The sequence below is a fragment of the Pectobacterium sp. PL64 genome (genome assembly GCF_022477975.1).
GTDB classification, from domain to species: Bacteria; Pseudomonadota; Gammaproteobacteria; order Enterobacterales; family Enterobacteriaceae; genus Pectobacterium; species Pectobacterium jejuense.
This window is the reverse complement of sequence record NZ_CP092070.1, coordinates 2,651,611-2,706,426: the sequence shown is the minus strand read 5'-3', so window position 1 is coordinate 2,706,426 and position 54,816 is coordinate 2,651,611. Positions and strand designations below refer to the sequence as shown.

General features: G+C 49.3%; 64 protein-coding genes, 4 tRNA genes and 3 pseudogenes (2 of these 71 cut by a window edge). 28 read left to right on the top strand and 43 right to left on the bottom strand.

Going from position 1 to position 54,816, the window contains the following annotated elements; all coding sequences use genetic code 11:
- Window positions 1-724: the 5' portion of a D-serine/D-alanine/glycine transporter gene (gene cycA, locus HP572_RS12200; RefSeq protein ID WP_039285737.1), read on the bottom strand. 689 nt of this gene lie to the left of the window's left edge; 724 of the gene's 1,413 nt are visible here — the first part of the coding sequence; its start codon is at window positions 722-724; the stop codon falls past the left edge of the window.
- A gap of 336 nt (window positions 725-1,060) precedes the next feature.
- Between cycA and HP572_RS12195 the strand changes: the two genes are divergently transcribed.
- Window positions 1,061-1,136 (top strand) — tRNA-Lys (locus HP572_RS12195).
- Between the two features lie 465 nt (window positions 1,137-1,601).
- On the top strand, window positions 1,602-1,889 hold the full coding sequence (locus HP572_RS12190) for a hypothetical protein (protein WP_014915937.1): 288 nt from the start codon (window positions 1,602-1,604) through the stop codon (window positions 1,887-1,889).
- A 93-nt stretch (window positions 1,890-1,982) separates the two neighbouring features.
- On the opposite strand, the gene HP572_RS12185 is transcribed toward HP572_RS12190, so the two are convergent.
- On the bottom strand, window positions 1,983-2,207 hold the full coding sequence (locus tag HP572_RS12185) for a DUF2594 family protein (RefSeq protein WP_010279363.1): 225 nt from the start codon (window positions 2,205-2,207) through the stop codon (window positions 1,983-1,985).
- Window positions 2,208-2,850: 643 nt separating this feature from the next.
- Here HP572_RS12185 and uvrY point away from each other — a divergent pair.
- From uvrY to HP572_RS12155, 6 genes are all read left to right on the top strand, one after another.
- On the top strand, window positions 2,851-3,507 hold the full coding sequence (gene uvrY, locus HP572_RS12180) for a UvrY/SirA/GacA family response regulator transcription factor (protein WP_205549748.1): 657 nt from the start codon (window positions 2,851-2,853) through the stop codon (window positions 3,505-3,507).
- The gene (gene uvrC / locus HP572_RS12175) at window positions 3,500-5,332 is read left to right on the top strand and encodes an excinuclease ABC subunit UvrC (RefSeq protein WP_240583322.1); all 1,833 of its coding nucleotides are present in this window, start codon (window positions 3,500-3,502) and stop codon (window positions 5,330-5,332) included. The genes uvrY and uvrC overlap by 8 nt, the downstream gene beginning before the upstream one ends.
- 58 nt (window positions 5,333-5,390) lie before the next feature.
- Window positions 5,391-5,939 (top strand): CDP-diacylglycerol--glycerol-3-phosphate 3-phosphatidyltransferase, encoded by a 549-nt coding sequence (gene pgsA / locus HP572_RS12170; protein WP_095699951.1) that lies wholly within the window; start codon window positions 5,391-5,393, stop codon window positions 5,937-5,939.
- A 139-nt stretch (window positions 5,940-6,078) separates the two neighbouring features.
- A tRNA-Gly gene (locus tag HP572_RS12165) sits at window positions 6,079-6,154 on the top strand.
- A gap of 51 nt (window positions 6,155-6,205) precedes the next feature.
- Window positions 6,206-6,279, top strand: a tRNA-Cys gene (locus HP572_RS12160).
- An 8-nt stretch (window positions 6,280-6,287) separates the two neighbouring features.
- Window positions 6,288-6,374: transfer RNA gene (locus HP572_RS12155), tRNA-Leu, on the top strand.
- A gap of 211 nt (window positions 6,375-6,585) precedes the next feature.
- Here HP572_RS12155 and HP572_RS12150 read toward each other — a convergent pair.
- The 13 genes and pseudogenes from HP572_RS12150 to HP572_RS12090 all read right to left on the bottom strand — a co-directional run bounded on the left by HP572_RS12150 (window position 6,586) and on the right by HP572_RS12090 (window position 18,856).
- Window positions 6,586-6,804, bottom strand: a complete 219-nt coding sequence (locus HP572_RS12150) for a DNA-binding transcriptional regulator (RefSeq protein ID WP_240583321.1) — start codon at window positions 6,802-6,804, stop codon at window positions 6,586-6,588.
- An 80-nt stretch (window positions 6,805-6,884) separates the two neighbouring features.
- The gene (locus HP572_RS12145; protein WP_240583320.1) at window positions 6,885-8,048 is read right to left on the bottom strand and encodes a phage late control D family protein; all 1,164 of its coding nucleotides are present in this window, start codon (window positions 8,046-8,048) and stop codon (window positions 6,885-6,887) included.
- Window positions 8,045-8,530, bottom strand: a complete 486-nt coding sequence (locus HP572_RS12140) for a phage tail protein (RefSeq protein WP_240583319.1) — start codon at window positions 8,528-8,530, stop codon at window positions 8,045-8,047. Before HP572_RS12140 ends, HP572_RS12145 begins: the two co-directional genes overlap by 4 nt.
- Window positions 8,527-11,409: a phage tail tape measure protein gene (locus tag HP572_RS12135; RefSeq protein WP_240583318.1), complete on the bottom strand. Its 2,883-nt coding sequence runs from the start codon at window positions 11,407-11,409 to the stop codon at window positions 8,527-8,529. Before HP572_RS12135 ends, HP572_RS12140 begins: the two co-directional genes overlap by 4 nt.
- Entirely contained in the window at window positions 11,402-11,524 is a 123-nt protein-coding gene (locus HP572_RS12130) for a GpE family phage tail protein (RefSeq protein ID WP_010310409.1), read from the bottom strand. The genes HP572_RS12135 and HP572_RS12130 overlap by 8 nt, the downstream gene beginning before the upstream one ends.
- 14 nt (window positions 11,525-11,538) lie before the next feature.
- Window positions 11,539-11,835, bottom strand: a complete 297-nt coding sequence (locus HP572_RS12125) for a phage tail assembly protein (protein WP_240585749.1) — start codon at window positions 11,833-11,835, stop codon at window positions 11,539-11,541.
- Between the two features lie 67 nt (window positions 11,836-11,902).
- Window positions 11,903-12,424: a phage major tail tube protein gene (locus HP572_RS12120; RefSeq protein WP_240583317.1), complete on the bottom strand. Its 522-nt coding sequence runs from the start codon at window positions 12,422-12,424 to the stop codon at window positions 11,903-11,905.
- 16 nt (window positions 12,425-12,440) lie between these two features.
- Window positions 12,441-13,610 carry a phage tail sheath protein gene (locus tag HP572_RS12115; RefSeq protein ID WP_240583316.1) on the bottom strand — a complete coding sequence of 390 codons (1,170 nt, stop codon included), beginning with the start codon at window positions 13,608-13,610 and terminating at the stop codon, window positions 12,441-12,443.
- Between the two features lie 269 nt (window positions 13,611-13,879).
- The gene (locus HP572_RS12110; RefSeq protein ID WP_240583315.1) at window positions 13,880-16,366 is read right to left on the bottom strand and encodes a phage tail protein; all 2,487 of its coding nucleotides are present in this window, start codon (window positions 16,364-16,366) and stop codon (window positions 13,880-13,882) included.
- A pseudogene (locus HP572_RS12105) lies at window positions 16,363-16,974 on the bottom strand (phage tail protein I). Before HP572_RS12105 ends, HP572_RS12110 begins: the two are co-directional and overlap by 4 nt.
- Window positions 16,967-17,875 carry a baseplate assembly protein gene (locus HP572_RS12100; protein WP_240583314.1) on the bottom strand — a complete coding sequence of 303 codons (909 nt, stop codon included), beginning with the start codon at window positions 17,873-17,875 and terminating at the stop codon, window positions 16,967-16,969. Before HP572_RS12100 ends, HP572_RS12105 begins: the two are co-directional and overlap by 8 nt.
- A 3-nt stretch (window positions 17,876-17,878) precedes the next feature.
- On the bottom strand, window positions 17,879-18,223 hold the full coding sequence (locus HP572_RS12095) for a GPW/gp25 family protein (RefSeq protein ID WP_240583313.1): 345 nt from the start codon (window positions 18,221-18,223) through the stop codon (window positions 17,879-17,881).
- Window positions 18,220-18,856, bottom strand: a pseudogene (locus HP572_RS12090) (phage baseplate assembly protein V). The gene HP572_RS12095 and the pseudogene HP572_RS12090 overlap by 4 nt, the downstream one beginning before the upstream one ends.
- Window positions 18,857-19,000: 144 nt before the next feature.
- Between HP572_RS12090 and HP572_RS12085 the strand changes: the two are divergent.
- Window positions 19,001-19,375 carry a DUF6232 family protein gene (locus tag HP572_RS12085; protein WP_240583311.1) on the top strand — a complete coding sequence of 125 codons (375 nt, stop codon included), beginning with the start codon at window positions 19,001-19,003 and terminating at the stop codon, window positions 19,373-19,375.
- 60 nt (window positions 19,376-19,435) lie between these two features.
- Here the strand turns inward: HP572_RS12085 and HP572_RS12080 are convergent, their stop codons facing one another.
- Window positions 19,436-20,068 (bottom strand): ORF6N domain-containing protein, encoded by a 633-nt coding sequence (locus HP572_RS12080; RefSeq protein WP_240583310.1) that lies wholly within the window; start codon window positions 20,066-20,068, stop codon window positions 19,436-19,438.
- A 340-nt stretch (window positions 20,069-20,408) separates the two neighbouring features.
- Here HP572_RS12080 and HP572_RS12075 point away from each other — a divergent pair, with 340 nt between their 5' ends.
- A complete protein-coding gene (locus tag HP572_RS12075) occupies window positions 20,409-20,723 on the top strand; it encodes a type II toxin-antitoxin system RelE/ParE family toxin (protein WP_015841346.1) in 315 nt (104 codons plus the stop codon).
- A 174-nt stretch (window positions 20,724-20,897) separates the two neighbouring features.
- The gene (locus HP572_RS12070; protein ID WP_103161044.1) at window positions 20,898-21,239 is read left to right on the top strand and encodes a HigA family addiction module antitoxin; all 342 of its coding nucleotides are present in this window, start codon (window positions 20,898-20,900) and stop codon (window positions 21,237-21,239) included.
- A 28-nt stretch (window positions 21,240-21,267) separates the two neighbouring features.
- Here HP572_RS12070 and HP572_RS12065 read toward each other — a convergent pair whose 3' ends face one another.
- The 11 genes from HP572_RS12065 to HP572_RS12015 form a co-directional block, all read right to left on the bottom strand.
- On the bottom strand, window positions 21,268-21,717 hold the full coding sequence (locus HP572_RS12065; protein ID WP_240583309.1) for a phage virion morphogenesis protein: 450 nt from the start codon (window positions 21,715-21,717) through the stop codon (window positions 21,268-21,270).
- A complete protein-coding gene (locus tag HP572_RS12060; protein ID WP_240583308.1) occupies window positions 21,710-22,165 on the bottom strand; it encodes a phage tail protein in 456 nt (151 codons plus the stop codon). The genes HP572_RS12065 and HP572_RS12060 overlap by 8 nt, the downstream gene beginning before the upstream one ends.
- Window positions 22,128-22,370, bottom strand: coding sequence for an Rz1-like lysis system protein LysC (lysC, locus tag HP572_RS12055; protein WP_234932250.1), 243 nt, complete (start codon window positions 22,368-22,370; stop codon window positions 22,128-22,130). Before lysC ends, HP572_RS12060 begins: the two co-directional genes overlap by 38 nt.
- On the bottom strand, window positions 22,255-22,698 hold the full coding sequence (gene lysB, locus HP572_RS12050; RefSeq protein ID WP_240583307.1) for an Rz-like lysis system protein LysB: 444 nt from the start codon (window positions 22,696-22,698) through the stop codon (window positions 22,255-22,257). The genes lysC and lysB overlap by 116 nt, the downstream gene beginning before the upstream one ends.
- Entirely contained in the window at window positions 22,695-23,204 is a 510-nt protein-coding gene (locus HP572_RS12045; protein WP_240583306.1) for a lysozyme, read from the bottom strand. The genes lysB and HP572_RS12045 overlap by 4 nt, the downstream gene beginning before the upstream one ends.
- Window positions 23,188-23,409 (bottom strand): HP1 family phage holin, encoded by a 222-nt coding sequence (locus HP572_RS12040; protein WP_044208990.1) that lies wholly within the window; start codon window positions 23,407-23,409, stop codon window positions 23,188-23,190. Before HP572_RS12040 ends, HP572_RS12045 begins: the two co-directional genes overlap by 17 nt.
- Window positions 23,400-23,603, bottom strand: a complete 204-nt coding sequence (locus HP572_RS12035) for a tail protein X (protein ID WP_005967821.1) — start codon at window positions 23,601-23,603, stop codon at window positions 23,400-23,402. Before HP572_RS12035 ends, HP572_RS12040 begins: the two co-directional genes overlap by 10 nt.
- Window positions 23,603-24,106, bottom strand: coding sequence for a head completion/stabilization protein (locus HP572_RS12030; RefSeq protein ID WP_240583305.1), 504 nt, complete (start codon window positions 24,104-24,106; stop codon window positions 23,603-23,605). The genes HP572_RS12035 and HP572_RS12030 overlap by 1 nt, the downstream gene beginning before the upstream one ends.
- A 91-nt stretch (window positions 24,107-24,197) precedes the next feature.
- A complete protein-coding gene (locus HP572_RS12025; RefSeq protein WP_240583304.1) occupies window positions 24,198-24,857 on the bottom strand; it encodes a terminase endonuclease subunit in 660 nt (219 codons plus the stop codon).
- Window positions 24,858-24,860: 3 nt separating this feature from the next.
- Window positions 24,861-25,952, bottom strand: coding sequence for a phage major capsid protein, P2 family (locus HP572_RS12020; protein ID WP_240583303.1), 1,092 nt, complete (start codon window positions 25,950-25,952; stop codon window positions 24,861-24,863).
- 49 nt (window positions 25,953-26,001) lie between these two features.
- Window positions 26,002-26,856, bottom strand: coding sequence for a GPO family capsid scaffolding protein (locus tag HP572_RS12015; RefSeq protein WP_240585748.1), 855 nt, complete (start codon window positions 26,854-26,856; stop codon window positions 26,002-26,004).
- 139 nt (window positions 26,857-26,995) lie between these two features.
- Between HP572_RS12015 and HP572_RS12010 the strand changes: the two genes are divergently transcribed.
- Window positions 26,996-28,765: a terminase ATPase subunit family protein gene (locus HP572_RS12010; protein ID WP_240583302.1), complete on the top strand. Its 1,770-nt coding sequence runs from the start codon at window positions 26,996-26,998 to the stop codon at window positions 28,763-28,765.
- Entirely contained in the window at window positions 28,762-29,784 is a 1,023-nt protein-coding gene (locus tag HP572_RS12005; protein ID WP_240583301.1) for a phage portal protein, read from the top strand. Before HP572_RS12010 ends, HP572_RS12005 begins: the two co-directional genes overlap by 4 nt.
- A gap of 27 nt (window positions 29,785-29,811) precedes the next feature.
- Here the strand turns inward: HP572_RS12005 and HP572_RS12000 are convergent, their stop codons facing one another.
- The 3 genes from HP572_RS12000 to HP572_RS11990 all read right to left on the bottom strand — a co-directional run bounded on the left by HP572_RS12000 (window position 29,812) and on the right by HP572_RS11990 (window position 33,316).
- Window positions 29,812-30,522 carry a DUF4145 domain-containing protein gene (locus HP572_RS12000; RefSeq protein WP_240583300.1) on the bottom strand — a complete coding sequence of 237 codons (711 nt, stop codon included), beginning with the start codon at window positions 30,520-30,522 and terminating at the stop codon, window positions 29,812-29,814.
- Between the two features lie 216 nt (window positions 30,523-30,738).
- Window positions 30,739-30,927 carry a hypothetical protein gene (locus tag HP572_RS11995; RefSeq protein WP_039512501.1) on the bottom strand — a complete coding sequence of 63 codons (189 nt, stop codon included), beginning with the start codon at window positions 30,925-30,927 and terminating at the stop codon, window positions 30,739-30,741.
- 148 nt (window positions 30,928-31,075) lie between these two features.
- Window positions 31,076-33,316, bottom strand: coding sequence for a replication endonuclease (locus HP572_RS11990; protein ID WP_240583299.1), 2,241 nt, complete (start codon window positions 33,314-33,316; stop codon window positions 31,076-31,078).
- An 86-nt stretch (window positions 33,317-33,402) separates the two neighbouring features.
- Between HP572_RS11990 and HP572_RS11985 the strand changes: the two genes are divergently transcribed.
- On the top strand, window positions 33,403-33,684 hold the full coding sequence (locus tag HP572_RS11985; protein WP_240583298.1) for a hypothetical protein: 282 nt from the start codon (window positions 33,403-33,405) through the stop codon (window positions 33,682-33,684).
- Between the two features lie 189 nt (window positions 33,685-33,873).
- On the opposite strand, the gene HP572_RS11980 is transcribed toward HP572_RS11985, so the two are convergent.
- The 5 genes from HP572_RS11980 to HP572_RS11960 form a co-directional block, all read right to left on the bottom strand.
- A complete protein-coding gene (locus HP572_RS11980) occupies window positions 33,874-34,098 on the bottom strand; it encodes a TraR/DksA family transcriptional regulator (RefSeq protein ID WP_240583297.1) in 225 nt (74 codons plus the stop codon).
- Entirely contained in the window at window positions 34,098-34,238 is a 141-nt protein-coding gene (locus HP572_RS11975; protein ID WP_240583296.1) for a DUF5405 family protein, read from the bottom strand. The genes HP572_RS11980 and HP572_RS11975 overlap by 1 nt, the downstream gene beginning before the upstream one ends.
- Window positions 34,238-34,486 carry a DUF2732 family protein gene (locus HP572_RS11970; RefSeq protein ID WP_240583295.1) on the bottom strand — a complete coding sequence of 83 codons (249 nt, stop codon included), beginning with the start codon at window positions 34,484-34,486 and terminating at the stop codon, window positions 34,238-34,240. Before HP572_RS11970 ends, HP572_RS11975 begins: the two co-directional genes overlap by 1 nt.
- A 62-nt stretch (window positions 34,487-34,548) precedes the next feature.
- On the bottom strand, window positions 34,549-35,049 hold the full coding sequence (locus HP572_RS11965) for a replication protein B (protein WP_240583294.1): 501 nt from the start codon (window positions 35,047-35,049) through the stop codon (window positions 34,549-34,551).
- Window positions 35,046-35,222: a hypothetical protein gene (locus HP572_RS11960; RefSeq protein ID WP_240583293.1), complete on the bottom strand. Its 177-nt coding sequence runs from the start codon at window positions 35,220-35,222 to the stop codon at window positions 35,046-35,048. The genes HP572_RS11965 and HP572_RS11960 overlap by 4 nt, the downstream gene beginning before the upstream one ends.
- A gap of 209 nt (window positions 35,223-35,431) precedes the next feature.
- On the opposite strand from HP572_RS11960, the gene HP572_RS11955 reads away from it, so the two are divergent.
- Window positions 35,432-35,890, top strand: coding sequence for a hypothetical protein (locus HP572_RS11955; RefSeq protein WP_174865296.1), 459 nt, complete (start codon window positions 35,432-35,434; stop codon window positions 35,888-35,890).
- Window positions 35,891-36,227: 337 nt separating this feature from the next.
- Complete coding sequence (locus tag HP572_RS11950; RefSeq protein ID WP_174865297.1) at window positions 36,228-36,491, top strand: hypothetical protein; 264 nt, start codon at window positions 36,228-36,230, stop codon at window positions 36,489-36,491.
- A 48-nt stretch (window positions 36,492-36,539) separates the two neighbouring features.
- Here the strand turns inward: HP572_RS11950 and HP572_RS11945 are convergent, their stop codons facing one another.
- Together HP572_RS11945 and HP572_RS11940 are read right to left on the bottom strand one after the other, a co-directional pair.
- Window positions 36,540-37,049, bottom strand: coding sequence for a phage regulatory CII family protein (locus tag HP572_RS11945; protein ID WP_174865298.1), 510 nt, complete (start codon window positions 37,047-37,049; stop codon window positions 36,540-36,542).
- A gap of 45 nt (window positions 37,050-37,094) precedes the next feature.
- Window positions 37,095-37,307: a DNA-binding protein gene (locus tag HP572_RS11940; protein ID WP_174865299.1), complete on the bottom strand. Its 213-nt coding sequence runs from the start codon at window positions 37,305-37,307 to the stop codon at window positions 37,095-37,097.
- 117 nt (window positions 37,308-37,424) lie between these two features.
- Here HP572_RS11940 and HP572_RS11935 point away from each other — a divergent pair, with 117 nt between their 5' ends.
- From HP572_RS11935 to HP572_RS11920, 4 genes are all read left to right on the top strand, one after another.
- Window positions 37,425-38,006 carry a phage repressor protein CI gene (locus HP572_RS11935; RefSeq protein ID WP_240583292.1) on the top strand — a complete coding sequence of 194 codons (582 nt, stop codon included), beginning with the start codon at window positions 37,425-37,427 and terminating at the stop codon, window positions 38,004-38,006.
- 49 nt (window positions 38,007-38,055) lie between these two features.
- Window positions 38,056-39,621, top strand: a complete 1,566-nt coding sequence (locus HP572_RS11930) for an ATP-dependent endonuclease (protein WP_240583291.1) — start codon at window positions 38,056-38,058, stop codon at window positions 39,619-39,621.
- 148 nt (window positions 39,622-39,769) lie between these two features.
- Complete coding sequence (locus HP572_RS11925) at window positions 39,770-40,780, top strand: tyrosine-type recombinase/integrase (protein ID WP_240583290.1); 1,011 nt, start codon at window positions 39,770-39,772, stop codon at window positions 40,778-40,780.
- On the top strand, window positions 40,777-41,310 hold the full coding sequence (locus HP572_RS11920) for a hypothetical protein (RefSeq protein WP_240583289.1): 534 nt from the start codon (window positions 40,777-40,779) through the stop codon (window positions 41,308-41,310). Before HP572_RS11925 ends, HP572_RS11920 begins: the two co-directional genes overlap by 4 nt.
- 260 nt (window positions 41,311-41,570) lie before the next feature.
- On the opposite strand, the pseudogene HP572_RS11915 reads toward HP572_RS11920, so the two are convergent.
- A pseudogene (locus HP572_RS11915) lies at window positions 41,571-41,768 on the bottom strand (integrase); the annotation flags it as partial.
- A 438-nt stretch (window positions 41,769-42,206) separates the two neighbouring features.
- On the opposite strand from HP572_RS11915, the gene HP572_RS11910 reads away from it, so the two are divergent.
- Window positions 42,207-43,358, top strand: a complete 1,152-nt coding sequence (locus tag HP572_RS11910) for a type I restriction endonuclease (protein ID WP_240583288.1) — start codon at window positions 42,207-42,209, stop codon at window positions 43,356-43,358.
- 147 nt (window positions 43,359-43,505) lie between these two features.
- Here HP572_RS11910 and blaCAR read toward each other — a convergent pair whose 3' ends face one another.
- Window positions 43,506-44,531, bottom strand: a complete 1,026-nt coding sequence (gene blaCAR, locus HP572_RS11905; protein ID WP_240583287.1) for a CAR family subclass B3 metallo-beta-lactamase — start codon at window positions 44,529-44,531, stop codon at window positions 43,506-43,508.
- A 111-nt stretch (window positions 44,532-44,642) separates the two neighbouring features.
- Between blaCAR and HP572_RS11900 the strand changes: the two genes are divergently transcribed.
- On the top strand, window positions 44,643-45,542 hold the full coding sequence (locus tag HP572_RS11900) for a LysR family transcriptional regulator (protein ID WP_240583286.1): 900 nt from the start codon (window positions 44,643-44,645) through the stop codon (window positions 45,540-45,542).
- 54 nt (window positions 45,543-45,596) lie between these two features.
- Here HP572_RS11900 and HP572_RS11895 read toward each other — a convergent pair whose 3' ends face one another.
- The 3 genes from HP572_RS11895 to HP572_RS11885 all read right to left on the bottom strand — a co-directional run bounded on the left by HP572_RS11895 (window position 45,597) and on the right by HP572_RS11885 (window position 48,087).
- Window positions 45,597-45,866, bottom strand: coding sequence for a hypothetical protein (locus HP572_RS11895; protein WP_240583285.1), 270 nt, complete (start codon window positions 45,864-45,866; stop codon window positions 45,597-45,599).
- A 311-nt stretch (window positions 45,867-46,177) separates the two neighbouring features.
- Window positions 46,178-46,396, bottom strand: a complete 219-nt coding sequence (locus HP572_RS11890) for a KTSC domain-containing protein (protein WP_010279476.1) — start codon at window positions 46,394-46,396, stop codon at window positions 46,178-46,180.
- A gap of 275 nt (window positions 46,397-46,671) precedes the next feature.
- Window positions 46,672-48,087: a diguanylate cyclase gene (locus HP572_RS11885; protein WP_240583284.1), complete on the bottom strand. Its 1,416-nt coding sequence runs from the start codon at window positions 48,085-48,087 to the stop codon at window positions 46,672-46,674.
- A 209-nt stretch (window positions 48,088-48,296) separates the two neighbouring features.
- On the opposite strand from HP572_RS11885, the gene dsrB reads away from it, so the two are divergent.
- Window positions 48,297-48,500 (top strand): protein DsrB, encoded by a 204-nt coding sequence (dsrB, locus tag HP572_RS11880; protein WP_240583283.1) that lies wholly within the window; start codon window positions 48,297-48,299, stop codon window positions 48,498-48,500.
- A 68-nt stretch (window positions 48,501-48,568) separates the two neighbouring features.
- Here the strand turns inward: dsrB and HP572_RS11875 are convergent, their stop codons facing one another.
- Window positions 48,569-50,290 (bottom strand): methyl-accepting chemotaxis protein, encoded by a 1,722-nt coding sequence (locus HP572_RS11875; RefSeq protein WP_240583282.1) that lies wholly within the window; start codon window positions 50,288-50,290, stop codon window positions 48,569-48,571.
- Window positions 50,291-50,599: 309 nt separating this feature from the next.
- Here HP572_RS11875 and HP572_RS11870 point away from each other — a divergent pair, with 309 nt between their 5' ends.
- The 5 genes from HP572_RS11870 to motB all read left to right on the top strand — a co-directional run.
- On the top strand, window positions 50,600-51,532 hold the full coding sequence (locus HP572_RS11870; RefSeq protein WP_371745332.1) for a DMT family transporter: 933 nt from the start codon (window positions 50,600-50,602) through the stop codon (window positions 51,530-51,532).
- An 819-nt stretch (window positions 51,533-52,351) separates the two neighbouring features.
- A complete protein-coding gene (gene flhD, locus HP572_RS11865) occupies window positions 52,352-52,702 on the top strand; it encodes a flagellar transcriptional regulator FlhD (RefSeq protein ID WP_010279486.1) in 351 nt (116 codons plus the stop codon).
- A 3-nt stretch (window positions 52,703-52,705) separates the two neighbouring features.
- The gene (gene flhC, locus HP572_RS11860) at window positions 52,706-53,284 is read left to right on the top strand and encodes a flagellar transcriptional regulator FlhC (RefSeq protein WP_005970730.1); all 579 of its coding nucleotides are present in this window, start codon (window positions 52,706-52,708) and stop codon (window positions 53,282-53,284) included.
- Window positions 53,285-53,418: 134 nt separating this feature from the next.
- Window positions 53,419-54,306: a flagellar motor stator protein MotA gene (gene motA / locus HP572_RS11855; RefSeq protein ID WP_014915923.1), complete on the top strand. Its 888-nt coding sequence runs from the start codon at window positions 53,419-53,421 to the stop codon at window positions 54,304-54,306.
- Window positions 54,303-54,816, top strand: partial view of a flagellar motor protein MotB gene (gene motB, locus HP572_RS11850; RefSeq protein WP_010279505.1) — the start only. Its footprint extends 542 nt past the window's final position; the window shows 514 of its 1,056 coding nt (coding positions 1-514); its start codon is at window positions 54,303-54,305; its stop codon lies off the right edge, out of view. The genes motA and motB overlap by 4 nt, the downstream gene beginning before the upstream one ends.

Sequence of the window (54,816 nt, the reverse complement as noted above, 5' to 3'; positions counted from 1 at the left end):
TCGGATTTTTAGTTTCAGCGGCAGTGGTACCCACCAGCTCGATACCGACAAATGCGAATACGGCGATCTGGAATCCGGCAAAGAATCCGCTTATCCCTTTAGGGAACATACCACCGTCATTCCAGAGGTTGGTAAAGGAGGCGACGTTTCCTGATGGGGAAGAGAATTGCATCATCACCAGCGCGACACCGACCACGATTAACGCAACGATAGCGACAATTTTGATCATCGCGAACCAGAATTCCATCTCGCCAAACAGCTTCACGGTGGCCAGATTTAGCGTCAGTAATAGCAGAACGCAAAGCAGCGAAGAGACCCACTGCGATAAATCAGGGAACCAGAACTGCGAGTAGGCACTAATGGCTACGACATCAGCGATCCCGGTTACGACCCAGCAGAACCAATAAGTCCAGCCGGTAAAGAAACCCGCCCATGGCCCAAGGAGGTCAGCAGCGAAATCGCTGAATGACTTATAGTTGAGGTTAGAGAGTAATAGTTCTCCCATTGCGCGCATGACAAAAAACAGCATAAAGCCAATGATCATATAAACGAAGATGATCGAAGGACCCGCCATGCTGATTGTTTTGCCCGAGCCCATAAATAGCCCAGTACCGATCGCTCCGCCGATGGCGATGAGCTGAATATGACGATTAGTCAGATTCCGTTGCAGTCCCTCTCCCTGTTCAGAGGCAAGGTCTGCGGCTTCTTTTGATTGTTCGACCATGTAAGTACACTTTCCTGTTTCTGTCTGTGATGTTTTTTTGAGCTCTTTGGCGGCTCTCGTTTACGAAAATCGAAACGAATAAGATAGCGCAACCGCAGTACTTATTACAGCGGATGTCGGAGATAGCCAGGCATAAAGAGGGCAGCTAATGATGTAAGATGATGCTGTATGTTTTTCGCCCTAAAATGAAGAGGATATAAAGTAATGAGAGGCAGAGATAAATAGGCTGAGCAGGTTAACAAAATTACCAATCGCTAACAATCCTATTATCACGCATAAAAAATTAATATGAAGTGTTTGACAGGCACGCCGGGGAGGAGAATAATCCTCACCGTTGGGTCGTTAGCTCAGTTGGTAGAGCAGTTGACTCTTAATCAATTGGTCGCAGGTTCGAACCCTGCACGACCCACCAACAATTTCAATGAGTTATAATATTAGTTTCAATTTGTTATTATTTTTGTTTTCCTTGGTTAATTTATTTTTAATTATATCCATTCTTAATGTTAACCGTATTTTCTGCATTAGCTCTCCCCACTTTATTCTATTTTTTTACTTTCATAACACATTACCTTGCTTAATAGCCGTGATTTTTTCGATCATGTTTTATTGATATTCTGCTGTCATGCCCGGTGGATACATAAGGTGTCTGATGATATCGCTGAACGTTATCACTTTTGATGTCGAGAATGTGCTTCATACGTCCTGAAGAGTGGCGAGAAGGTGCTATGCTTAACAGATGGAATCGTTGACAAATCGTTTATGATGTGACGAGTTGTTTGCACAGGGTTGTGTTCATATCCACTGGGGCGGCGTTTAGAGGTAGCTGGAGTTTCCTGGTTAGCCATAAGCAAGTTTCTGCTTGATTTCGGAGGTTCATATGGGATTCGAAAAATTACTGGCTGTCATAGAAAAAAGTCACCAGGATCCAAAATCGGTTATCTCATTGTCTGAACTGAGCCAGGCAATCCATGAGATAATTTGTACGGAAAGTTCAAAAGAGTACAAAATAAATGAATGCTTCACTGAGCTGAGGGAACTGGTTGATGAAAGAAAAGCACTTTCCAGAAAACAGTTCCTGGATAAAGCGTTGGTGATGGAATTAACGCTTTATAAAAAGAAAGAAGAGGCACTGCTTTTGAAACTCATCAGCATCGGAAATAAATAGACGAGCGTCTCTATTTTTTAAATCAGGAAGGCAATGCTAAATATCACTACACCGCCAGATCAAATTATTAAGATGGCGGTGTAGCAAATAGTGCTATTTACGGTAGCTGGTTTTGATTTGTTTAATCGTGTTATCAAAGACAGCGGCTTGCTCGGCATCTTCCAATTGAGCAATATATCTTTCCATATTGATGATAACTTTACCGGCATCTGCCTGGCCGATTGCTTTTAATAACAGCGTAACCATAGCCTTCAGGCAGGTAACCTCATGGGCCAGTGTTTCAGCGGATGCAGCAGTAGAAAAATCTGCGTTGCTCATGTTTTGTCCTCAACAAGAAAAAGATGTTTTCCTTCGCCTGCTGCGGGCGTTACCGCTGACGCGACAGGCAGAACCAGATGGACGAGAGTATAACATAAAGCATATTGTGGATTGATATTATTCGCGGATAAAGCCATTTTAGTGACTGTTTTTTATGCATTTAACTTATTTAAATAGCGTCTATATTTTGGCTGTTTTTGGATGATAAAGGCTATAGATGTGTTTTGTTTAATACATATGATGTTCACTATGGACGTTTTTCACTGAATATATTATTTGTATAATATCGTGGCAGACGATGATAAAATTTCTAACCACATCCTGATTACAATAGTGACTTTTTATTGACATTCAAGATGTAAAGCCAATTGCATGCCATTTGATTTGCATTGTTTTTTATACATTTTGTGCCAGCGACGTGTTTATACTGTGTGGCGTATTTGAAATGTTAAGAATGTGATCAACATACACCATCAGGTTAACGATATATTGTTATGATCGGGAATGCGCTTTATTCCTTCTCGGCATATTTTAAAATACATATTCATATAAACCTGTGTTCATTATTTTTTGAAACCAACGTAGTATCACCTGCAAGCAACTTTTTATGTAAGTGTTACTCCCTTTTTTGGAGAATTATTCTTTGATTAGCGTTTTTCTTGTTGATGACCATGAACTGGTGCGGGCAGGGATACGACGCATTCTTGACGATATCAAAGGTCTGAAAGTGGTTGGTGAAGCATGCTGCGGTGAAGATGCTGTCAAGTGGTGCCGAAGCAATGATGTAGATGTTGTCCTGATGGACATGAGCATGCCGGGCATCGGTGGGCTTGAAGCAACGCGCAAGATCCTGCGTTTTACGCCAGATATAAAAGTCATCATGCTCACTATTTATACTGAGAATCCGCTGCCTGCTAAAGTGATGCAGGCCGGTGCCGCGGGATATGTGAGTAAAGCTGCTGCCCCTCAGGAAGTGATCTCCGCCATTCGCGCTGTACATGCTGGTAAACGGTATATTGCTTCCGATATTGCTCAACAGATGGCATTAAGCCAGTTGGAGCCGCAGACGGATGCGCCGCTTGAGTGTTTGTCTGAACGCGAATTACAGATTATGCTAATGATAACGAAGGGGCAGAAAGTGACTGAAATTTCAGATCAGCTTAATCTTAGCCCTAAAACCGTGAACAGCTATCGCTACCGTATGTTCAGCAAGCTGAATATCAGCGGCGATGTAGAGTTGACGCATCTGGCTATCAAGCATGGGCTTTTTACCGCGGAGACATTGTTAAGTAGTGAGTGAGAGTTTCGATGCTTCGGCATTTTTAAAAACGGTAACGAGCCAGCCTGGTGTCTACCGGATGTATGACGCCGGTAATACGGTCATCTACGTCGGTAAGGCAAAAGACTTAAAAAAACGACTTGCCAGCTATTTCCGCAGTCAAGTCGCCAGCCGTAAAACCGAGGCATTAGTCAAAAGCATCAAGCATATTGATGTCACGATCACGCATACAGAAACTGAAGCCTTACTGCTGGAACACAACTACATCAAGCTTTATCAGCCGCGTTATAACGTCTTGTTGCGCGACGATAAATCCTACCCCATGATTTTCCTGAGCGGTGATGCACATCCACGTTTGGCTGTTCACCGTGGCGCTAAGCATGCGAAGGGCGAATATTTCGGCCCATTTCCCAACGGCAATGCCGTGCGTGAAACGCTAATATTGCTGCAAAAGCTGTTTCCGGTGCGCCAGTGTGAAAATAGCGTCTATCGCAATCGCTCTCGTCCTTGCCTGCAATATCAAATTGGTCGCTGTCTCGGGCCTTGCGTTAGCGGTTTGGTGAGCGAAGAAGATTATCAACAGCAGGTTGACTATGTTCGCCTGTTTTTGTCTGGCAAAGACCAGCAAGTACTGACTCAACTTATTTCCCGGATGGAAGCGGCCAGTCGCGATCTGCATTTTGAAGAGGCAGCGCGGATACGCGATCAGATCCAGGCGGTTCGGCGGGTGACGGAAAAACAATTTGTTTCCGGCGACGGCGAAGATCTGGATGTTATCAGTGTTGCCTTTGATGCTGGCATGGCCTGCGTCTATGTCCTTTTCATCCGACAGGGAAAAGTGCTTGGCAGCCGGAGCTATTTCCCCAAAGTACCTGGCGGTACGGAATTGGGGGAGGTCGTGCAGACTTTTGTCGGGCAATTCTATTTGCAGGGAAGCTTAGGCCGAACGCTTCCTACAGAAATTCTGCTCGACTTCACTCTGCCCGATAAGGATTTGCTGACGGAGTCTCTAACGGCAGTTGCGGGAAGAAAAGTACAGATTCAAACGAAACCCCGCGGCGATCGTGCTCGTTATTTAAAACTGGCGCGGACAAATGCTGCCACGGCGCTGGTCACAAAATTGTCTCAGCAGTCCACCATTCACCAGCGACTGGCGGCGTTAGCTGACGTTTTGCAGTTGCCAGAAATCCATCGGATGGAGTGTTTTGATATCAGTCATACGATGGGTGAACAGACTGTGGCATCCTGCGTAGTATTTGATGCCAATGGTCCGCTACGTTCGGAATATCGCCGCTATAATATCAGTGGCATTACGCCAGGTGATGACTATGCCGCCATGGCGCAAGTTCTCCGACGTCGATATGGTAAAGCGCTGGATGACAGCAAAATACCGGATGTCATTGTGATCGATGGCGGAAAAGGACAGCTTGGCCAGGCTCAGGACGTGTTTGACTCGCTGCAAGTATCGTGGGATAAAAACAAGCCTCTGCTACTTGGTGTCGCGAAAGGTAGCGATCGTAAAGCTGGGCTGGAAACGCTGTTTTTTGAGTCGACGGGCGAGGGCATGGCACTACCGCCTGATTCTCCCGCATTGCACGTTATCCAGCATATTCGCGATGATTCGCATGACCATGCCATTGGCGGACATCGTAAGAAGAGAGCAAAAGTAAGAAATACCAGTACGCTGGAGCTTATCGAAGGTGTCGGGCCTAAACGGCGTCAAACCCTGTTGAAATACATGGGAGGGCTGCAACCTTTGATGAATGCCAGTATTGAGGAGATTGCAAATGTTCCAGGAATTTCGCATGCATTGGCAGAAAAAATCTTCCATGCATTGAAACACTAGGGACAATGTTGCAACATACTCTTAGTATCCACTCCAGCCAGATAGTTACCTAAGCGCTATGCAATTTAATATACCGACGTTGCTTACCCTGTTTCGTGTTGCTCTTATTCCGTTTTTCGTGCTGGCGTTTTATCTTCCATTCGTCTGGGCACCGCTGCTCTGCGCGTTGATTTTCGTGTTTGCTGCCGTGACGGATTGGTTTGATGGTTTCCTCGCCCGCCGCTGGAAACAGACCACGCGTTTTGGTGCCTTCCTCGATCCTGTTGCGGATAAAGTGATGGTAGCTGTCGCGTTGGTGCTAGTTGCGGAATATTATCACTCCTGGTGGATTACACTGCCTGCCGCGACAATGATCGCGCGGGAAATCATCATTTCAGCATTGCGCGAGTGGATGGCTGAAATTGGTAAGAGAAGTAGCGTTGCCGTGTCGTGGATAGGGAAGGTTAAAACCACGGCTCAGATGATGGCGCTTTTTGCTTTGCTATGGCGCCCGGAAAGTATTGTTGAAGGCATTGGTGTTGTGGCGTTGTACATCGCCGCCGTACTGACTTTCTGGTCCATGTTTCAATATTTGAACGCCGCGAGACACGATCTGCTTGAACCTTGATCGAAGCGCCGTAAAAACCAGCAAACGAACGCGGTTGCTTGATAATTTTATTGACTCATTGCGTCAGGTCAGTAGAATGCACCGCATCAACAGCAACGCTGGTTTGTAAGAAGTTAAGAGAATCAGTGAGTTCTGTGTTGCGGGAATAGCTCAGTTGGTAGAGCACGACCTTGCCAAGGTCGGGGTCGCGAGTTCGAGTCTCGTTTCCCGCTCCAATTTAAAACATCGGCAATTGCGGATGTTGGTCACTAAGACCTGAATATTTTGGCGCGTTAACAAAGCGGTTATGTAGCGGATTGCAAATCCGTCTAGTCCGGTTCGACTCCGGAACGCGCCTCCAATATTTAAGCCCGGGTGGTGAAATCGGTAGACACAAGGGATTTAAAATCCCTCGGCGTTCGCGCTGTGCGGGTTCAAGTCCCGCCCCGGGCACCATTGATTTAACACGAATTAAAACAAGCACTTATGTGCAATGTCGTAGACCGCCGAAAGGCGGTTTTTTTGTGCCTGAAAAATGGCAAGTGGCGGCAAAATGGCGGCAGAGTGGCGACGCTTATTTTGAGCTTATGATAAATGGTCATTCTTATGATTAAAGGATGAGTTATTTATTAAGGCCTGTCTTTTACTAATTATTCATTTTTACTGATTATACCCACATCTGGAATTGCTTATTAGAAGCAGGGTGGGGTGTAACTGGATCTATCTTCCCAGGTTGAACGATTGAGCGAGTGACGCTTTCAAGCGTAACAAACGTATGGCCGCAATTGATGTTTGTACATTGGTGATAACGTTCTTTAGTGGATTCGCTTAAGTAGCGGCTTGAACGAGCATGGGCAGCATGTCGGCAGAGTGGGCAATGCATCATAATCTTATCCTTAACTGGCTTTTTTCTATCTAATATTACCATTTAATTCAAATAATGGAATTTTGTTCAAAAAATTGATTTTAAGCCTGTTCACTTCCCTCATACTCAACATCAGACAGCAGCACCTCCAATTCCAGCGCGGTAACGAACCCTGAATTACTCAGTGAATGCGTCACTTTTGAGATTGTCCATTCCTGTTCGTCGATCACCTGTTTGAATCCGCTCACCTGAACAGGCGTTTCCGGGAACAGGTCGGCGCGTCCCATTGCCAGCGTAATAGAAAACTCCGCGACACCACGCTGTAGCTTGTCCCACTTTGCCTGTGCGGCACGCATGGCCTGTGCTTTGGTCGCAAAAACCGTGGTCAGCGCCAGCACGTTTTCATCGGTGCCAACCAGATAATCCCCCTCACGGGCTTCTAGCTCCTTCTTTGCCTTTTTCGCTTTAGGGTGAGGCTTCTGTGGTTGTGCTCCCTGATGCAATAACACTTTTTTCTGACGCTTTACCTTTACCGTTTTCGGCTTTTCAGGTTGCGGCTCTTTGGTATGCAGCCAGCTTGCTGTTACGCCTGTGTACGCGCCCCGGTCAGCCAGACTAAAACTGTGCTGATCGCCGTCGCTGCGTTCAATAATCTGCTGCGGGATGGGCTTGCCGCTGGCCGTCTTCCCCGTTCCGGGACGGATAAACAGCAAACGCCCGGCTTTGATCGCTACGATTGCCCCGTTGCGCTCAGCCAGCCGGGTAATAAATACCGCGTCGGTTTCCTGCGTCTGGTCGATGTGCGGAATTTTTATCCCGGCGAATCCGTCGGCCAGCATCGGCGCAAGGTTGTTACGCTTCGCCACCTGTTCAACAATCGCCCCCAGCGTCGTATCGTGATACGACAGCTCACGCCGGGAGTTCAGCGACCCGCGAAAATCGGCACTCCGCGCCCGGATGGTCAGCGTATCCGGCGTGCCACGGTGCTCTATTTCATCCACCGTAAAATCACCTTTACCGATCAGCGCTTCACCTTCCCAGCCCAAAAACACCGACAGCACCGCGCCCCGCCGGGGTAACTGCAACAGCCCGTCGCTGTCGTCCAGCTCGATGTCGAGCTGGTCGGCCTCAAAGCCTCGGTTATCCGTCAGGCTCAGTGATAGCAGGCGCGGACTGATAGCGGTTGTAATGTCCTGCTCATTGAGGTGCAGCAGGTACGCCGGGGCAGTTTTACTGCCTGCGCGAACGTTCAGCGGGTTAATCATGCGAATAACCCCCCGAGGGCGGATTGCGCCCGGTTAGCCATTTCCCCGGCGCTGCCGATCAATCCCTCCGCCTGCTGGCGTAAATCGCCCAGCATCGCAGACAGCGACGAGTCAACGCGGGTCAGCGTGATGGTGAACTCAATCCGCCGGGCGCGGCCATCAGGGAAAAAATCGGTTTTCGTCTGGCTGATACTGTTCACCACAAACACGCCGTAAATGGTGCCGCTGCCCTCAATCAGCGGCCATGCACGCCCCTGATCGGCCATCGTCTCCAGCATCAACAATGACAACGTGCCGCCTGTGATTTCCGGCATCAGCTCCCCCGACAATGTGATTTTTTCGTCTTCAATGCCCAGGAACTGCAACGCCGGACGCTGACCGACGCGGCTGTTTGACGGCCAGCGGTAATCAACGTTGCGCTGCATGTTCTGGTAGGGCAGGGTCTGGAGCTGGAACACAAACAGCCCTAATGTGAGCATCATAATTCGCCTCCCTGATAACTGTACTGACTGAATGCGCGTGACCGTGCCGCCCGTTCCCGCTGCTCAAGCTGGCGTGTGACTTCCTTCGCGATGTCCTGCGCACTCTGGCCGGGTTGGGCAACAATGCTAATTGGCGCGTGAATGCTGATCGGGGATGATGTCGCGCTGGCCTGAACCGTTGGCGCTATCGGGCGATAGGCGGACATGTTCATGGCAGCAGAGGCCATCGCCGCCGTTTTTTTACGGCTGGTGACATTGACCGGCCCCTCAACGATTTCCGGGCCATGTTCACCAACAACAGCAAATTCCCCTAGAGGGATGCGTCCGCCGTTGTCATATGCGCCGCTGTATCGGGCAGCAATGGCCTTTGCGTCGTTGCCTTGCGGTGTTGGTGCAGCGCTGACCCCCACCTTTAGCGCTGCGGCCTCCTTCGGCGGTATAATATTTTCGGCCGTCGGCAGTTTCTTCGATTTATCGTCAACCAGCCCCAGCTTTTCCAGCAACCACGACACGCCTTTTTTCAGCGACTCCAGCGGGTTCATGATGATGTTAAGCCCGTTAGCCAGTGCCTCACCAAACCGTTTACCCATGCTGGCCGCACCGTCCAGCTCGGCGGCAGTGGATTTGACCGGATTCAGCAGATCGCCGAACCAGCCAAACAGCGCCCGGATTTTGTCACCAATCCACGTAAAGACAGGCTGGAGCGGCTCAAACGCCGCAATAATAGGCGCACTGGCCGCAACAAATCCCTCAACCACGCCGCCGATAAATGCCTGAATCGGCTCCCAGTATTTCCAGATAAGCAGCGCACCGCCGACAATCGCCGCGACGGCCAGCCCGACGGGTGACAGCAGCAAGCCTAACGCACTACCAATCAGCGTAATCCCGGTGCGCAGCAGTGCCAGCGGTGACGTAAACAGCCACATCAGCACCCGACCAAACCCCGACATTGCACCCCGGATCACGGCCAGCGGGTTACTGACCGCCCCGAATACCGAGGTCAGCGCAGAGGCTCCGGCACGTAGCAGCATCAGCGGCGACTTTGCCAGCCAGCCGATCATCCCGCCGAGGCGGTTTAATCCTCCTGACAGCGGCGTAATGCCGCGTGTTCCGGCAAACCGTAATCCGGCACTCAGTAAACCCGCTCCGCCAATTAATGCGTTAATCCCGCTCATGACAGGCCACGCAACCAGCCCGATCCCGCCCAGCACCGTAATTAATGCCGTGGCAGCGCCACCCACCATCACTATCTGCCGCGTTAGCTCCGGGTTAGCCTTGACCCATTCATTGACACGATTTAACCATTCCGTCGCGGCCTGCGTCAGTTTGCGCAGCGCGCCGTCATCGTCATTGAACAGGTTAAAGCGCAGGCTGGCCATCGCGCCTTGTAGCCGCCCGATATCCCCCTCAAGGTTATCGCGCAGGGTATCGCCCATGCGGTCAGCCGCCCCGGACACATCACCGAGCTTGTTTTCGGCTCCGGCCAGCGCTGACAGAAATTTCGGTATCTGGTCAATCGACAGGTCTTCAATCGGCGTACCAAACAGCGCGATAGCGGCATTTGCCCGTTCTGCCGGATCTTTAATTTTCAGCAGCCCGTTGGCGGTTTTCTGCATCGCGACCCGCGCCTTATCGCCGCCGCTGGCAATCGCGGTAGACATTTTGGCGGCATTGAGTCCGGCGGCGTCATAGGCTTCAATGCTGGCTTTGGACATGTCCGACCCACGGATCGAGAACTCTTTAACCGCGTCGCCTGTCTTGTCCAGGGCGAACTTGCCTTGCTGCGCCATGTCCACTAACAGAGTCATGGCTTCCGATCCGCTGAATCCCATGTTGCGGAAGTGGGTCGAATATTCGTGCAGGATTTCCGGCAGTTCGCCGCGCATCTGCGCCGACACGCGCTGCATCCCGGATACCATCAAATCAAACGCCTCGTCGCTGTTTTTCGCGAGGCCGTTTTTCATCATGATCGCGGCGATCTGGATACTCTCGGTTGCGTCGCCGCCGAGCGCCGTTTGTATGTCCAGCGCCTTCCGCGATATCCGCGCCAGCTCGGTTTCCCCGACGTCGCCCATCGCCCCCAGCGTGCTGCGCACGGCGGCCACGGCATCCGCTATCTGGTTGAGGTCATTACTCACACCCGAGGCGTTAACCTCTTTGATAACGCGGGTGTACTGTTCGCCGTCTTTGGCATTCCCGCCCGTCTGTGCCGCGATGCGCGCCCCGTGTCCGTCGGCCTGTACCGACGGCGCAATCAGGCGGCTTTCTGCATACAGCGCCGCTGACCCGGCAGCAAATGCCGTCGCACTGGTATTCCGCACGCCTGCGGTGATTTCCTTGCCTTTCTCGTAGCGCTTTCTGACCGCATTCAGTTTTTCCTGTTGCTGACTGACGCGGGAAAGCGCGGCGCGTTGCTGGTCAAGCTGCGTCGTTGTTTGAGATATGTTGTTGCGTAATTTGCGCTCCTCGCCGGACAGGTTGCGCGTGCTGACGCCTGCCTGCGCTAACTCGGTACGCTGGCGCTGTACCGACTGGCGCAGCGCCACGTACTCGGTTTTTAACGTGGCGGCCTGATGTTTCGCCCGCTCCAGCGCCTGCGCCTGCCGTTTGGTGGGGTTTTCGCTATTGCGCAGCGCGGCCGACAGCTTGGCGGCTTTCGCCTGTGCCTGCTGGAGTGCTGCGCCTGTTTCGCCTAGCTGGTTTTTTGTCTTGCGAAAACCATCGATACGTCCGGCCTGTGCGTTCAGCTCTTTGAGCTGGGTCTGTGAATCACGGATATCGCCCGACAGTTTTTTACTGGCGGTTTGCACCGCTTTAAACGGGCGGGTTGCCCTGTCCACGGCTTTCAGCAAAACGCTTAACTGTAGAGTGTTACTCATTGTTATGGTGTCCGCTGCGTTTCAGCGCTTTGTCGCGCCACAGGATCAACTCGGTGAGGGTCATCGGGTACAGCTCCGATGGCGGCCAGTGAAAAATTACCGCGATATCCGCCATCAGCTCATCAACACTCAGGCTTCGGGGGAGGTCTCCTGTTGCGATTTCGGCGTCAAAAAACCGATCACCTTGCCTGCGATGGCAATCATATCCGGCAACTCTATGCGGGTGATTTCGCTTTCGGTGAGTGTCGGCATTGTCATGCGTGGCAGCACTTTAATCATCGCGTCCACGTCCGACCCCGCCAGCGCCGCCAGACTGACGCCGCGCAGCGTTCCGGTAGTCGGCTTAATCAGGGTGATGGTGTCGATCAGGGTGTCGCCGCGCTTGATGGGGGTTTCCAGTGTTACCACGTTGTCGTCTTTGTTCATGATGTTGCCTCTGTGTTCAGATAGAAAATAGAAAGAAGACGGCCAGCGCCGGGCTGGCCGGACAGGGTTACGCCAGACCAATCGCCCGGCGATGTTGTTCCAGACGGTCAACGCCGACCACACGCTCAATCATGTTGATGGTGTCAATCTCGATCATCTCTTTGCCGTCGATGGTCAGCTTGTAGTACGTGCATTGGGTGGAAATCTTGGTTTCGGTATCTTCACCTTCTTTGCTTTCGCCGCCGTCGATCTCCTTATGACGGCCGCGCATCACCACTTCGACAGCCGAAATTTCCCCGGTGTCGTCGCGCTGGTACGACCCACTGAAACGCAGCAGTACCGCATCAATGCCCGGCGCGGCGTACTGGCTCCACAACGTTTCGTCAGCAAAGCCGCCGAGTGTCCATTCCATCGTCAGCGCGTCATCATCCAGCCCAAAATCAATGGGTGCGCTGCCGGGCATGCCAGCGCCGCGATAGTTCTCCAGCTTGCGCGTGAGTTTCGGCAGGGTAACGGCAGTCGCTACGCCCATGTAGCTCAGGCCGTCATTGAACAGGTTCATCATTTTCAGTTTGCGAGGCAGTGCCATAGCGTGTTAGCTCCTTTTAGCTGCTGACCGACGCGACCAGATTCACCAGATATTTATCGGTGATGCGCTGGCGCAGGGTGAGATTTTCAAGCGGCGGAACAGGGGGATAGTCGTAATCGATATACAGTTTCCCCGCTTTGAGGGTGTCTTTATCGTTGGCGGTTTCATCCAGCCAGCAATCCGCATCAATGATGTAGCCGCCGGATTTCAGTTCGCGGAATTTCGCCTTGATACCTTCGATAATGTCGTCAATAAGTTTGGCGGTAACGGGCTTATCGACTGCCCACATGTGCGCGTCGGCCATCGTGTCGGCCAGCACCTGCGCGGTACGGGTGTAGTTCTCAAACAGAAACAGCGGATCGTCAGAACAGGTACGGTTACCCCAGAATCGGAATCCGTCTTTACGAACCAGCGTGGTCACGCCTGCCTGATTCAGCAAATCGGCATCGGTGCCGGGTGCCTGCAAATCCCAATACACCGAGGCGCTGATACCCGTCACGCCGTTCACACCGACGTTAGACAGGGTTTTATGCCAGCCTGTCTCCTGGTCAATCTTGGCGCGTAGTCCTAACGCGCGGGCGGTGGCATACGCCGTGGCGCTGGCGTTGGCCGTGGTGTCCCACGCGATAAAATCCGGCCAGATCACCATCAATTCACGCTGGCTGAAATTCTCGCGGTAGTTGACGGCTTCCGACAAGGTTTTGCAGCCCCACGCGCTGACGTAACCGAATGCACGCAGCGACTGACAGATGGACGCTAACGCCGTGGCAACGGGCAGCGAGTCAAGCCCCGGCGCACCGAGAATGCGCGGTTTTACGCCCGTGACGGTCAGCGCATCTAACAGGGCTTTCATCCCGGTGTATTTGCCGTTTGCGTCACTGCCGCCGATCACATTGCTGATGGTTTCGTCTTCGTCGTCGCCCTCGGCGACACGCACCACAACGGTGACGGGTTTGGACTGGTCGGCGATGGCGGACAGGGCAGCGGCCAGCGTGCCTGTTTTCCCGGCTTTTCCAGCAGCAGACAGCACGTTGGTAATCAGTACCGGGGTATTCAGCGGAAAGGTGGCCGCATCGGCATCAGGTGCGGTACACACCATGCCGACAATGGCCGTGGAAACGGTGGAAATGACGCGCGTGCCGTCGTTGATTTCAACAACCTGCACGCCGTGGTGAAAATCGCTCATTTAGCTGACTCCATAAAAATAGGCAAGGCTATTGTGTTGTGTGAGTCTGAGGCGGGCGAGTGATACGGGTACGTTGGGGGCTGGCACAACACAGAGGCGAAAATAGGCATGAAAAAAGCCCACCGTTGGCGGACGGTGGGCTTCGCTTTCCCCAGTGGATCATTATTATTTTAAAACCATAGACATAATGACATCTGGGGTGGCTATTTTATAAACGTTTATACAGATCGATTATGCGTTATTGATCGGCGGTAGCGATCAATAACGCTTTACGCCGCTTTCGCCAGAACGTGGTAATGGATAGTCTGGTTATTTCCAGAACCGTATCGGTTTGAATCCCATACATCCCAATGGTGTGTAAATCCGATTCCACTGACACCACTCACCCGACCGACGAACGCGTTTGCGCCATTGTAGCCGCCCACTTCGTTCCATGTGATGTTAACTACCTCGCCCAGCTTAACCGGGAATGCCACATCGCGGGATGCATTGATGACGGTTTCAAACGTGCCGAACAACTCAACCATACCGTCCGCATATTTACGCCAGTAATAGCCGCTGCCTGAGCCTGTCGCCGTTATCGTGCCCGGAACCGTAACCCCTTTCATCAGATAGCGTGCGTCGGCTTCGGTTTTATTCCATGCGTTGATGTCTCCGGCCAGCAGATTGACGTCAGCCGACAATGGTTTTCCATTCACCCGGATAGAGCGCAGGGCGTATTTTTGCGCCGCGGCTGTATCGGTCAATACATTATTCGCGCCGATATAAAGCGGTTTATTGACTTCTATCCGGTCACCCTTCAGCGTTAACATCGTATTGTGCGTATAGGAGCTCAACATCACATCATCGCTATTGCTGCCGCCTTTACCGACATACCACGAATTAATACCTTTCTTTTGTCCGCGAATGTATAACGGTTCAGTATCGGAATTCGTATCCAGTAGTAACGCTTCTCCCCCCACGCTGCCGCTGATTTTCAAACGCCCCGCCAGTGCACCGCCAGCACTGGGTAGCGCCCCGACATCAGCGGCAGTAGGCGGGTTTCTGGTGTTGTAATCGCGACGCCAGCCGGGGGAGTAATTGTCACCGTTGTTAACATAGATAAACTGTGCATTTTTTCCGACGGTTGACGATGCCGTGGTGATTCTGATCGTGAACGCATTCTCAGCACCCGCCACCTCAATCACTGCACCCGCCAGATGAATGTCTCCACACTCTGTGTCTGTTATGGTTTTATTTCCGGCGTAATACCACGACCCTTTACAAATCCAATACGGGTGATTAAATGCCCCCAGCGATTTTAGTGATGCAATAAAATCAGATGTTTTCCATGCTCCATCACCCCCACCGATATTCATTCCGGGACTGAATGCTCGAACTGCGCCAATATTTTTAACAAATAGGTCTTTGTTAGGGATATCCGCGCCGTGCTGGTCTTTTGCCAGTTTACCAGCGAGGGCGTTGACTATTGTCGTTGAGAAATTCGGATCATTACCGAGTGCATGCGCTAGCTCTTGCAACGTATCCAGCGCGGCAGGGGAACCACTGACCAGCGCCGCTACCGCTGATTTCACAAATGCTGTAGTCGCTATCTGCGTATCATTGGATGCCTGTACCGCTGTCGGCGCGGTAGGTTTACCGATCAGCGCTGGGCTTTCCAGACGTGCATATTTTTGTGCGGCTTGTGTATCAGTCAGCGCCCCCACGTCGATAGCAGTGGGTTTATTGTTAGGACTGTAAACGCGCTGGCCTTTTTCCATCAGCACGTTGGCGTTTGCATTGTGGCCAAACTCAATATTTCCGGTGGCCATGTCAATTCTTAGCGGCCGCAGGCTATTGAATGCACCGTTTGCATCTCCTTTATTGGTCAGCAGAATATAGAACCCGCCTCCGTCCTGTCGGAGGATAGCGCCATATCCACCGTATCCCATGCGTAATACATCCGCTGCTGTCGAAATCAGGTTGCCCGTCAGTGTACCGCCTGACAGGGGGAGCTTTTTCGCTAACTCAGCCAGTATCGTTGTGGAGAAATTCGGATCATTACCCAGAGCTTTCGCCAGCTCTTGCAACGTGTCCAGCGCACCGGGTGAACCGTTGACCAGTGCGGAAACAGCGGCTTTTACAAAGGCGGTGGTCGCCAGTTGTTTGTCATTAGAGGTTTGCGCTGCTGTGGGCGCGGTAGGTTTGCCCGTCAGTGCCGGGCTGGCCTTTGGCGCATACTGCTGATGCGGGTCGGCGGCAGCAAGGTGTAACCGCATCACGTTGTCGGCGTAGGCCTTCACCTCGATCACCGCGTTATCGACATAGCCCCGTGTTGCCAGCACCACCGCCGGGTCGATTTTCAGCGTCACGGCGTCGGTACTGCTGACAATCAAAATCATGCGCACGGTCTGAATGCGGCCGCTTCCCTGCTGCAATAGCGGTTTGTACGTTTCCGGGCAATTGGCGACCGCAATCAGATTGCCGTCGTCATCAAACAGGCCGACTTCCCGCACCCACCACCCGCCCTCATTTTCAGGGATCACCTGCTCGGCGATAATCTGGCTGGGGTTTTTCGGGTCAATGCTAAGAACATTGATGGCTGCCCGGCGTTTTTCGTTTATCAGCGCGGTTTGTGCCGGGTTCGGTGTCGGCAAGACGCCGCCGCCGTCACCGACTGCCATTTGGGTAATGTTCAGGCGGCTACCCAGCGCGGTCGCATTAGCCAGTTTGGCCGCGCCGATGTTCGTTAACAGGGCAAAATAGGTTGCACTCATGCGGTTACGCTCACGTTGTCGATTAAATGAAGTGCTGCCCCGGTCACATTCAGACCGGACACAGTAATCGTTTCAGGAAAATAGGGGTAAATAGTCAGCTCGTCGCCGCCATAAGACAGGGCGGCAACGTAGGCCGCGCCCTGTGTGTCGAGGTTGATATTCAGCCCCAGCATGTGACGGGAGGCGGGCTTAGCGTCGGCAATCAGCCGCTCCAGCTCGTAAAACGTTTCTTCGGTAATGCCGCTATCCTGCACGCCAATGTCAAGGCGAAACGTGCCTGGCTCTCCGCCGTTCTGAAACCATTCGCTGATACGGATCAGATAACCAAACGGCTCCACCACACGCCGCAGCGCACCGATGGTGCCTTTGTGGCGATGGATAAAGAACGCATCGCGGATCACCTGACGTTTCACGCTCTCCGGTCACGCCTCATCCCAGCGGTCAACGGAAAACGTCCACGCCAGATACGGCAGCAGGTGTGCCGGGCAGGTGTCCGGGCTCCACAGCAGGCGCAGGGGGATCGGTACGCGGGTAATCTCGGCACAGGCAGTGGCGGCGGCGACTTCCAACGCGGACGATCCGACAGGCAGCAAGCGGGTATCACTCATCGGCACCGCCCACAGCTAATTGATAGCCGGAACAGTAGGACGCCTGCGCGGCGGTCAGCACGATATCGGCGGCGGGTGTCGTCAGCTCGACCCGTTGCACGCCTTCAACGTGCAGCGCAGCGTAAATCGCCGAGCGACGAATATCCCGCCCTAATCGGTGCTGCGCACTGATATAGGTTTTCAATTTCTGCTCGGCCGCAGCGCGGACAGGCTCTTTTTCCGGTCCCGAATACAGGTACAGCATGGCGTCAATCTCATACGGCACAATGACAGCAGATTGCACCGTCACCCGGTCAGCTACCGGGCGCACGTCTTCACCGTTCAGGGCGGCGGTAACAATGGCAACCAGCTCCGCGCTGGCGCTGCCGTCACCCTCGCGTGACAGTACCGACACGGTGACGCTGGCCGGGCTGGGGCTGACAACCGACACATCCGCCACGCGCCCATCGGCGCTGCGTCCGTGGTACTGATAGGCACCGACCGACCCGGCAACGCTTAAGCCCTCGAAAGACTGCTGAATGCGTAGACGAAAATCGCTGTCGGATTCCATCAGGGCAGGTGTCGGCGGTAGCGTCGAATCGTCAGCCGGGGTGATAACCAGACGGGAGACGCTAAAGTTAGCGCCGAGCTGGTCAAGATCATCACCCTGCGCAAATGCCACCATCACGGCGCGTGCCGCTTCATTGACGCGCTGCCGCCACAGCAGTTCACGGTAGGCGTTTTCCTGCAACAGCTTGACGAGCGGATCGGATTCCAGCGCCAGCGTGCGGGCAACGGCGGCGCGCTGGTCTTCCGGGTAGAGCGACAGCAGCATCGCTTTGCGCTCGGTGTAAATTGCCTCGTAGTCCAGTTCTTCCACCACGGAAGGCGCGGGAAGCTGGCTTAAATCAATCATCGCCATGTGTCAGCTCACAGGAACAGAAAGGGAAACGGCGTTGCTGTCAGCCAGCACGCCCGTAATATCAACGGTCAGCTTGCCGTCGAATGTGCTGGTCAGGTTAATGGCCGTCAGCGTGATGCGTGGCTCCCAGCGCAGCAGCGCCATGTAACACGCGGCCATTACCTGCAATTTCACGGCGGGATTTTGCGGCTGGTCGATCAGCGCCGACAGCAGCGACCCGTAATCCCGGCGCATCACCCGCGACCCGACGGGCGTAATGAGAATGTCGCGCACGCTCTGGCGAATGTGTTCGATATCGCCGAGCGTCTGGCCGTTGTCACGGCTCATGCCGAGGTAGCGCGCGGTCATAGTGGCGCACCCGTTATGCCGCCACTGTCACCGGGGTGTTTGTGGGTGTGCAACACCTTGCCATTGGACGACAGCGACCCGCCGGAATGTTGAATATCCCCGCGCATTTCCCCGCCTTTTTGTACTTCCAGCGTTCCGGTAATCAGCTTGTTAGTGCAGATGACTTCCGGCGTGTCGAGTGTGATGCGTGTTGACGCCCTCACTGTGACCAGCGGCACCGTGGCGGTGAGGGATTCCGACGCGGTGATAGTGGCGGTTTTAATCCCGCTGACGGTCAGCGCTGAGGTGGCGGGTTCGTACTCGACAACCGCACCATCAGGAAAGCTGGCGTGATACGCATCGGCAGACGCCGACGGCGCGGGGTTGTCATCGGAATAGATGCCGGGCAGCACAAAAGCGGTGTCCAGTTCGCCGCCGATGGACAGGATCAGCACCTGTTCACCGATGGACGGTGCCCACCAGTCGCGGGAACGGCCAGCACGGCGGGTTAACCAGTTCAACCAGCCTGTGGTCATGTCTCCGGTTTGTACCCGACAGAGGGCGTCCGCTGTGTTGACGTGGGTCACGACGCCGACACGGATCATATTGCGCAATAAGCGCTGGTATTTCGCTGATAGAGGATTGTGTATTCATGGGGAAAAGAATGCCGCCGGGGGAGAATGGCGGCAATGTGATGCGGTTTGCTGGTCTTTAGTACAACAAAATAGAAAATAAGACTATTCTTAAGTATAGTTATTTTTGACTGCACGTATTTTCAATAATGTCTGGGATGAGAAAATGGAAGAGATTGAATTTTATAATGATGGGAATGTAAGTGTTACAAACTCAAGATTTCGTGTTGGTTCTACCACTTATGCAATGAACGGAGTCACGTCTGTTAAACGTGGTGAAACCGACCCATCAAAAGTAGCTCCTATAGTTGTAGCATTAGTCGGCCTTGCTATGGTTTTTTTGGCCGCGACAATGACCTTTAAAATTATTGGGGGGGTTGTGTTTCTGATTGCTATTGCATGGTTTAAATCAATTCACCCAGATTACATCGTTTTCTTAAATAGTGCATCGGGGGAGTCACAAGCACTGTCAAGTCCTGATAAAAAATACATTAATGATGTTATTAATGCGTTAAATGAGGCTATTGTTCATAGAGGATAGGGCTTTAATATATTGGCTTGACTATATGCCCCGCCATCAAGCGGGGCTACTATCTATAAATCAGTTCTGCTTACTCAGTTCCTCACACTCTGCACGTTTATCCTTCAACAACCGCATCAACAAATTCACGGTATTAACCGCTGAGCCGTGTTTGCAATCCAGTGTCGGGAATAGCGCTTGCATATGCGGCCAAAAATCCATGGTCAGATATTCCACCGATTTGAATAACGCATTGAGTTGCGAAGTCTGGATATGGTTGAAGATAAGCGGTGTCTCAGGAATATAAAATTCCAGTTCGCAAGGGTGAACAGGTTTTTGCGGTAGTGGCTGAACAGCTTTTGCCTGAGGGTTGAAGTAGCATTCCTCCAGCTTCTCGAACACATCCCAGGCCTGATCGGTTTCCAGCATCTTAGCGTGACGCGCTGCTCCGCGTTCCGTCCAGAGGATGAGGCTACGGGCGCGTTTACCGACTGACTCGCTAAAAGATAGTCTGTCCTTAAAGTCTTTTAAATCAGTATTTTTCAGATTGAAGAAATGCTTTCCTTCAACAAAACGATCACTATTTCGTTTGTGGTTCTGTCGGATACGCGCAGTTTCCGTACCATAAAGTTGAGCTAGTAGCTCGGTAGTAACAACAGGAATATTGCTGTGAGTGATAACTGACAGGTTTTCTGGAGATAGTTGATTAGTCATGGAGACCTCTTACTGTTTTTTCGAATTACCACTATCGGAGTGGTGCCGGGAGGTTCGAAACGGCAGTAAGACCGTGGACTTATTTCCCTTACGGGTGTTGTATTCGTCGCCCTCCCGACATTGATCGGGGTGTGACCGCACCCAGTGCAATCACTGAATAACAGGCATAAAAAAGCCAACACTGTCGGGGTTGGTTCTGTCCGCTTACTGGAGGTTTCGACACCTCGTGGAGCGAACCATAGCGGAAACTGTCAGGTAAAATCAACCGTTTTGTTTATGCACTTGCGCACAGTGCATGAGTGCATTACAATTGCATGCACAACAAACGAGGGAGCGACGGATGCAAAAAATGCGCAGCATTCATAGCTTTCGGGATCAGTGGCTGGAAGATTTTTTTATGTATGGCAAGTCGCATAAAAAGATACCTGCCGATGTGGTTACATCCTTGTCCCGCAAGCTGGATATCATCAACGCGGCGGTTTCAGCAAAAGACCTAAGATCGCCGCCGGGGAACCGATACGAGAACCTTAACCCGCCATTGGGGGAATATTCATCCATCAGAGTAAATATCCAATATCGCCTGATTTTTAAATGGGTTGATGGTAAAGCAGAGGATATCTACCTTGACGACCATGGTTATAAAAAGCACAAATAACCCGTAGACCCGTAGACCCGTAGACCCGTAGACCCGTAGACCCGTAGACCCGTAGACCCGTAGACCCGTAGACCCGTAGACCCGTAGACCCGTAGACCCGTAGACCCGTAGACCCGTAGACCCGTAGACCCGTAGACCCGTAGACCCGTAGACCCGTAGACCGAAGGAAAATATATGGCACAGGCACAACGCAAGCCGACATCCGTAGGCGATGTCCTGTTATATGAATATCTAGAACCTACAGGTTTGAAGATTAATGACTTGGCGGAAATGCTGAATGTCCACCGTAACACGATCAGCGCACTGGTTAACAACAACCGTAAGTTAACGGTTGATATGGCATTCCGGTTGGCGAAAGCATTTGATACGTCAGTGGATTTCTGGCTGAACCTGCAAAATAGCGTTGACGTGTGGGAAGTGGAAAACGACGCACGAACTCAGGAAGAAATTAGCCGGATCACTACGCTGGAAGATTTTCTGGCGCAGCGTGATGAAAATGTGAAAGACGTCGCGTGATATTTGCCCCGCACTCGCGGGGCTGATTTCATTTACTCAGGTGTTCTATCAGTATTCCCTCAACTTCTTTTATCTCCCGATCGCTAAACCCCAGCAGTGGCCGGGGGTCGTATGGCACTGCGCGACTGGTACGATTTGGGCGATCACGCAGACCGTAATGATGCACCCGCGCCATGCGCTGGACTCGTCCGATAAATTCCACGCTGGCCGCATCGGCGGTGCCTTTGGCTTTCAGGTATTTAGCGGTACGCAGCTTCTGGAACATCTGGCGTTTAACCCGGCCTTTTTTGCCTTTAATCGGCTGGGCTTTGCGCGGGGCATAGGGGATGCCGTCCGGTGCCTGCTGCTGTTTGATGTGCTGCTGCTGGCTACCGCGCAGGGCTTTGGCCACCGTTCCGGCCAGCTTTCGACGGCCAGACGCCGACAGGCTGGCAAGCAGCCCGGCCAGCTTGTCGTCAAACGGTTTCAGTTCATTCATTCCACTGACTCACTAATTCACCGTTGATATACATGGAGTCCGGGCGCGTGACGGGAACAGGTAACGGCGGCTCTGGCGCGTGGGTAACGTGCAATGCCTTGTCTACCTCTTTGACGATCACACGCTCAGTGAGTTTCAGGCTGATACTGATATCACAGCTACCGTTATCGTTAATGTCAGCCAGATAGGTAAAGCCCTTACGGTCATGGGCGATATCGGGCTGATTTTCACGTATCCACGCCTGAATCGGCACCAGTAGCCAGTCGATATCGTCAGTAAAATCCGTGATGACCAGATTCAGCGTGTACTGATTTTCAAACGACAGCGACGCGGCCAGCGTGGACACCACCGCGCCGCTGTCGATAAAGATATGCAACATATCGGGATTGTTTTTCAGTACCGGCACCGCGTCACTTAAGGCGCTGCGCAGGCTGCTGGGTTTCAGCATCGTGTTGTTCCTGACAGTGTTTGATGGTTTCGACCTGTAGCGCACAGCTCACCAGGGCGCTTTCCAGTTGGCGGTTATCCGCGCTTAAATCACCGTTGGTCTCCGGGCGGCTGCCCGGTATCGGACAGCTCGTTACTTTCGGACAGCCAACGTAAATAAGCGTCGGGGTTGTCAAAGGCGGGGCGGGTGTGCAGCCGCTTAAGATCGTCAGGCAAATTAGCGCTGTACCAGCGGCGTAAATCGGCGTTTTCATTAAGCAACCTCGTTAGTGTACGTTCGCGCCCGGCGGCCAGTTGCCCGGCCTGTGACAATTTCGTGCGGAGTTCCGCCTGTGCCTGTTCGTTGCGTATCGCGCTGGACTGCAACGCGTCGATCACTCCATCCCTGACCAGCAGTTCAAGCGACTGTTTAACCAGCATTGCGCTCTGTTCGCTAATCAGTTTTTCCGCGTCAGACAGTTGCCGCTTAGTCACGAACAGCAGCACGATGAACAACGCGGCAACAACAAGGATTACGCGGGTAAACGTGCTCATGCCGCCCCCTTAAGGCAGACGGCGCGCTCACGCTGGCGACGGGTTTCAATACCGCGTGATACCTCGCCGTTGACATAGACCCAGCGCAATAGCTGGTCACAGGCGTTGCGCCACTGGCCTTTGTTGATGAAAAACGCCAGCGTAGAGCGACACGCCGCACCGACACCGACATTAAACGCAAAGCTCACGATGGCGTCGTAGACGGCCTGCGGCATGTTAACGGCCATACAGCGTGCCAGCGCCTTTTCGACCCGCAACACATCGGCAACCAGATTGACCGCCGCCTCACGCTCGGTGATGGTTTTCCCCGGCACCACGCCTGTGGTGTGTCCGATCCCGTTCGTCCACACATTCGCGCTACACTGGTACGGGCTTAAGCGGCATCCCTCAAGGTCAGCAATTAATGCCAATCCCTCTTGTGACGTTTTCAGCAATGAAAAATCCGGCACTAACGCTGCCAGCGCTAACACCGTGGCGATAACGCAGCGTTTAACGAGTGATTTCATGAATAACCTCGCGGGGATTATCGATAGTCTTCAACAGTTGGTAACTCTTGCGGCGGTAGTACCAGTTAACACCGACCGTGAACACCACCCCCAGCGCCCCGAAATAGGCCGCGAAATCCTGCGGCGTCATCGCGCCGAAAAATGCCAGCGCGACGCTTATCCAGTACGCGATAAACGACGTGATTCTTTCCATATTCAATCCCATAAACTCACCGTTTCTGCGACAGGGGCGGCGGCAATATCCGGCAGGGTGACGGCGGTGCCGTGGGGCAGAATCGCCCCGAATTCAGCCAGCCCCGGATTAGCCGCTAACACCGCCTCAACGGCACCCTGCGTGCGCCCGTAGTGGCGATAACACAGGGCGTCCAGCGTGTCGCCCTGCTGGGCGATAACGTTCATCAGATATGCCCGATGATGCAACGGGGCTTATCCTGTAACTGACTGATTGACCAGCGCGCATCGCGCCACAGTTCATCAATCGTGCCGTCGAGCGAGTCGGCGTTGCGGTCGCCTTTGGCGCTGGCGTCATAGCTCCGGTAACGCTCATACAGCGTCGCCGTGGTAATGGCACTGACCGCACACAGATAGTGGTGTTCCTTTTCGCTCTGGCCGTCGAGTCGCTCGGCGGGAACCACGTCCAGCGTTTTAAACCCTGCCGCCATCTGTGCCGCGCGGTACTCGTACAGCTCGGCGTTAACCTCAGAAATCGCGGTTTTCGCCGCATGGCGCAGGCGCTCCGGCGTGACGGTGTTCTCAAGGCGCATCAGCGTGCGCAGCGTTCCCGGATCCACGGCAGGCCAGAAAAAAGTGTTTTCGATTACCGCATCCTGTTTCGCAGGCACAGGGATAACCACCGCATCCGGGTGTGGCTCCGCTTTCGCGGGGAAAATCATTGTCGTCATGACAACCTCTGAATAGGTGGGCGGTGGACACAGGCACAGAAAACAGTGAACTGTTCCAGCCTGTGTGCCGCCCGGCGCGGGGCGCGTTGGGTTAACGGTTGGCCGCTGCTTTGCGCAGCGCGGTTTCCAGCCGCTCTATGTCTTTTTTCACACCGCTTCGGCTATCAAGCTGAAAGGCGCGTTTCAGGTGAAACAGGGCTTGCTCCGGCTTGCCGCTGCGCAGTATCAGGCCGATGATTTTATGCAGCTTGGCGCGTACCTGATCGGGCATGTCTTCGGCGTCGGTCAGCGTCAGCGTGTCGATCAGCAGCTCAATATTGACCGCCTGCCCGGCGGTATGGGCGCGGGTCGCGGCGTCGGCCACCTCTTCGGCTAACAGGTACGGCGTCGGGCGGGTGTAGCCCTCCGGCATCACCAGCTTGTGCTGGAGTGCATAACGGGCAATCTCCAGCGCGCCGGGGACGTCTCCGGCGTCGAGCCTCCACACCATGACCGTCATCAATACCGCGTCCTGTGCGCCGCGACCATTGGCGAGGACACCCGCCACCCACGGGGCATACGTGGGCAGCAACCCGCTTTTCATCTCGGCTTTACGCTCCACTGAGCGCACCTGTTTTAACGTGCGTTTGTCAGCCGCAAGCCGGAACAGCATTTGCTCGTATCCGGTGGCCTGTCGCAGCGGATCATTCTCCCGCTGCGACGCCTCAGCAGCCGACACCCGCATCATGTGACGCTGGGCGGGGCTTAGCATGGTTTAGGCTCCTGCGCTGGCTTTCGCGTCCTTGGCTTTTTCTTCGTCGGTGCGGAAATCACCCAACTCAATATTTTCAATCAGACAGCCACAGCCGTAATCTTCCACGACGTAATCCTGTTTAATGGATTCATAGTTTTCGATACGGTCACGTTTGGCGACTTCTTCGATGTGACGTCGGTGACTGTCGTCCATGTAGTAAATCGACAGATTATCCAGACGGGTGATCAGCAGCGCATTGGCGGGGAAATAGGGCACGCGCACGGCAGGTAAATTGCCGATACGCTTCTGGCTGATGATGACGTCAGCGGCCAGTGTTTCGCTGTTGGGCTGCTGTTGGTTGACCAGCGGGAAATATTTGTCGGCCAGCAACTGACGGCCACAAATCACCACCAAGTCGGGGTCTTCCTGATGCCATTCATCAATCATGGAGTTGGTCGCGTCCATCACCAGCGCATCGAGCGTGACATACGCAGCCGCTTCACCCAGGCCAACGCGGATTTTTTCGGAAATCACCGTGCCATCCTCTGCGACGACGCGACCCATCACGCGCTTAGCAGATTCGTTGCGGTATTTCTGCAACCAGCCCACGGCCACGTCCTGTAACAACGGGTTTTTAGCACGGTCAGAGGTCGCCGCACGTTTCACGCCATGCCATCCGGCCATGATGTAGTCCAGCGACTGACGTTTGGCGATGGCATTGCGTAAACGCAATTGGAAATCCTGAAAACGTGCCCACAGGTCAAGGGTGTTGTAACGGATATGGAAATCAAAGTTCATCTGTTCGCACTTGTACTGACGCGCTTCCAGACTCAGCAAATCGGCGGTTTCACGCTCGTCACCGTTTGAAGTATCCGTGGTGCTGGCAACCGACCCGGACACACCGAGGCCGATTTTTTCCCCTGTCAGCTCAGCAACGGGCACAATATTGATGCGGGTCAGGAAGTCGGATGACTCTTGCACCACTTCCATCAGTGACTGTGTGACAGATGGCTCAACGCTGAATTTCTTGCTCAGTGTCTCCACGTCAACGCCGTTGATACTGGCAAGCTGGGTCAGGTAGGCATTAAATTTAAAACGAGTTTCTTTACGCATTGTTTTTCCTGTTATTTCTGAATAAGGGTGTCGAAGGGCAGCGCCCCGATTAGCAGTTGGTCAGCAACGAGGCTTCACCGTCGCCGCCTGTCGCCGGGGGGCGGCGCGTCTGTGACAGGCTTTCTGTACCGTCCAGCGTCGCTTTGAGGTCGGTGAACTGCTGCTCACTGGCGCTCAGCTTCTGCGTCAGAGTGGCAATGTCCTGCTGTTGGCGCTGCTCAAGCTGGGTAAAGCGCTGATCCACGCTGTCGGCATAGGTCTGCACCTGTCCGGCGACTTCGGCTACCGCCTCATGCACATCATTAAAACGGGCGTCGTCGCTGGACTGCTTGCGGCCAAACAGCGCTTTCACGCGGGTTAACAGCGTCGGCTCCACGTCCGGCAGGTCTTCAAACTCCAGCGTTACTTCGGTAGCGACAGAAAAGAGGTTTTCCGGGGAGGATTTACGGGTTGCCAGCGGGCTATGTTTGGCTTTAGCGCTGAACTCCAGCATTTCCGTGCCGAGGCTGGCCGGGTCATCGGTGACGGCCAGCCCGACCAGATAGCTTTTGCCTGTGTTGGCAAAGTTGGGCTGGATCTCCATGGAGGTATAGATTTTCTGGCTGGCTTTATTCAGGGCGACCAGCTCGTCAGTGGGGGTGATTTTGGCGAACAGCGCCAGCTTGCCGCTGATAGCCGAATCATCATCAATCTTTTCTGCTTTCAGCTCGACGACATCGCCATAACGACGAAACGGGCTGTCAGGCAGCAAGCCTTTCACATGCTCAATGTTGATACGGCAACCATAGACGCGCGGATCGAACGTCTCCGCCATGTTTTGAATATCGTTCGCATCAATGATGCGGCCGTCGCAGGTGTCGCCCTCGACACCGATACGGAACCACTTAGAAACTTTCTTTGCCATTTTCTCATCCGTTGTTTGCGGGAAGTCGGGGCGAGTATCCGGCGTGACACTATGGCGCGCCATCAATCACGGTTCGCTAACCGCTGGCACAACAGGCACTTAAGGCGGTGATGGTCGGCGCTGACGTAGCCTTGCCGTCATGAATACAGCCATCGATACCACCATCATCAGCGACCCACGACGACAGGCGGCTTTGCTTTATTGGCAGGGCTTTTCGGTGCGTCAGATTGGGGAAATGCTGAACCAGAAAACGCCGACCGTTCAGAGCTGGAAGCAGCGCGACGGCTGGGACGCTATCGCCCCGGTATCGCGTGTTGAAGCCAGTCTGGAAGCGCGGTTGATTCAGCTCATCATGAAGACGAAAAAGGAGGGACATGACTACAAAGAGATTGACCTGTTAGGCCGTCAGATTGAGCGGCTGGCTCGGGTGAACCGCTACAGCCAGACGGGCAACGAGGCCGATCTCAATCCCAACGTGCGCAACCGTAACAAGGGTGAACGCAAGGCACCGGAAAAAAATATGTTCAGCGATGCGGCTATCGATAAGCTGAACGACATTTTCCTGAGTGAGATTTTCGAGTACCAGCGCGGCTGGCATCAGGCCGGGCTACAGCACCGTATCCGCAATATTTTGAAATCGCGCCAGATTGGGGCGACGTTCTATTTTGCGCGTGAGGCGCTGATTGATGCACTGACCACCGGGCGTAATCAGATTTTCCTGTCAGCGAGTAAGGCACAGGCACACGTCTTTAAAAACTACATCATCGACTTTGCCCGTCTGGTCGATGTTGACCTGAAAGGCGACCCGATGGTGCTGCCGAACGGGGCGCGCCTGTTCTTCCTCGGCACCAATATCCGCACCGCGCAGAGCTACACCGGAAACCTCTATCTGGATGAATATTTCTGGATACCCAAGTTTCAGGAGCTACGCAAAGTCGCCAGCGGCATGTCATTGCACAAAAAGTGGCGCTCCACGTATTTCTCCACGCCGTCGAGTCTGGCACACAGCGCCTATCCGTTCTGGTCAGGTGAGCTGTTCAACAAGGGGCGCAGCAACAAGGCCGATCACCTCCATCTGGATTTAAGCCACGCGAATTTGTCCGGCGGCGTGCTGTGCGGTGATGGACAGTGGCGGCAGATTGTGACGGTAGAAGATGCGTTGGCCGGGGGCTGTAACCTGTTCGACCTCGACCAGCTCACGCTGGAATACAGCCCGGCGGAGTATCAAAACCTGCTGATGTGCGAGTTTGTCGACGATAAGGCGTCAGTGTTCCCGTTTGAGGAATTACAGCGCTGCATGGTCGATGCGTTGGAGGAGTGGGAGGATTTTAACCCCTACGCGCTGCGCCCGTTTGCCTATAAACCTGTCTGGATTGGTTACGACCCGTCACACACGGGCGACAGCGCGGGCTGTGTGGTACTGGCACCGCCGCAGGCACCGGGCGGTAAGTTTCGTATCCTTGAGCGCTTCCAGTGGAAAGGCATGGACTTTGCCGCTCAGGCCGACGCCATCAAGCTGCTGACGGAAAAATACATCGTCGAATACATCGGCATTGATGCAACGGGCATCGGTCAGGGCGTTTACCAGCTTGTGCGCGGCTTCTTCCCGGCCGCACGCGAAATCAAATACTCACCGGAAATTAAAACCGCGATGGTGCTCAAGGCGAAAGACACCATCACCAGCGGGCGGTTGGAGTACGACACCAGCCACACCGACATCACTCAATCGTTTATGGCCATACGCAAAACCATGACGGCCAGCGGGAACCGTACCACCTATGAAGCCAGCCGCAGCGAGGAAATCAGTCACGCTGACGTGGCATGGGCAACCATGCACGCGCTGTTAAACGAACCCCTGACCGCGATTAACGGTCATGTCCCTGTCAGCATTTTGGATTTTAACGAATGAAAAAGCGTAAATATCGCCAGTCAAAATCGGCACCCGTCAGCCAGTCGCAGCCAATGGAGGCGTTTACTTTTGGTGAACCGTCCGCCGTTCTGGATCGCCGCGACATTCTGGACTATGCCGAGTGTATCCATAACGGCAAGTGGATTGAGCCGCCGATCAGCTTTAGCGGGCTGGCTAAAAGCCTGCGCGCTGCGGTACACCACAGCTCACCCATCTATGTGAAGCGTAACATTCTGGTGAGTACCTTTATCCCGCACCCGCTACTAAGTCAGCAGGATTTTAGCCGCTTTGCGCTCGACTATCTGGTGTTTGGGAATGCGTTTCTGGAGAAGCGGCTGAACCGAGTAGGGGGCTTATTACGGCTGGAGTCCAGCCCGGCCAAATACACCCGACGCGGTGTAGAGGATGATGTTTACTGGTTCGTGCAGTCATTCAAAGAGCCGCACCGCTTTGAACCGGGGAGCGTGTTTCATCTGCTGGAGCCTGATATCAATCAGGAAATGTACGGCCTGCCGGAATATATCAGCTCGTTAAATTCAGCCTGGCTGAACGAGTCGGCGACGCTATTCCGGCGCAAGTATTATCAGAACGGGGCGCACGCGGGTTATATCATGTACGTGACCGACGCGGCACAAAGCGGCACCGACGTAGACAAACTGCGCGCCGCGATGAGTAATACAAAGGGGCTGGGGAATTTTAAGAACCTGTTTTTCTACGCACCCAACGGCAAGCCGGACGGTATCAAGATTGTGCCGCTCAGCGAGGTGGCAACCAAAGACGACTTCTTTAACATCAAGAACGCCAGCCGTGACGATCTGCTCAGCGCCCACCGCGTGCCACCGCAGATGATGGGGATTATCCCGAATAATACGGGCGGTTTCGGGGATGTGGAAAAGGCGAGTCAGGTGTTTGTCAGGAACGAGCTGACGCCACTACAGGAACGGATGAAAGAGATTAATGATTGGATTGGACCTGAAGTGATTTCTTTCAAATCATACCAACTATCAATATTAGATTAAAATTTACCGGCTAATTAGCCGGTAAACTCACTGTTTTCGCGCTTCTCGTCTTTTTTTTGCTTCAGCTAGACGTTCTTTTTCTGTATATAAGCGTTCGAGTAATAAGTGGGTGAAATCTTTTAAATCTAACGCGGCGACCTCATCAAGGATTCCCTCATGTGCTCCATCGTTACCATCATCCTTCACACACTCAGCAAGCTCTTTGAGGGCTATGGGCAGTTTCCCATGTTCAAACATCCAAATCATTCTGAGCCCTAAACTTCTACGTATTTTATTATTTGGATCCTCCCCTTCCGGTGGCAATAATTCTTTGGTTGCATAATCTAAGCATAGGCGATACATAGTCGCAGCAGCATTATAACAACCGATCGCTAAACATTTTGAACCTTCTATATAAATAGCTTCGATATCAGGAGGCAAATATTCTGGAGGAGATGATATTTTTAGGTCTGCAGGGCTTATAACCGAATCTATATCAATAATGTCATTTATGTTGGCAACAGGATTTTCATTAGTGGAGAAGAACGATTGTTCAATATTTGTAATTTTATCGGTCTCTGTTCTTTGCTTCGCATAAAAAACTGAGGAATGCTTACACTCACCGCATATAGCAAACACTTCGTACAATCTATAACGACCCATTCTTGAACTTGTTGTTGTATATAAATGGGCACCTTTAACATTAAAAATAATTTTCATTGCACCACAACGCGGGCAATTATCAACCATATAGAACATTATTCATTACCCTCACCGTGTCTAGAAAATTACTTGGAACCTTGTGCGCGCAATGCTATCCCCGCCACGCCTGCCCGCTTTGTGTGTCGCTTTTCATGCACTCGCACGATCCAGCGCGATCCATGTAGGGCAGGGCGTCATAAGGTTTTTGAGCTAAGGGATCCTGCATGCAAATTCATGCACATCCATGCGATGAGCACGACATACTTTATAGCGTTAATTTTTAGTGTCGTAAACAGTAGTTGGACTCACTAGGCCATGTGTTTTTAGTTCGACCTCGACCAGGTGGGATATGGTAGCTAACGCTGTCTGTAGGTCTTTTTTGTCGCAATCAGCTACTAACGCTATCTCAGCGATAAATTGCACACGAGAAAGTGCAAGCTGTGCGTTTTCTAAGGTTTCCATACTATTCCTTTTTGCTGTTTTTATATACAGTATTTTTCAAAATGAAACGGCAGTCAATAAATTATTCAACGTGTTGTAAATTAAAGATTAAACCGTTTTATTGGTGATTCTGATACATCAACGTAGTGCTAGTAGCCTTGTATCCAAGCTATTCCAGGAAACTCTCACTAAATCCCGGCCACTCGTCAGCCTCCGGGTATGAGATAAGTTCACCGTCAACCTTCATTTTTGCCCCACGCGCCAGCGCTTCCAGCTCCCAGCGTTGAACACTGATACCACGCTGCACTAAATCACGCTGAATACGAGGTATCCGCTCCCGTTCTTCGCCCGTTAATCTGGCCGACGGTGACGGATCGCGGAGGGTATTGGGGTTAAAGTCGCGTTGTTTATGATTCTTCCTGACGGATTGCTCACGTAGACGCATTCCTAGCGCCCTCACAGCCGCGTTGTCACTCCAATCAATCGGTGGGTTATCGGTTTCTGATGTCGGCGCTATGCCGCTGTTTTCGGTCTGTTTTTTGACATCTGCACCTGACCGTTGAGAACCCAACCCACAGTTATTGACAGGACTCCGAGGCGCGCCGGGGGCGCTTTTTAAAGTCAAAGGCTCAACGGCAACGGCTTTAGAAACGATGCGCCATTCGGTTGTCCGGGTTTCAAAAACATGACCGACGCCCAAGTGCGGGGCGAAAATCCCGACAACCTTTTGCACCTCTTCGTCATACTCATTGAGCTTTTCCGACACCTTGCGTGCAACACGCACCGTTTGCAGTTCGCGGGAAACATTTGCGCCGCCCTGTGCGGCCATGTATGCAGAAAAGTTGCCAGCGTCAGCAGCGCAGCGAACCGCCTCGACCTGTTCGTCAAACTGGTCAGTAAGATTGACGCTGCGTAATGTGCCGCTACGGCATTCACGGTAAGCGCCCATCGTAGGGATACCGATGGCTTTAAATTGAGGGATGCGCCACGTTGACGCCCACGCAGTGACGGCGGCGGCCATGTCCCGCAGTGGCTTTCCGGTGTCTTTGTCGATCTCGCCATCGAGCGCGTAGCCATCGATATTTTTGGCGATGTACTTAGCAATATAGCCAGCGGCACCGCCTTTATTGAGGTGTTTACATTCAAAGCGGTATGTTGCTGCGCCGCGTTCGTTGCCGTCTTCTTTCAGGGCATAGCGACGCATAATATCGATGACTGACTGACGATGCGCGCGCTTGCAAAACAACATCATGTGCCAGTGAGGTGTTCCGTCGTGATGTGGTTCGACAACGCGCATCCCGTACACCTTCAGGTCGTTGTCCTTAAATGCTGTGCGCATCTTGCCCCATATCTTCACTAGATAGCGCTGGCCGTCTTTCGGCGTAAAGGCTTCATTGTCCCAGCTTCGGTTAAACTGGACTTTCTCGTTAGCGCTGCCCTTGCCGATCACGCGGGTCGGGTGATACTTCGACGGCGTGGTGATAGTGATAAACATCCCGACATCTCGCTGTTCGCTGGCGTAACGCTCAATCCCGGCGATGGTACTCATCAGCTCCATACGACGAATTTCCGGGTTGGAAATACTTGCCATCACTTTGTCGATAAGGTCGATGCGTTCACCTGTTGCGACGTTCTCCAGCTCACAGTTTTTCAGGTAATCCATGTTGGCGAGGCGACGTGCCTGTACATCGCGGATCGCCATCTTGCTGGCATAGGGGGACGCCTTTTTACTGACCTGGCCGACGGCAATATTCAGCGCCTCACGCCAGCGGGTACGCTGGGCTTTAAGCTGACGAACCCACCATTCCTCATTAATCAGGCGGGAAACGCTGGCTATTGCCTTGCGTATATCCAGCGTACCTTTGCGGTAGTTCTTCCAGAAAAGTGGGGTGATATTGAACGCACGCGCCATGCTGGCGACATGGCCGAAAAGCTCGGCCTGTGCTGCATCGGTAAAGAGCGCGTCCACCTGGCCGCCGTGCTCCTCTTTCATGGCATCGCTTAGTTCTTCATACGCAGAGAATATCTGGCCGGAAATACGCGCAGCCAGACGCCCCAGCGCTTTGTCATTCATGCCGGGTAGCGTTTGATAGGCGTCAGATTCAGACAGGAAACGCTCGGAGGCGTGGCGATTCATGGCATGGCGGGTATTGATCGCCTCAATACGCGGCAACATGCGCTGCATAAAGCTGTTAGTCAGAAAACGATTAGCGCTTAGCTGGCCTTTATTCTTTTTCAGGTACGCGTAACGATTCAGGCAGATTTCGCGCAGGAAGTGCGGTTGCTGGTTAATTTTCGATAAAACGGCTTGCCCCTGAGTCCATTCCTCACGGGTAAGCTGTCTTTCTTCCGGTACGATGGCCGGGCGGGGGGCATTCCACGAATGCGCCCAATTGCCAGAGTTATTCATATGACCTTCATTAATTTATTGGTTTGATGAAGGTGGCTACATTCAGATAAAATTTCGGCGTATTTGCCAAACTGGAAGGTGGAAAAATGATAGATGAAACTCTTGAAGAAAAAGTCTCTAAGCTTGAAGCTCGTATAGAAGATCTCGTTACTGAGAATGAAGTCCAAAAAGCCCTGTTGCTTGGGCTTATGGGAGAGCTTGGTACTGAAAAACTTGGGAACTTCAGTACGTTTCGCAATGTTGTTCACGCTGAATTGGAGAAGCAAACTCCTCAGACGGATAAGCAATTTTATTTTCATCGTTCTCTGACTGAATATTTAAAAAGGGCACTGTTGGAAGCAAAAAACTACGATTCAACTAATTTCTAGTAACGAAAGGCCTCAACTCTGAGGCCATATTTGTTTCGGTGATTTCATTCAACTGTGTTGCTCGGTACTGCTTGCCATTTTTTAATGTGACAAAAAAGCACCCATCCTCAACAACAGAAGGGAAGTAAAAAGCTACGTCATCACAGGGGACTGTGATATGCCATTTTCCAGAAACGAAGGAAAGAGAGGTCACAGCCCACCCCGGTAATGCTTACTTTTCATTTCATGAATTCCCTGGCAGGGGGCGCAACGAGTCACGCCAACGATGGCAGCGCGGCGCGCTTCGGGAATAGGCTGATCGCAGTCTTCACACTCAAACGCAGAAACGCCGTGTTGGACGTTCCGGGCGTTGGCGATCTGATGGTCTAACATGTCTTGCTGGCGCTGCTGCACCATGTCCATTAAATCCGGCATTATTCTTGCTCCTTATCGTTGCTGAGCTGGTCACCGTCTTCTTTTCCGCACTTAATTTCGCCCAATCCGAAGTCATAGCCGACTTTCGCTATTGCGTAATTACCATTGATATCGACGCGGTTATAAGCGGGGTTTTCCATTACATCACCGCCTTAATATCTGACCCGGAGTTATTAAAGGCTTCGGATTCCTGCCGTAATAATTCGATGATTTCCACGCTGCCTAATTCATGGATAGCGGCATGGGTTGCTAACTGATCCAGACGAGAAGAAAATGACGTGTGCGCATCAGCTTTCGCCTCGTTGCGTGCCTGGGAAAGCATTAACTGAATGCCCTCGTTTTCAGCCTTGCGGTGCATCGCCTGACCGACGGTTTTATACATGTGCATATAATCCTCAGATAAAGGGAGTTCCGACGCGGTTAAGCGCCTAATTAGCTTCAGGTGGTTATTTAGCTCAGATATTCTTCGGGTTTAATTGCCGTCAAAATGTCGGGGGCAGCTTCAGATAAGCCAGCCAGTTCGTTTAATGCACGTAATATCGGTTTACGCCACTGACACGAATTATCATCAATACGCCAATAGGGCTGATTAAATTCTTTTTCAGTTAACCCTGCGTGCATAAATAACGTGCGTCTTTCACTGACGCTTAACCAGCTCAGAAATGTCGAGACATTCACGCCCCGGCTGCGACCTTTTGAAAATGCCTGGCGTATTTCATCAATGGCGCAAACAATTTGCTCACGTTCAGCCGTCGGCATTTCCTCCAGGCGGTAAACGGTGTGACGCTTTTTCATCTGTGCATGAAAGCAGATGGTTAAACGATCGCGCTCATGCAGCCCGTTGTAATACGTGCAGGTTTCGCGCCAGCGGCTATCGGCAAAGTGTTTGCCGATCACGTTGCGCAGCCCGGCGGGTAAGTTCTGCATACTGCTGACGGTAAACGCGGTCATGCATTCCCCCGTATCACTGACTTGATAGAACGGGTAATCCGCTGGGTATAATTTGCCGAACGGGTACGGATGATGATCCCCTGACGGCCTTTGCCTTGGGTGATCGTAAAATCAGGCTTTGTCTCCGTCTGGTGCCACCAGAGGAACGGCGCTATTGAGATTGTTTTTTCCATAAAAACCTCCAGTTACAAAGAATTTGCCGGGATGTTTAACCACGCCCGGCGCGTGGCTTATGTGGTAAAATTGTTGTGCTACCAATCAATCACCCACTTCTAAGGAGAGACACATGGCAGATCGCGAGGATTTCCATGTTTTGCATCGTCCGGCACCTGCTCCAGCACCTGTACCGGAGCCAAGCCAAGACAAAAAATAGGGAACGTAAATGAGTGAACAGAGCACCGCATTGTTTCAATTGCGCTATAGCTACAACCTGGAAACCATGACTATGGTTTTTCATAGTCGGATAGATAAATTGCTGACGGCTATTCAGTTGATAAGTGGTACTGCCGTAATTGCGAACACCGGATTGGGATGGTTCTTTGCTTTGCCAGTCGTTGTGATTGCTACTACACAGTTGATATGGCAACCGAGCATCATTGCGGAGCGAGCATCGGTTCAGCGCCGACAATATGCCGATCTGCTTTACAACAGCGATACTCTGCCAGCAGACGACATATTTAAGGCATTGAAAACGTTGCACCATACTGATTCCACTCCATTCGGTTCTTTACTTAATCCCGCTTATAAACGGGCGGCTATTTCCTCTGGCTTACCGGACGACACTACGCTCACTGCTTATGAGAAAGTGATGGCCTGGATTGCTGGGGATTTACCTCGTTAATATTTCTATTCGCAATCGCCCACGGATAGACGGTTGCGAATAGATGCCGGGTTTTAGCCATGCCCGGCGCATGGTCTTGTGGTAGGATCGAATCGCCAAAAACAATCAACCACGTTTTATGCTGATGACTTTCAAAGGAAATGAAGGACTAGACGCGTTAACACAGATCGCATCTTCAGTCGCAACAACCGAAGAGTTCGCAATTACTGCGTCTTTCATCCAATCTAAAATTTCAAGGGCTGTTCTCGTATCTCCCCCTTTGAACGCATCTAATAAATTGTTTGCGGCACAATGTATTGATTCGGAATATTTTTGACTTTCAGAAGGATCGTTAAATATGTGCATAAATATTGTTATCTCTTATAAAAGCCGCTCAGAATGGAATTGGCGGATTGTTGATAAAAGTGGCAACACTGTTGTGAATAGTCCCCGTATCTTTGAAAACCGCCCGCTCTGTATTGAAGATGCCGAAAGGTTTTTGTCTTTAATGGATGACGCCAAGTTTTACGATGATGCAGGGGTTCCAATCGACCAGATGCATTTAAGTGACAGTAGCCGGACTCAACGCGGTACGCTTATAAAAACTCGCCCAGCTAATTAATTTTTAATGCTATCGGGCTGTTCCATATAGTTCGGTAGCTATTCCACATCACCCAACATTCAAAGACGCACCGATCCCGCTCAGTGCATCTACGGTGGAAGCCATCGCGGGATTGGCTTGTATTCTGGTTTGTAGCGTCAACCCGACTAACGACAGATAGCGAATACCGGAATTGATGCTTTCCATAAAAGAATTTCGCCGTGTTTGACTCATTCGCTCGGTAGAGAGGCTTTCTGCCGCCACAGCACCGACGGCTGCGGTTGCCTGCAATACATACGTGGTCAGCCGTTCCGCTTTCGCTTCGTTGACGGGAACGGCAGGCAGGCAATTAAGCTGTGCCAGCAGGCCGTCGATCAGCGTTGAATCCTCAGAGGTATCCGTGATGGTCAACAGGTCATCGCACGTTAAGCGGTGAGGCTGTTCCGGGTTCAGCTTGTTGCGCAGCATCTGCGGGTTCATACCTACCATTTCTGCCAGTTCAACCAGATTGTGCCTGGTGGCAAATGCGCGACACGCATTGGCATAGTGCGGGTGTTTTGCTATTTGGTAATCAAACATGGTCAAATCCCTATTGAAATCGATAATAAATTCACAAATTTGAATTTACGCACCAAGCCGTGCTTCCCATTCGGCTTCTTTTGTTAGTGCCAGGAGGTTAATCATGGTTCGCTCGTTTTTCGCGGTTTTAGCCCGGATAGGCAGCTTTCCCAGGTGCACCCACTGGTAGCAGGTCTTTATGGGTAAGCCACTGATGCGAGAAAATTCGCTTAATGTGACATACGGTGTAGCCAGAGTGATTGAAAGTGGCGTTTTCATAAGGCATTCTGTTCTGTTAGTTAAGTTATGCTACTGATGGGTGTCATTTGATATCTTTTCACTAAGTTAAAATCAAAAATGATATCTGTCAATCAAATAAACTGGAATTTGATATCTATGAAATTTGATGGCGGGAAAGGTGTAGTTGAAAGAATCCTTAAAGCCTATGGGTTTACGATGCAAAAGCAGTTACATGACCATCTTGATGTTGGTAATGGCACCGTGAGCACCTGGATAAAAAGAGAATACTTTCCTGGAGAGGTTGTTATCCGCTGCGCTCTTGAGACTGGAGCTTCGCTAACATGGTTAGCAACGGGTGAAGGTGAAATGTTTCAAGATCTTGCAAAGCCTGCCGAAAGTGCTATTAATAGTGCCTGCATCTCTTTGAAAAAGATCAGGATTGTCGGCGGCAGATTGCAAGACGCCGGAACATGGAGCGTTGATAGCACACTGCTTGATGATTCTGTTTCCGAACCCGCTTTCATAGAGAAAGGCAACAATGCCTGGATCGCCGACATGTCTGTTACCCAGGTCAGCAATGGCCGCTGGTTGTTAGATATTGATGGTGATGTGGACGTGTACGATGTAGCCCGTATCCCAGGTAACCGTATTCAAGTATCCGGTAACGCAACTAAATTCGAGTGCTCTATTGATGATGTTAAGGGCGTTGGGATGGTTGTTATTACACTTGAGAAATAGTTTCACTCGCTCAAGCTAACCTAAAAACTATTAGAGTGTTTTTATAAAAATGAAATATAGAGACAGTCAATTAGATATAAAATTGAGAGGATGGTTTTCCAACTCTCTAGATCAACAACTACTTAGAGGAATTCAGCTTTCATATGGTTCTTTTAGATCTCTTACACCATTCAACTTAGATATAGATTACCCGCTTTTAGCTATCGCGGGTAGAAATGGAGCAGGGAAGTCAACTTTATTAGCCATTGCGGCATGTGCATTTCATAATGATAAAAAAAGCGATGCTACAAAATTCTTAAACAAAAAAAAACCATACTACACATTTGCTGATTTTTTTATTCAGTCGTCTGATGAGATTCCCCCTGAAGGGATTGGTATAAATTATACAATAGCACATAATAATTGGGCTAAGTCACCTAGAGTTCCTACAGGAAAAGGTATAGCTTATCAAGCTAGGCAAAAAAACAGTGGAGGGAAATGGAATAGATATGATAGAAGGGTTGATAGAGAGGTTATTTTTATAGGCATTGAAAGAATAGTTCCACATAGCGAAAAAAGCCAATCAAAAAGTTATTCTAGAAAATTTTCTGATGACGTTGGATATGATTGGGAAGGAAGTGTAAAGAATATAGTTGGCTATGTTATAGGTAAGAGTTATGATGAGTTTAAATACGTTTACCATTCAAAATATAGACTTCCATTAGTAAAGATTAATGGGAAGGTTATATCTGGATTCAATATGGGGGCTGGAGAAAATGCTTTGTTTGAAATATTCTCTATCCTACATATTTGTGAAGAGGGGACGTTAATAGTTATAGACGAAATAGAGTTAGGTTTGCATGTTGAAGCACAAATAAAATTCGTTAATGAGTTAAAAAAAATATCTTCATCAAGAAAGGTTCAAATAATATTCACCACTCATTCTGATATTATTTTTAGCTATATTCCTGGAGACGCTAGAGTATTCATAGAATCTATAAATAATAAAACAGTAATACAAAAAAACATATCTTCAGAATATGCGTTTTCTAAGTTAAGTTCTGATAACTCTGAAGAGTTAGATATCTTGGTTGAGGATGCTGTTGCAGAAAAATTATTATATAGTGTCTTGCCAAGTGATATACGCTCTAGGATAAAAATAGAAGCGGTTGGGTCTGCTACAACATTAGCTAGACTATTAGGTGCTGTATATCAAAGAAAATCAAGGAGAAATACGTTAGTTATTTTTGATGGAGACCAGAAAAAATTATTATCTAATAATATAAAGTGTGCAAAATTAATGGTTGAAAATTCCACAGAGGAATTTGAAAACTGGTTCAACGAGAATGTAATTTATTTGCCTGGTGATGAGTGGCCTGAAAAATGGATAGTAAGTAAAAGTTTAGAACATGTCGAGCCTCTCTCAAAGTTAGTGCAAGCCAATCAAAATAATTTAACTGATATATTAAAGAGAGCATTAGAGGCAGAAAAGCACAAAGAATTCTATGAGATGTCAACTCCGTTAGGACTAAATGAAAAAGATATATTGGATAGATGTTGTTTAAATCTATCAATTAATAGTCCTAGTTGTTTTTCTGAGATAATAAACAAGATACAACAAAAATTAGATACATGAGTCATGTTCTAATTTGTCTCATATCTTAATCGACAAGATTAAATATTTATCATCTATCAAACTATGTTTAGACAGATGATAAATACATATTGATGACTGTTCTTATATACAGTAAAACTATCCCGTTTTTGATAACGGGATAGGATCAATGGCCGTAAGGAAGTTACCCACCGGAAAGTGGTTGAGTGAAACATACCCGGAAGGGCGTACCGGAAAACGCGTGCGTAAGCAGTTCGTCAGTAAAGGCGAGGCGCTGTCTTACGAGCGCCAGCTCAAATTTGCGGGGGTATCGATTGATACTTCTTTAGCTGAAAATGCCGGGCAAAACCTATCCGAGCTGGTTCAACGCTGGTTTGATATGCACGGTCGTTCTCTGGCTGATGGGGAAGGGCGGTTACGCAAGTTAGAGCAACTTTGTACCAACCTGGGCGACCCGATTGCCACCCTGTTCACGAAAGCGGATTTTGCTGAATACCGTAAGAAGCGATTAACCGGTAAGTTTGGGCGTTTTGATAAACCAGTGAAAGAATCTACCATCAACCGTGAGCATTCATACTTAAGCGCGGTGTTTAATGAGTTAAAACGCCTGGGCGAGTGGCAAGGCGATAACCCGCTGGATGGGATTCGTCAGTATAAAGAGAGTGACAGCGAGCTAGCCTTTTTGTATCACGATGATATTCGCCTCATCCTTAACGAGTGTGATGCATCCAGTAACCCCGATCTCGGTAGTGTTGTGCGGATTTGTTTAGCAACGGGTGCCAGGTGGAGTGAAGCCCAGGAGCTGAAGCAGTCGCAGCTTGTGCCGTATCGGGTGACCTACATTAACACTAAAGGCAAACGTAACCGCACGGTGCCGATCTCCCCTGAGCTGTATCAGCGATTACCGCGCCGCCGTGGCCAACTGTTCAGCCCTTGCTATGATGCTTTTCGCCAAGCGTTAAAACGTTCCCAAATTGATTTACCGGAAGGGCAGCTAACGCACGTTTTGCGGCATACCTTCGCCAGCCACTTTATGATGAATGGTGGTAATATCCTGGTGCTAAAAGATATTCTCGGCCACACTTCGATCCAGATGACGATGCGCTATGCACACTTTGCCCCCGATCACCTGGATGCGGCCGTAACGTTGAATCCGTATGACAGATTGGACGAGCTATGAGAAAAGTAATTTCTGACCTTTTGAAAAATGTAGTTAAGTATTTAAAAGAAGATTTCGCTAGGTTTATCAGTACCTTTTTGATTGTTGGTGTTGGCTTTACTCTTGTAGCCTACCTGTTAGAAGGGGAGTCTGCATTTGAACGTGTATTCTCTGCCTTGATAAGTGACGATCCTTTATATAAAAAAATACTTTACGGCTCATTTTTCGTTGGGGCAAGCTTTGAAATTCTTATGAGCTTTCTTCGTTCCCATTTTAACTGGCATTTGGATTTTTGGGTCACAGTTGCCTATCAAATCCGTGGTTTATTTGAATCCGTAGCTTTGCTTCTTGCTGGCACCTGCATTACAGGATCTCTTGTTATTTATAATAACCCGACCCTTGGAAAGGCTGGTGTTATGTTATGTTACGGTTTCTTTTTTTTGATTTTTTATGCAATTGTATTATGCGCCACTGAGTACATAAAGAACGAACTGTCATCAATGAAAACCAGTGGCGGCAGAATGGTAACTAAGGAAAATAAACAGCACTAACCAGAAACAGGAATCAGTGAAATTACAGTAACTTATTGTTTTCATTGCCCCCTTACAGGTTTTTAAAATCCCTCGGCGTTCGCGCTGTGCGGGTTCAAGTCCCGCCCCGGCACCATTGATTTAACACGAATTAAAATAAGCACTTGCGTGCAATGTCGTAGACCGCCGAAAGGCGGTTTTTTGTGCCTGAAATTCCCTTTCCTAATATTCTTCCTAATATTCTTCCTAATATAATTTTTGCGTGTTTGGTGAATATGCAATTATTTTGAATTTTTATTCTGCCCACCAACTACAGGCACGATCGGTATTTTACGGTCATATCGTGCGGTCTGACGGATTGTCTTATGCCCAGATATCGCTTGTTTCTCTTCTTATGCCCCCTCAAGATAAGAAATCCCTTTGGCTTTTAGATCGTGAAATGTGAAATCAAAACTTAGGTGTGGGAATGCTGCTGTCGCATCTTCTTCTTGGATAGTTCAGAGCCTTACTTAAAAAGCATAGGTGTGCGATTCCGATCCCAATCAAGGCAACTGATGGAGCGCTAGAATACAGAGCGTTATACTCATCATTGCTCATATATCGATCTCGTGGCACTCTTTAGACGGTTTACTCTCTTAACTCGTTTCCGTGAGATATGTAGGTAAGAGTTCAGCCTTAAACCTTTTTGGTGTTTTGGAAGTGTTGGTAGGCTGGTTGCAGAGCAAGAAGTAGATGAAGAAAATGGGCTTAAACCAAAAGAAAAGGTTACTGGGTTTTTTTAACCAACAGCCTGATTCTGAAAAGATAGAGTGTTCAAGTTTGACTAAAATCTATCGATTGCTATGTCGATAAATATTTGCGAGGTCGGTTTAAGTAAGAAAATTAACACTGCTAATTATTTTTTCTGGGAGGGATGAATGGAAAATTTTAAGGTTAGGCTCAAAGGGCACATTGAGCATGTTAAAAAAGTCTGCGAGCACTGCACAACTGAGGAAACGACAAAGCAAGCCTTGATCCTACCATTTTTAGATATATTAGGTTTTAATGCATACGATCCTCAAAAAGTAAGAGCAGAATATGGTGCAGATTTTCCTGGGGCTAAGGTTGGCGAGAGAGTTGACTATGCTCTTTTTTGCCAAGGTGTCCCAGTTATGTTTATTGAAGCAAAGTCATACCGAGAGAAAATAGACAATCACTGTCCCCAATTATCTAGATACTTCAACTCTACCCCAGAAGTTACTATATCAGCGATAACAAATGGTGTTGAGTGGCGATTTTTCACAGACTTGAAAGAAAAAAATATAATGGATCCTTCCCCATTCCTGAGAATAAGAATGGATGACATTACAGAGTCTGATGCAGAGCAATTATTTCGATTTAGGCATGACAAATTTAAACCAGAAGCTTTACGAACTTTGGCTGAAGAGAGTGTATACATATCAGCGTTCGTGAAAGTCATCAGCGCTAGTCTCAGAGATGTCGATGCGGATTTTGTACGTTATGTTGCAGGTAGAGCTAACATTGGTCGACAATTAAATCAAAGATTTATTGATTCAATAACCCCGTTAGTTAGGCAGGCTGTTGAAAGATCTGTTAGCGCCATGGTTGTATCAGGGTTGTCCTCTAAGCCACCTGTAGGGGAGGAACATCATAGCGAGAACAAGGAGTCAGCGGTACCTGATGAGCGCTCAGACATTGTTGATCCTGATAATCCTAATATTGTAACTACATACAACGAACGGGTATTGTTCGAAAAAGTATCTTCAATAATTGGGACTGAGTATGATTTACAACCAAAGGATACCGAGTCCTATTATTCAATATTGTTTCAAGGAAAAGCGAACCGTTGGTTAGTTCGATATCATGACAAAAAGAACCGTTCTTCAATTCAATTACCTATTGATATCACGCCAATAATTAGTAATGAGATAAATAGAGCCGGTCTTGAGTGCGATAATAGTAGGATTTATATAGAAAACCCAGAGGATATATTAAGAATATCTGGGCTAATATTGGACTCTCTACGATACGTACAAAACGACGAGAACTTCAGAAAAAAACGGTCGTAATAATTATTACTCTACCTGGCCCTGCTTAGGTGGGGCTTTTATCCCGTATTACCACGGTTTCAATGGCATAAGTGACAGTTGATATAAATATGCCCTGAGCAGGAAACCCAAGGCTGTGTTTACAGGTGCTCATTTATTTAGTGAACTTCATCGGGTCGTTTGCTTTTTAATCTGAGCTTGTTCAACCGCGAGTCTTTCTACAGCACCAGCGCGGAGCGTAGCGAGCTGTTCGAGTAGCCCTTTTGCATCCACCATAGGGTGAGCTTGGCCAGGCTGACGTACTTTTAGCTGATTTTGCACTTCAATTTGACCGTTACTGAAAGGATGTGCGGTGAGATGAACTGTAATGGGGCGTTTGGTATCTTTTACCATCGCTTTGATGCGATCTATGCTTCGAATATAGGCTTCAACCTGCTGTGGACTATCGATAGCGTTTAGACCTAATCCACCAATGGTAATTGCGCGGTAAGTATTATTTCCCTCTTTGACATCGAGTACATAAGATGTGGTTCCCCAAGTGTGGCCGGGTGTCATGTAGGCGTGAAATGTCGTATCACCGATGGTCAACGCGCTACCATCTTCCACCAAAATATCTGTGGCAGCAGGAGCAGGTATCGTCCACGCGTTAGGTTTTCCCTGTGTATTTTTCGCATCCAACTGTGCTTCCTTCCAGCCTTCCTCAGACATGACAAAACGTGCATTGGTTAGCGCCTTGAGTTTAGAAACGCCACCTACATGATCAAAATGCCCGTGTGTCAGCAGTACCATTTTGATCTCTGCCGGGTCGACGCCGATTTTCTTAATATTCTCGATCAGCTGATCCGTAAATTCACCATACAGCGTATCAATCAGTACCGGGCTCTCACTGGTTTTGATAAGCCAGGCTGAGACCCAGCAAATGCCGACATAATAAACATTGTCAAAGGCTTGGTAGGGCCCGACAGTCTGTGCCTTTGTATCATTCAGCCAACGTCCGAGTTCCGCAGGCATTTTGCCGCTGCTTCCAAATTGGCTGAAAAGCTGATTGATGGTTGATGATGGACCGCATCCTGTAAGTGTGGGGATGGTCGTGCTATTTATTTCTGCATCTGGTGAGGGGAACGAGTGAGCCGTAGCAGCCATATTGAGTAAAAGTAAGAAAGTAGCCAGAGGTGTAAGACGTTGGTTCTTCATTCTTTATCTCTTGTCTAGATAGCAAAGCCCAGACTATAGTTGCGAAATTCGGACGAATAAATACGGAGTAATGCAAACTAACGTTGCATATTTCGAACAATATGAGGGTTTATGGATCGCTTTGTTGCTATGCAGGTATTTGTTGATGTGGTTGAGTTAGGGAGCCTAACTGCTGCAGCGAACAAGCTGGATATCTCGCGAGCCATGGCTACGCGCTATATCGCGTCATTGGAGAAAGCATTTGGCGTTCGTCTGTTGCATCGCTCCAGTCGCAGTTTGGGATTGACGAGTGCAGGGAGCGAGATTTTGTCCTATTGCCGACAAATTTTAGCGTTGAATGATGATATTGGCGCTGCCCTTGAGAGTAAAAGCCAAGAGCCTAATGGCTTGATCCGGGTTGCTAGCAGTATTTCATTCGGCCAATCCTATCTGGCCGATGCGCTGAGGCGCTACTCTGCCCAATATCCCAAAGTTTCCATTGAGATGGTGTTAAAGGATGCGTCAGTGAATCTGGTGGAACAGCGTATTGATCTGGCTATTCATGTCGGTGACAAACTCGATCCGACGGTGATTTCACGCCAGCTGACCCGCTGTGCTTCAGTCGTTTGCGCAGCGCCCGACTATCTGGCACGCAACGGAACGCCCCAACGGCCAGACGATCTCAGGCAACACAACTGCTTGTACCACACGCGTTTTGGTCGTGTCTGGCGCTTCCAAGCCCCAGCGGCTAACGGTACAGAGCTGACGATGGATGAAGTGGGTGTTACGGGCAACTTTGCAGCGAATGATAGCATGGTGCTTCTGCATGCCGCGCTTGCGGGTGAGGGCATCGTTCATTTACCTGCTTTTACGACGGATCCTTACCTTCGTACCGGCGCGCTGGTTCGCGTTCTGACAGACTATGCATTGCCAGAGTTAGGGGTCTATGCATTATATTGTTCACGCAAATACTTGCCCACCAGCACACGTACGTTACTGGATTTTTTGCTTAATGACTTGTCGAGCAGCTAGATTTATGGCGCTAAGAGGCTAACCATATCTCTGTAACAGGCGTGTTTGTTATCATTACGCGAGCTGTTGACCCTGTTCCGCCATTGCATTTATACGTTCTTGTACTTTGAGATCTAACGCTATGCGTTCTTCTGCTGGCATTGCCTCGTATTGCTCCTTGGATATTCCCATGGAGGCGAGTACGGAGAAGAATAATCTTTCTTCATGAGACATGGAGACCCAATCCATAAACTCCTTTGCTGCTTTCGAGCGTTGAGGCTCAACTCTAGCGCTGGGTTCATGTCTGGAGAGCTGCCGGCTATCCTTGGCTTTCTCAAGTGCCATTTTGAACGTATCTTCACTTGGCGTAATGGCATGCTTACTGGCCTAGGCAAATAAAAGATGCGCTCCCTAAATATCCGATGTGATCATGTGAACTCTCCATAGTTAGACAGGATAGATGCTCACATAGTCTGAAGGGATGCTATCGAAAAGATACCACCTGGGGGTATGTTTAATTCACCGGATTAGTTGTGATAGCGGAACGGGAAGGCGGTAAAGAGGTTAAATAGCAAATCGATGTGGCGTAAGTGATGTTTTACATCGCCGTTAAGGAACGGCGACAAATCCCAGCGTTGTTATTGTTTATGTATTATCTATCTGATTTTCCGGCATAAAAATTTATCTTTTATCACGCCATCAAAGAAACGGCCTTTAGAGACGACAGCGTCAGAAATAAATTTTTTATAGATAGACTCAGGCACGCCAACATATTGATAGATATCTTTATTATGAAATTCTATCTCAAGGTTGTGCGTCTTTGGATCGTACCCAATGGAATAAATTCGTGACGATAAAACCTGCTGTCGCTGCAATGCTCGTTCCTCCCTTGTGCAAAATAAGATCAAACTATAAAAAGATTCACTGCATGACATATTGTCGACGATCATGCTTATTTATTGAATATGTATCAAATTTTTGGCGGGTTGGTTAGTAAAATCGTTGGTTTATCGTTTTCATGCTGTGAATTTGTTCAATGAAGGGCAATTCATCTGTTTGGTTAGGGAATGGTGCAAACCTGCGATGATGAATAGCGGGCTATTATTTTTAACTATGCCCTGAAGCGCAGGTTTGCAACGAGATAAAATGATTATGCTTCCGGCGCGTATTCGATCCTGTTTCTGCCGTTAGCCTTGGCCTGATAGAGCGCATCGTCTGCTGCCTTTATCAAGCATTCATAATCGGGATGACCGCTATAGACGGCGATGCCGGCGCTGATGGTCATTGTAATGCTTTCACCGTTTTGAAGATAAATAAGGTGATCCTGGATTTTCTTTCTCAGCCGCTCGATGATGGTGTAGGCGGCGACTTTAGGCGTTTCAATAAGCACGATCATGAATTCTTCGCCGCCGTAACGGAAAACATAGTCGCTGTTCCTCGTGCTCTCATATAGCACTTCTGCAATTCTTTTCAAGATGCTATCGCCAGCGGCATGGCCATATGTGTCATTCACGGTTTTAAAATGGTCAATATCAATCATGGCGATGCTGAGCGAGGTGTTTGAGTGCATTGCCAGCGATATTTCATGTCTAAGGATAGTTGGCAGGAAACGACGGTTTAACAGAAGGGTCAACGTATCCTTACCGCTTTCCAGTTTTTGGACTTCGTCAAATAGCGATCCCAGCAGCATATTTATTTTATAAATTTTGCTTCTGACTGTTTTAAGTAGCGGGGCGTAATCCTGCTGGGTCAGTAGTGCGGTAGTACTATGGCTACGTATGTAGTCATCCGTTTCCGTCATTATGGAGGCGATAGTGCGTATCCCCTGAATATTACTGAAACTGGATTTCCCCTTATGGTTAAACCACAGGCCAAACTCCGAATCACTCAGGTCCTGGATGCTGGAAAGAGGCGTACCAGTGGCAACACTAAAAATAAAGGCATTTTCCCAATTTAGCAGCGATGCATTTTGGCGCTCTCTCTCCATGCTAGCATTTTCCAGAATAGAAAATAACCGATAGGACTCTTCATTTTTGGCTGCCAGATCGTGCGATTGTGAATAGGTTTTGCTCATTATCTCTATGGCGATATCCATAGAGATAGAGGCAAAACGTATGGCATCAAAACATAGCGTTTTATTCTCTGCCAGCTGTGCGATGTCTTCATAAAGGTGCCATTTTAAACGCCGGGCTCCACGCTCAACCAGATCGACGGGAATACCAATACGTGCATGAATCTGACCAATTTTCTTTTGATGGTTAATCAGGTCAGCCAGACGATCTCCGGTATTCGTTAAAATATCCGCTATCCATTTGCTCATCGATCCATGGAGTCGATCGTGGACTTGCTGGCTGGAAAGAAACAGGGAGGCTTCTTGATCTTTGAGCATGTAGGAGTAGAACGCGTCAGCAAAGTCAGAGGCTTTCTGATCGGCGAGGGTTCGCAGTAGAGTAAAAGATTTTTGTGAGGTTGTGGCTATCAATTGCATCCATTCTGATGTTATGACTTGATTGTAGTCTGACTCACCGTTATCTCTCTGTTCATTAACGTTCAATAGTTCGTTCAACTTTTAATCTCTTTTGCGAATATGTCGGATGTACTAGGATAGAAACGATCAATTTTTGCCTGAATAATTGATATGTAATAACAGAGAGGGTCAATATGGCGTTGTTAAAAACAAATAAAATTAATCATTTCATACAGGTACTATTCCTACCGTAGTTGTAAATGATAATGCTGTTTTTTTGATGTTAGAAGCTATTTTGAGATAAATTTATGAAAGTTAATGATCTGGTTACGGTTAAAACCGATGGAAAGACGCGGCGAGAAGGGACGATTCTGGCTGTAGAAACGTTTCAGGAAGGGATTATGTATTTAGTTGCATTAAAAGATTACCCAGCGGGTATCTGGTTTTTCAATGAGATTGACAGTAAAGACGGTACGTTTGTTGAGCCAAAGATCTTGCCAGAAAAAGAGTAAAGGGGAACACGCTGATATACGAGCATTGTCCAGGTGAACAATGCTCGCAGTGGCTTTGGTATCAGTATTTAGAACGTTTCCCAGTTACCGTTTTCTGTATTAGCCTGGCGGGGCAGGGCGAGTGATGAACGGTCCTTAGCGGCGAGAGCGTTTGGCTGAACAGGAGCTGAATGGCTATTTGATAAATGGCTGGATAACTTAAATGTCGCGACGGCACGAGTAAGCAATGCTGCTTGCTCTTCCAACGATGCCGCGGCCGCACTGGCTTCCTGAACGAGTGAAGCATTCTGCTGTGTCACGCTGTCCATTTCGGATATCGCCTGACCGACCTGAGTAATTCCCCGACTTTGTTCGTCAGAAGCAGAAGCAATCTCCCCCATGATGTCGGTGACGTTAGTGACGGCATCGACGATCTCTTTCATGGTTTGACCCGCGTTATCAACCAGAACAGAGCCACTGTTGACCAGATTTACCGATTCAGAAATCAGCGTTTCTATCTCTTTTGCGGCTTGTGCACTGCGCTGTGCGAGACTGCGAACTTCACTTGCTACGACGGCAAAACCGCGACCTTGTTCTCCCGCTCTGGCTGCTTCAACCGCCGCATTGAGTGCGAGAATATTCGTTTGGAAAGCAATGCTGTTAATAACGCTGGTAATTTCAGATATTTTCTTTGAACTACCTGAAATACTGTTCATCGTGTTCACAACGTTTGCAACGATCTCACCGCCTTGTTTGGCCTTTCCTGAGGCATTTGCCGCGAGCTGGCTGGCATGGTGCGCATTTTCTGAGTTTTGCTTCACTGTTGCGGTTAATTGCTCCATGCTTGCCGCAGTTTGTTCAAGCGCGGCGGCTTGCTGTTCGGTTCGTGAGGAAAGGTCGGTGTTACCGGATGAAATCTCCGTAGAACCTTGATAAATAGAGTCTGCGCTTTCCCGAACGGTAGTGACGGTAGTGACCAGAGAAGACTGCATTTGTTGAACGTTACTGGCGAGTGTGCCAATTTCATTCCTGCCATAACGGTCCGATACTTGAGTCAAATCGCCCTGCGCAATACGCTGAATTCTCATGACCAGTTGATTCATTGGTTTGATGAGGATCCCGCGCAGCAGGAAGAACGTCATAAGCGTTAAAATGGTGGCCAGCGCGAAGCTGCCGCCCATCAATGAATATCCAAGCAGTGCATTTTTATGCGCTGTTTCATTTAAATCTTTCGCTCTTTGCGTGCGGTAAGCGACAGCTTCTAGCAAAAATTTGTTATAGGCCAAGTCTAAAACTCGGGTTTCTTCGGACTCGAGAGTGATGACTTCTTCAAACAGCCCTTCTTTTGCCGCAGTGAGCATCAGCATAAGGCCTTGATTGACATAAGCATCATAGGACTTGCGCAGATCGCCGTCCAACGCCATATCCTGAGGGGTTTTAACCGGGCGTTGTTCATAGACAAGGAAGGCTTTTTTTGATTGTTCCAGACGCTGCTCAGCCTGTTTCAGGTTGTCATTGAAGACCTGAGAGTCGCCAATACGAGCAGCCGCTGCGGCCTGAATGAGCAGCAGACGTGCAGTGCGAAGGTGGTTGGAACTGTTTGAGATCCCCATTCGGGTATCGATTTCTTGTGTGACGTCATCTAATGACTGATTGCTGCTTTGTAGAAAATAGCTGGATGTGCCGATAGATGCTGCAAATAACAGCATGATACCACCCAGAATAATGATGAATAAGGGAACTAGCCGTAAATTGCTCAGCATGCCGGCCTCGGCGTGCTGCTCAGACCTTGACGTTATTTTCATATCCATTCGCTCATTCTCAGGAATTTATGATTTACCATGCCACTCGCTGCGGCATTGGCGTTTAGGTTTTAGTGTCTACATTAATGACAATTCATTAGCTAAACAACCAACGTAAAAGATAATCGGCATATATTGAGAAACCTTAATCAAATTCGATGCGATCCCGATCACGTTTTTAACTCTTTAAAAAGAAAAGAGAAATACGTGATGCGAAATCATACAGATTGATAATAAAAAATAAAGAGTCTGCCTCCTAACTTTATTTGTTTGAGGTTCAACGCTATTATGGCGAATCTATCTTCGGAGGGATTTTTCTTGGAAAAGCGCACGCATTTTTTTTCTGATAAAAAAATTGTTTTTTTTATCGCCACATTATGCTGTTTGCTCTGGGGAAGTGCTTATCCGGCAATTAAAAATGGCTATGAGCTGTTTCACATTGCAGATAATGATATTCCTGGAAAACTCGTTTTTGCAGGATACCGGTTCGCGTTCGCTGGGCTGTTGCTTTTGGTACTTGCTGTGTTAAGCGGACGCTCCATCGGGCGATTTCAGCGTGGGCAGTTAGTTCAGTTGACCACACTGGGAATATTCCAGACATCGTTGCAATATGTTTTTTTCTACATCGGTCTGGCTTATACCACCGGCGTTAAAGGTTCGATCATGAATGCAACCAGTACTTTTTTCAGCGTACTGCTTGCTCATTATTTATACCAAAATGATAAATTAAATATCAACAAGCTCATTGGTTGTATATTAGGTTTTGCCGGTGTAATGGTTGTTAATATCAACAGCAACGGAATGAATATTGGTTTTACGCTGTTAGGTGATGGGTTCGTTGTTATTGCCGCATTTATTTTGTCTGCATCGACTATATATGGTAAGCGCATATCACAAACGATGGATCCAACCGTTATGACCGGTTACCAACTGGCTATTGGCGGGATCATTTTAACGATATCAGGGTACTGTACTGGCGGGACACTCATCATACCTGATTGGAAAGCTCTACTGATGCTAGGCTACCTTATTTTGCTTTCTTCAGTCGCTTTTTCATTATGGAGTCAATTGCTGAAATATAATCGAGTCGGTATGGTCGCACCATTTAATTTCCTTATCCCTGTCTCTGGTACGCTGTTGTCAGCCCTGTTTCTTAATGAAAGTATTCTGGAGTGGAAATATTTCTTTGCACTGGTCCTGGTATGTTCAGGTATTTGGCTGGTTAATCGAATTGTTAAAAGCGATCGGTAAATGCCTTTGTGCCCCAGCTCACCTATCCCCTTGAAGGTACTGTCTGTAGCGTGATGTTTGAGCTTCGTTGAAGCTGTGAGTAGCGTCATGCTGCAGTGCCTGTACCCAATCCCAGACAATCACTAATTTCTTTAATATCAATATAGTAATGTTTAACCACCTTTTGCGGCGAGGCTGTATGCTTTGTTGTCGTTGCGACTATGCACTGGCAGAGGATAGATAAATGTTGCTTCATAACATGTGGTTAAGAGTTTTTTGGGTAAAAAGTGTAAGTTTTTCGTGAAAGGTATAAACTTACTTAACAGAGTGTGTTCTGAGCGCAAGGGATTTTTTGTATATCTATCATTTATATAGCAAGCAAATTGTTTCTTTTTTATTATTTTCAATGCTCTTTTTTGTAACGTTTAGTGTGCGATTTTGGCGGGAAAATAGGCATAAAAGTGATCAGACCAGACAGGGTTTAGCGCATAATGCTTTCATTTGTGTGATCTGTGTCACATAATGGCCAAAATCATTCTTCCGTCGCGTTGTATGTGCTACGGATTAGGCGGTACAGTTGCGCTGTTTTAGGATTAATCCTATGCTTTGGTTGAAGCGAGTCTTCAGGGTGGAACTAAAAAGCAACGGATGAACGGATTCTCAGCGTGATGCGCAAAGTTGGCAAGTAACGATTGCCCGAATAAGAAATGATAATGTAGTAACTCGCAGTATCTGGCACCGATAGTTTTTTATGCCATCAATGGAGAGTGATTTTCGAACTGGGCGATATGGTCTATCACCTAACTTATGTTTTAAACATAGCCTGTCGGGATGGGAAATATGGGTACCTCTGAATTACTCAAACACATTTATGACATTAATCTGTCTTATTTGTTACTGGCGCAACGCTTAATTAATGATGAAAAAGCTTCTGCGATGTTTCGTCTTGGAATCAATGACGAGATGGCAGATATCTTGATGCAACTGACTTTACCGCAGATGGTAAAATTGGCAGAAACGAACCAACTGATATGCCATTTTCGTTTTAACGATCACAATACAATCAAAGTCTTGACTCAGGAATCACGTGTGGATGATTTACAACAAATTCATACGGGGATTTTGCTGTCGAGTAACTTATTACAACAGTTAACTTCGAAAGAAGAAAACCTGCCTAAGAAAAGGGCATAAGTAATGGCGGAGAAAAGTATTGTTCAGGAGGCGAAAGACATCCAATTGGCGATGGAGCTCATTTCGCTCGGTGCTCGTTTACAGATGCTGGAAAGTGAAACTCAGTTAAGTCGCGGACGTTTGATTAAACTGTACAAAGAACTTAGAGGAAGTCCGCCGCCCAAGGGAATGTTACCTTTTTCAACGGATTGGTTTATGACCTGGGAACAGAATATTCATTCATCAATGTTCTACAACGCTTACAGTTTTTTAATCAAGAATGGGCAGTGCAGCGGTGTTGAAGCGGTTATTAAATCTTATCGACTTTACCTGGAACAGTGTGCGCCGCAGAGCGATTCTCCACTGTTGGCATTGACGCGGGCTTGGACATTAGTCCGTTTTGTTGACAGCGGTATGCTGCAACTATCGTCATGCAATTGCTGCAAAGGGATGTTCATCACTCACGCTCATCAACCTAAAAACAGTTTTGTTTGTAGTTTGTGCCAACCCCCTTCCAGAGCGGTAAAAAGGCGTAAACTTTCGCAAAATCTTGCCGATATAATACCTCAACTGCTGGATGAACAGGTAAAACACGCAGTCTGAGCCTGTAGCGATTTGTGAATCTATCACTGTTGGTTGTGAAGGCGGTGATAGATTTCTTCCTCTAGAACGTCCTGGCTACGGCTCCGCAGTTTTATCTCTCTTTCCGCCCACCTTTTTTATTATAAGGATTTCTTGTGCTGGTTATATTGGGTTATATCGTAATTGTGGCCTCGATACTCGGCGGTTATCTCATGGTCGGTGGGGCCTTGGGTGCGCTTTATCAACCTTCGGAGCTGTTGATCATCGGCGGTGCGGCGGTAGGTGCTTTCATCGTTGGTAACAATGGAAAGGCGATAAAAGCAACGCTACGTGCACTACCTCTTTTGGTCAAAAGTTCCAAGTACAATAAAGCACTGTATATGGACCTCATGGCCTTGCTTTTTCGAGTGATGGCCAAATCCCGCCAGCAAGGCATGCTTTCCCTGGAATTTGATATTGATAATCCTCGTGAGAGTGAAATCTTCTCGAGCTATCCGAATATCCTTGCTGACAACACCGTTGTTGAGTTTATTACCGATTATTTGCGTTTGATGGTCAGCGGTAACATGAATGCGTTTGAGATTGAAACGCTGATGGATGAAGAGATCGAGACTATTGAACATGAAAGTGAAGTGCCGGCGTCTAGCTTGACGATGATGGGTGACGGTCTTCCTGCATTTGGTATCGTCGCTGCCGTTATGGGGGTTGTTCACTCGCTGGCCTATGTTGACCGGCCTGCAGCCGAGTTGGGGATGATGATCGCTCACGCCATGGTGGGTACCTTCCTGGGGATTTTACTTGCTTACGGCTTTGTCTCTCCATTAGCCGCGTTGCTGCGTCAAAAAAATGCAGAAAAAATCAAAGTATTACAGTGCATTAAAGTCACTTTACTGTCGAGCCTTAATGGCTACGCTCCGCAAATTGCCGTTGAATTTGGTCGTAAAACGCTGTACTCAACGGAGCGTCCTTCCTTTACCGAATTGGAAGAACACATTCGTCGTGTGAAATCGCCGACTCAGCAAGCGTCGGACAGTAACGCATGAAACATCAGCATCCCATTATTCGCAAAAAGCGTAAGTCTGGACATGGGGGCCACCATGGTGGCTCCTGGAAGATTGCCTACGCTGACTTCATGACAGCAATGATGGCACTGTTTCTTGTAATGTGGCTTATCGCAATTTCTACGCCAATGCAGCTAGCCCAAATCGCAGAGTACTTTCGTACGCCATTAAAGGTTGCGTTAACGTCAGGTTCTAAATCAAGCGACAGTTCCAGCCCGATTCCGGGCGGGGGTAATGACCCCACTCAGCAAGATGGTGAAGTGAAAAAAGCCATCAAGACAGATAATGTAGAAAAGAAGCTGGACGAGGTTCGACTCAATAGATTGCGCGAACGTCTGGATCAGTTAATTGAGGCCGATCCTCGCTTACGTGCACTTCGTCCACATCTGTTAATTGAAATGATTGATGAAGGGTTACGCATCCAAATCATCGATAGTCAAAATCGCCCCATGTTTAAAACCGGGAGCGCGCAGGTTGAGCCCTATATGCGAG

Coding starts and splice junctions, on each gene's coding strand:
- HP572_RS12125 (WP_240585749.1), bottom strand. CDS start 11,835: ATGAACAAAGACGACAACGTGGTAACACTGGAAACCCCCATCAAGCGC.
- HP572_RS12095 (WP_240583313.1), bottom strand. CDS start 18,223: ATGACCGCGCGCTACCTCGGCATGAGCCGTGACAACGGCCAGACGCTC.
- HP572_RS12035 (WP_005967821.1), bottom strand. CDS start 23,603: ATGAACGTTATCGCCCAGCAGGGCGACACGCTGGACGCCCTGTGTTAT.
- HP572_RS11970 (WP_240583295.1), bottom strand. CDS start 34,486: ATGCACATGTATAAAACCGTCGGTCAGGCGATGCACCGCAAGGCTGAA.
- HP572_RS12150 (WP_240583321.1), bottom strand. CDS start 6,804: ATGATGCATTGCCCACTCTGCCGACATGCTGCCCATGCTCGTTCAAGC.
- HP572_RS11975 (WP_240583296.1), bottom strand. CDS start 34,238: ATGGAAAACCCCGCTTATAACCGCGTCGATATCAATGGTAATTACGCA.
- HP572_RS12115 (WP_240583316.1), bottom strand. CDS start 13,610: ATGAGCGATTTTCACCACGGCGTGCAGGTTGTTGAAATCAACGACGGC.
- HP572_RS12120 (WP_240583317.1), bottom strand. CDS start 12,424: ATGGCACTGCCTCGCAAACTGAAAATGATGAACCTGTTCAATGACGGC.
- HP572_RS12045 (WP_240583306.1), bottom strand. CDS start 23,204: ATGAAATCACTCGTTAAACGCTGCGTTATCGCCACGGTGTTAGCGCTG.
- dsrB (WP_240583283.1), top strand. CDS start 48,297: ATGAAAGTTAATGATCTGGTTACGGTTAAAACCGATGGAAAGACGCGG.
- HP572_RS12030 (WP_240583305.1), bottom strand. CDS start 24,106: ATGACGACAATGATTTTCCCCGCGAAAGCGGAGCCACACCCGGATGCG.
- pgsA (WP_095699951.1), top strand. CDS start 5,391: ATGCAATTTAATATACCGACGTTGCTTACCCTGTTTCGTGTTGCTCTT.
- HP572_RS12025 (WP_240583304.1), bottom strand. CDS start 24,857: ATGCTAAGCCCCGCCCAGCGTCACATGATGCGGGTGTCGGCTGCTGAG.
- HP572_RS12140 (WP_240583319.1), bottom strand. CDS start 8,530: ATGATGCTCACATTAGGGCTGTTTGTGTTCCAGCTCCAGACCCTGCCC.
- HP572_RS12000 (WP_240583300.1), bottom strand. CDS start 30,522: ATGTTCTATATGGTTGATAATTGCCCGCGTTGTGGTGCAATGAAAATT.
- HP572_RS11935 (WP_240583292.1), top strand. CDS start 37,425: ATGAAATTTGATGGCGGGAAAGGTGTAGTTGAAAGAATCCTTAAAGCC.
- HP572_RS12005 (WP_240583301.1), top strand. CDS start 28,762: ATGAAAAAGCGTAAATATCGCCAGTCAAAATCGGCACCCGTCAGCCAG.
- flhD (WP_010279486.1), top strand. CDS start 52,352: ATGGGTACCTCTGAATTACTCAAACACATTTATGACATTAATCTGTCT.
- HP572_RS11985 (WP_240583298.1), top strand. CDS start 33,403: ATGATAGATGAAACTCTTGAAGAAAAAGTCTCTAAGCTTGAAGCTCGT.
- HP572_RS12130 (WP_010310409.1), bottom strand. CDS start 11,524: ATGGCGGATATCGCGGTAATTTTTCACTGGCCGCCATCGGAGCTGTAC.
- HP572_RS11965 (WP_240583294.1), bottom strand. CDS start 35,049: ATGACCGCGTTTACCGTCAGCAGTATGCAGAACTTACCCGCCGGGCTG.
- HP572_RS12010 (WP_240583302.1), top strand. CDS start 26,996: ATGAATACAGCCATCGATACCACCATCATCAGCGACCCACGACGACAG.
- HP572_RS12060 (WP_240583308.1), bottom strand. CDS start 22,165: ATGCTGAAACCCAGCAGCCTGCGCAGCGCCTTAAGTGACGCGGTGCCG.
- HP572_RS12085 (WP_240583311.1), top strand. CDS start 19,001: ATGGAAGAGATTGAATTTTATAATGATGGGAATGTAAGTGTTACAAAC.
- HP572_RS11955 (WP_174865296.1), top strand. CDS start 35,432: ATGAGTGAACAGAGCACCGCATTGTTTCAATTGCGCTATAGCTACAAC.
- HP572_RS12070 (WP_103161044.1), top strand. CDS start 20,898: ATGGCACAGGCACAACGCAAGCCGACATCCGTAGGCGATGTCCTGTTA.
- HP572_RS11930 (WP_240583291.1), top strand. CDS start 38,056: ATGAAATATAGAGACAGTCAATTAGATATAAAATTGAGAGGATGGTTT.
- HP572_RS12100 (WP_240583314.1), bottom strand. CDS start 17,875: ATGGCGATGATTGATTTAAGCCAGCTTCCCGCGCCTTCCGTGGTGGAA.
- HP572_RS12135 (WP_240583318.1), bottom strand. CDS start 11,409: ATGAGTAACACTCTACAGTTAAGCGTTTTGCTGAAAGCCGTGGACAGG.
- HP572_RS11895 (WP_240583285.1), bottom strand. CDS start 45,866: ATGGCACTTGAGAAAGCCAAGGATAGCCGGCAGCTCTCCAGACATGAA.
- HP572_RS12185 (WP_010279363.1), bottom strand. CDS start 2,207: ATGAGCAACGCAGATTTTTCTACTGCTGCATCCGCTGAAACACTGGCC.
- HP572_RS12110 (WP_240583315.1), bottom strand. CDS start 16,366: ATGAGTGCAACCTATTTTGCCCTGTTAACGAACATCGGCGCGGCCAAA.
- HP572_RS12190 (WP_014915937.1), top strand. CDS start 1,602: ATGGGATTCGAAAAATTACTGGCTGTCATAGAAAAAAGTCACCAGGAT.
- HP572_RS11925 (WP_240583290.1), top strand. CDS start 39,770: ATGGCCGTAAGGAAGTTACCCACCGGAAAGTGGTTGAGTGAAACATAC.
- HP572_RS11900 (WP_240583286.1), top strand. CDS start 44,643: ATGGATCGCTTTGTTGCTATGCAGGTATTTGTTGATGTGGTTGAGTTA.
- HP572_RS11980 (WP_240583297.1), bottom strand. CDS start 34,098: ATGCCGGATTTAATGGACATGGTGCAGCAGCGCCAGCAAGACATGTTA.
- HP572_RS11875 (WP_240583282.1), bottom strand. CDS start 50,290: ATGGATATGAAAATAACGTCAAGGTCTGAGCAGCACGCCGAGGCCGGC.
- HP572_RS11995 (WP_039512501.1), bottom strand. CDS start 30,927: ATGGAAACCTTAGAAAACGCACAGCTTGCACTTTCTCGTGTGCAATTT.
- HP572_RS12015 (WP_240585748.1), bottom strand. CDS start 26,856: ATGGCAAAGAAAGTTTCTAAGTGGTTCCGTATCGGTGTCGAGGGCGAC.
- HP572_RS12040 (WP_044208990.1), bottom strand. CDS start 23,409: ATGGGATTGAATATGGAAAGAATCACGTCGTTTATCGCGTACTGGATA.
- HP572_RS11960 (WP_240583293.1), bottom strand. CDS start 35,222: ATGGAAAAAACAATCTCAATAGCGCCGTTCCTCTGGTGGCACCAGACG.
- lysB (WP_240583307.1), bottom strand. CDS start 22,698: ATGAGCACGTTTACCCGCGTAATCCTTGTTGTTGCCGCGTTGTTCATC.
- blaCAR (WP_240583287.1), bottom strand. CDS start 44,531: ATGAAGAACCAACGTCTTACACCTCTGGCTACTTTCTTACTTTTACTC.
- HP572_RS11945 (WP_174865298.1), bottom strand. CDS start 37,049: ATGTTTGATTACCAAATAGCAAAACACCCGCACTATGCCAATGCGTGT.
- HP572_RS11940 (WP_174865299.1), bottom strand. CDS start 37,307: ATGAAAACGCCACTTTCAATCACTCTGGCTACACCGTATGTCACATTA.
- HP572_RS12020 (WP_240583303.1), bottom strand. CDS start 25,952: ATGCGTAAAGAAACTCGTTTTAAATTTAATGCCTACCTGACCCAGCTT.
- HP572_RS11950 (WP_174865297.1), top strand. CDS start 36,228: ATGTGCATAAATATTGTTATCTCTTATAAAAGCCGCTCAGAATGGAAT.
- flhC (WP_005970730.1), top strand. CDS start 52,706: ATGGCGGAGAAAAGTATTGTTCAGGAGGCGAAAGACATCCAATTGGCG.
- HP572_RS11920 (WP_240583289.1), top strand. CDS start 40,777: ATGAGAAAAGTAATTTCTGACCTTTTGAAAAATGTAGTTAAGTATTTA.
- HP572_RS12075 (WP_015841346.1), top strand. CDS start 20,409: ATGCAAAAAATGCGCAGCATTCATAGCTTTCGGGATCAGTGGCTGGAA.
- HP572_RS11910 (WP_240583288.1), top strand. CDS start 42,207: ATGGAAAATTTTAAGGTTAGGCTCAAAGGGCACATTGAGCATGTTAAA.
- HP572_RS11990 (WP_240583299.1), bottom strand. CDS start 33,316: ATGAATAACTCTGGCAATTGGGCGCATTCGTGGAATGCCCCCCGCCCG.
- HP572_RS12145 (WP_240583320.1), bottom strand. CDS start 8,048: ATGATTAACCCGCTGAACGTTCGCGCAGGCAGTAAAACTGCCCCGGCG.
- HP572_RS12080 (WP_240583310.1), bottom strand. CDS start 20,068: ATGACTAATCAACTATCTCCAGAAAACCTGTCAGTTATCACTCACAGC.
- HP572_RS12065 (WP_240583309.1), bottom strand. CDS start 21,717: ATGAATGAACTGAAACCGTTTGACGACAAGCTGGCCGGGCTGCTTGCC.